The sequence below is a fragment of the Chitinophaga sp. 10T418 genome (genome assembly GCF_056394125.1).
On sequence record NZ_JBFTHG010000003.1, the window covers coordinates 865,073 to 922,743 of the forward strand.

A 57,671-nucleotide genomic window follows, 5' to 3' on the forward strand; every position below is an offset into this window, starting at 1 on the left:
TGATCGCCACTATTTCAATGCCTTCCTGATTGTACATTTCACGAAAAAACAATCTTCCAATTCTTCCAAAGCCGTTAATGGCAATTTTAGTGTCAGACATATCTCAATATTTTAGGTGATTATAATTTTCTTAAAAAATCATGTATCAATGCAGCTACTTCTTCATGATATTCTTCCAGTACAAAATGGCCACCATCCAGCAGATGGACTTCTGCATTTTCAACATCTCTTTTATATGCTTCCGCACCGGGCCAGGTGAATATTTTGTCGTTTTTACCCCACACTACCAAAACAGGCGGCTGCTGTGTGCGCAGGTACTGCTGCCATTCCGGGTATTTCGGAAAATTGGTACCATAGTTCTGAAACAGTGCAATCTGTATTTCTTCAACCCCAGGTCTGGCCATATAAAAATGCGCCAGCTCATAGCTGTCCGGGCTCACACGTTCCGGGTTAGCGGCGCCAAACACATGTTCTTCCTTAATCCTTGGCAGCGTTAATTTATCTGCGATCGCTGCCAGCAATGCTTTTTCATCATGTTGCAATGTTCCTATGATCTGCACATCGGGGCCTAATCCTTCATCATATACATTCGCATTTTGTATCACCAGGGCTTCTACCAGCTCAGGTCTTTTAGTGATAATGCGGAAACCAATAGGGCCGCCATAATCCTGCAAATACCAGGTGAATTTTGTTAAGCCAAGGGCATCAATAAACTGCTCCATCACCACGGCCAGGTTATCGAAAGTATAGTCGAATGCCGTTAATGCGGGGATACTGCTCTGGCCAAATCCGGGATAATCGGGAGCTATCACATTGTACCTGTCCGCCAGATCATGAATAAGGTCCCGGTACATATGCGAGGTGGAAGGAAAGCCGTGTAAAAGTAATATCACTGGTGCATCTGCAGGCCCTGCTTCCCGATAAAAAATGTCGAGGTTGTTAACGGTAACTGTTTTGTATAAAACGCTGGTAGTAGTGAGTGTTTTCATGTGTGTTTAATTTTGTACTATCTGGTACAATAGTAAGTAAAAAAAAGTGTTAGCGGATATGTGATGTATTTATTGCGGGTAGTTGGGTTTGTGTATCATCTGTAGTAGTTTTCTGGCATAAAGATATATATTTTACCAATTGGTACAAAATATATCTTTAAATATTTTAAAAACAGAAGAAGCATCCCGGTGCTTTCATGATCAAGCTATTAGTAAGCGGAGCATACGATTGGGCAGCGTTATTGCTGATTACCTACCGGACGGGCATTTTTCCGGTATTCCAGCGGACTCACCCCGCTATGTTTTCTGAACTGTCGCCCTAAATGGCTTTCATCTGTAAAACCCAGCTCTCCCGCAATCTGACTGACAGTAAGCGTGCTGAAAGCCAGGCGTTGCTGCACCATATTTATTTTATACTGCGTAATATAATGCTGTAAACTTTCGCCCGTAAGTTTACGGAAATACTCGCCTACATAATTTGCGGAAAGATTGAAGTGAGCAGCGAGATAATCCACTCTTAATTTTTCTGCATCACTGATATGTTGCCTGATATGCAACAGCATCCGGTTAATCAGTGGCTCTGTTTCCTGACCGGTAGCAGTTGTGCCCGCATTTGTATTGTCGGACGCATTGCGGGCCAGGATATTCAACAACAGGGTCACAAAATGCTGGAGGTTCTCTTCATGATAAGCCTGCTTCTGCTGATACTCCTGCACCACATTATTAATCAGCGAGCTAATCATCTTACAATCACCCGTATCCTTTACTAACAGCCGCTGAAAACGGTTATGGTGAGAAAAGATATGTTCCAGTTGCTTGAGCCATTGAACAATCCTTGCGCGGTCAGGTGCATTTTTATACTGTCCCAGGAAAACCTCCGAGAAACGGATAGAGCAGAAGCGCGTGGGCGTAGTGGCATTAAAGCCGCGGCAATCCAGCGGTGTAAAGAGAAAGATGCTTCCCTTTTCGTAAGGAAAATCATTCAGATTAGTCGTGCGTACACCGCTCCCTTCCAGGATTTGTACAATCTCGAAGAAATGATAAATCAGCGGACGCTCTTTCCAGCATTCCATATCTGATACGTGTACCTCAAACGGGCGGTGCAACTCTTTACGCTCCATAATTGATTGCCTTTACAAATGATGTATACGGACTGCATCCATCATGCGGTGCACAAGACAGGTATCCCACCTTATGCCCTGTAACCTGTAAAATTACAAAAGAAACCTCTCTTTATCACTGTTCTGCCATGACTGTCCCGCGTAATTTTGTCATCAGAAAATCACAATAGATCATGAATACGAGAGAAAAGTTATTGTCGCCGCTTGTTACCCCTTTATTCACCTTTAAAAACAGGGTAGTGATGGCTCCTATGAGCAGACGCCGCTCTGACCAGGGTATTCCCAGCCCTTCGGCGCCATTGTATTACGGACAAAGAGCGGGCGCCGGTTTAATCATTGCCGAAAACAGTGCCGTTACGGCTAACGGTCTCGGCTATCTGAATGCACCAGGCATTTATAATGCGGCGCAAAAAGCTGCCTGGAAAAAAGTAGTAGACGAAGTACACGCCAGGGGCGGAAAAATATTTGTACAACTGGTACACACCGGCCGGATAGGACATCCGCTGAACCAGGAAGGAGGTGTACCATTGGTAGGTGCTTCTTCCCTGAAAGCGGAAGAAAGCATCCGCACGCCCGGGAATGAACATCACCCGATGCCGGAACCGGAAGCATTAAGCACTGCTGGCGTAAAAGCAATGGTAGACGCACATATCCAGGCCGCTATTGCCGCCATAGCTATCGGTTTTGATGGAGTGGAAATACATGGTGCACATGGCTTTCTTCCGGAACAGTTCCTGCACCCCCTCACCAATCTGAGAACAGATGAATACGGTGGTAGCATCGCTAACCGTAGCCGATTTCTGCTGGAAATCATGGAAGGAGTGACAGCCGCCATCGGCAAAGAACGCACCGGCATCAGGTTATCTCCTTTCGCGATCCTCAATGATTTACCGGCCTATGTAGAAGAAGCGGCTACTCACCAGTATATCACCGATGCCTTACAGCAATTAGGTATATTGTACATCCACCTGTCCAGCCAACCCCTGAATGGATTGCCAAGTATATCTACTGCTTATATTGAGGAGGTACGCCAACGCTTCCATAATCTGTTGATAGTGGCAGGCGGACAAACAGCCGATTCCGGCGAAGCCTTGTTACAAGCCGGTCTGGCCGATCTTATTGCCTATGGTAAACCTTTTATAGGTAATCCCGACCTGGTGGAAAGATTCCGTCACAATACACCATTAACCGAAGCCGATGCCAATATCTTTTATGAAGGAGGAGATACCGGGTATATCGATTTTCCCATCATTCACCCTCATCCGGAAGCTTCGCCTCTTGAAGTTCCTCAATGGCTTTTCTAAGCGTTTTTTGTGTGGTAACAGATTTGCTGAGTGAGATCGCTTTATGATAATAGCCAATGGCTTTATCAGTATCTGTACCAGCCCATAAGTAAGCCAGCAGCGCGTAGTAATAATCATGTTCCATCAACTGCAGTTTTTCGGCCTCTTTTATCCCCTGTTCGCTTCCATAAACTTTTGCAAAAGCAAATGTTCTGTTCAGCGCAGTCATAGGAGAGTATTCTATCTGGACAAGTTGATTATATAGTTGTAAGATATGCTCCCATTTACGTTCATCCGTGGGAGTAGTATGCCAATAGGCAATGCCTGCCTCCAGATGGTATTTTGAAATATCATTCCCGGTGCAGGCATTGACCAGGTAGTAATTTCCTTTCTCAATCAATTCTTTACTCCACAAGCTTTTATCCTGCTGCTCATACAAAATAGCTTCTCCCGAATCATTCTCCCTTGCATCGAGACGGGAGCTTTGAAAGCACATCAAAGCCAGTAGTGCATTGGCTTCTGTAGTATTCACCAATGTACTTTCTGTTAAAATAAGTGTAAGCCGCATCGCTTCTGAACAAAGGTCTTTGCGGATAGCGTGATTATTGGAAGTAGAAAAATATCCTTCATTAAACAACAGGTATAAAGTTCTCAAAACAGTATCCAGTCTTGACGCCATCGTAGTAGCCTCCAACACCTTGATCTGGAAATTATCATCGCGGAGATTGGCCCTCGCTCTCAGCAACCTTTTCTTGATCGTTTCTTTTTTAGTAAGAAATGCATCTGCTATTTCTTCTACACTAAAGCCACAAAGAATCTGAAGGGCTAAACAGATCTGCGCTTCTTTTGAGTTGCTGGGATTACACACCGCAAAAATCATTGCCAACTGGCTATCCGTAATAGTTTGCGGAGTAAATTCAAAATCGGGTTCCGCCTCAATATCCGTTGTTGTAATGGCGCCCTTGATATGTGTTTCAAAAATAGAGATCCGCTTGAGATAATCTTTGGTTTTGTTTTTTGCAACCGTATAAAGCCAGGCAGTTGGGTTTTCAGGAATACCATTTACACCCCATGCTTCCGTAGCTTTTAAAAATGTCTCGCTGGCAATATCTTCAGCGATCTCCATATGTTTCAGACCAAAATGACGGCATAATACAGCCGTCATCTTGGTATACTCCAATCTGAATAAGTGAGGCAAAAGCTCCTGGTATGCGGCTGCCTTTTCTGCCATCGGCTTAACTTTTTTCGCCGGGTGCCAATATAGCCCGTACTTCCACATTCCCGCCCATTTTTAGCACCGGATTCTCTTTAGCCATTTCAACGGCTTCTTCAATAGAATCAGCCTTTACAATCATGTACCCACTGATAAACTCCTTAATTTCCGTGTAAGGACCATCTGTTACCACATCGTTGGGTTTCACCGTTTTAGCACTGCTGGCAGACAGGCGGTTTCCTTTGTCAGCCAGCTTATTCCGGGCAGCAATACTTCCCAACCAGTTCATCCTTTCCTGTAGTTGTTCTGGTGATGGATTGTCGTGAGAATCCTTGCTGTTTCTGAAAATTAATATGAACTCTTTCATGATGATAAGTTTTGTTGATTCATCCTTACAACGATTGAACTTTTCAGATGGGGACAAATAACTTTTTTGCCGATGGGTATCACTTATAAAGTTAACCCTATCTTTGAACACACAAAATTATTACCCGGATTCCCCGATGAAGCTATATACACTCAAACAATGGTGCCTTAAAAAGAAATGGTGGCTGACAGCAGCAGGCATTCTCCTCATCGCGTATTATTGTTGTTTACCCAAACAGCTTTTTACGGCTGCCACTTCCTATGTGCTGGAAGACAGCAACGGTGATTTGCTCAATGCCAGTATAGCTCCGGATGGACAGTGGCGCTTTCCCTACAACGCACATATACCGCAGAAATTTGAGCAATGTATTGTTGCTTATGAAGACAAGCGATTTTATTATCACTGGGGCCTGGATCCTATTGCGATCGCCAGGGCTATTAATCAAAATATACGGGGTAAAAAAGTAGTGAGTGGTGGCAGTACATTAACCATGCAGGTGATACGCCTGTCGCGCAATCAACCCCGCAATATCTGGCAAAAAATGGTGGAAGGGATATTAGCCACCCGGCTGGAGTTTGCTGCATCCAAAAAGAAGATCATTGCTTTATATGCTGCCAATGCGCCTTTCGGAGGCAACGTAGTAGGACTGGAGGCAGCAGCCTGGCGTTATTATGGCCGTAAAGCAGATTTGTTATCATGGGGAGAAATGGCTGCCCTGGCCGTTCTTCCTAACAGTCCTGCGCTCGTGCACCCGGGCCGCAACAGGGTAACGTTGTTGAATAAACGTAATCAGCTGCTGACCAAATTATATCATCAACATACCATCGATAGCATTACCTGCCAGCTGGCCAAGCTGGAACCCTTGCCAGATCAACCTTTGCCGCTGCCCCAGGAAGCACCGCATTTACTGGACCTTTTCCGTAAAGAATACCTGCAACAAAAATCAGACGCCCCTACCCGCATTCAAAGCACAGTGGTGGCCGACCTGCAACACAACGCCACTGCTATTGCAGAACGATATCATAACGCTTACAAAGCCAATGGCATTAACAATGCCGCTGTACTGGTGCTGGATGTAGAAACCGGCAACACCCTCGCTTATGTTGGCAACATCTATAATCCTTCTGACCCGGAGCTGGAAAGCCACGTAGATATTGTGCAGGCAAGAAGGAGTCCCGGCAGCACCCTGAAACCGGTGCTGTATGCCGCCATGCTGAATGATGGTCTGATACTGCCTAATACCCTGATTCCCGATATCCCCACACAAATTGCCGGGTACTCCCCGCAAAATTTTGATCTGGGTTATGACGGTGCTGTGCCGGCATCCCGTGCCCTGGCAAGGTCATTGAATATACCTGCCGTACGCATGTTGCAACAGTATCGCTACGAACGGTTCCATTCCTTATTACAGAAAATGGGGATTACTACACTCAATAAACCGGCAGACCATTACGGCCTGTCATTGATCCTGGGTGGCGGAGAAACTACACTGTGGGAAATGTGTGGTATGTATGCCAGCATGGCCCGCACATTGCTGCACATGGACCAATACAAAGGGAAATACGATATGGACGATATTCATCCACCTAACTACCGGCAGAATATTCAACGTCCTTCGAAATATGGACTGAGCAAAGATGGGCTGCTGGATGCAGGATCTATCTGGTATGCCTTTCAGGCGATGACAGAAGTGATGCGTCCCGGGGAAGAATTACTATGGCAGCAATTCTCTTCCTCACAGCGTGTTGCCTGGAAAACAGGTACCAGCTTTGGCTTTCGCGATGGATGGGCGATTGGCGTTACACCGCAATATGTGGTAGGCGTATGGGTGGGTAATGCTGATGGGGAAGGGCGCCCCGGGCTGATTGGCGTATCTACCGCAGCGCCCATACTATTTGATGTATTCCGCTTATTGCATACCAGCGGATGGTTTAACACCCCCTATGCCCAAATGAAAAAGGTAGAAGTCTGCCGTAAAAGCGGCTTCCGTGCCAGTGAATTATGCGAAGAAAGAGATTCTATATATGTGCCGGCTGCAGGTATGCGGGCGGGTATCTGTCCGTATCACCAGTTAATACACCTCGACAGAACCGGCCAGTGGCGCGTTACAGAAAGCTGTGAGTCGCCTCAATTTATGCAGCATAAATCCTGGTTTGTGTTACCGCCTTCTCAGGAATATTATTATCGCAGTAAAAATTATTATCAGCAGCTGCCGCCATACAAACCGGAATGCCTGGCATCACTCGGGCAGGATAAAGCACCCATGGAACTGATTTATCCACGACCCGGCGCGAGAATATTTGTACCCGTAGAAATTGATGGAAAGCCGGGTCAAACGATCTTTACGGCCACACACCGTAACAGTTCCGCTAAAATATTCTGGCACCTGGACAATAACTTTATTGGTACCACCGCTGAATTTCATCAGATGGCATTACACCCTGCGGCAGGAAAACATACGATTACATTAGTAGATGAGAATGGGGAAAGAGTAGAACAAACATTTGAAATTTTAGATAAGGAGCGGGAGTAGAGAGAGTTTTTGTCTTACTCAGGATTATACTGATTATACTGATTTTTATTTTATGATTTTTAAAAGATTAAGGGAGATCAATAAAAATATTATTCAGCGATGCCCCTAATCGTTTTACATCGTTCTAAATCAGAAAAATAAAAATCAGTATAATCAGTATAATCCTGGACAAGACAAACTTCGCTTTAATAATTATATTTCTCCTTCCACAAATTCTTCAGATACTTCCGCAACTCTTCTTCCCGCGGGTTATTCCCTGGTTCATAGAACTTCGTTCCTTTAATTGCATCCGGCAGAAACTCCTGCACTACAAAATTATTTTCGTAACTGTGTGCGTATGCATATCCATCTCCATATCCCATCTGCTTCATCATTTTCGTAGGGGCGTTCCTGATATGCATCGGTACAGGCAGATCACCAGTTTTAGCAACGATCGATTGTGCTGCGCTGATGGCCGTAACAGCGGCATTGCTTTTAGCAGAAGCCGCGAGATAGGTAACGCATTGCGAGAGGATGATTCTCGATTCCGGGTAACCTATGAGGTTCACAGCCTGGAAACAACTGGTAGCCAGCAACTGCGCATTGGGATTGGCATTGCCGATATCTTCGGATGCAAGGATTACTAACCGGCGTGCGATGAATTTTACATCTTCTCCGCCATCAATCATTCTGGCGAGATAGTATAATGCTGCATTCGGGTCACTACCACGAATAGATTTAATAAAAGCGGAAATGATATCATAATGTTGTTCCCCGCTTTTATCGTAAATGGCTACCCGCTGTTGCGCAATATCCATCACTTTCTTATCTGTAATAACGATCGGATCTTCCTGGAGGGTGGTCACTACCAGTTCAAACAAGTTAAGCAGTTTGCGGGCATCTCCCCCTGAAATATTAAACAGGGCGGTGGTTTCTTTTAATTCAATGTTTTTGCTGCGCAGCCATTCATCGCGTTCCATGGCCTGTTGCAACAATGTCATTAACTGATCGTTGCCCAGTGGCTTGAGTACATATACCTGGCTACGTGATAATACTGCCGCATTCACCTCAAAAGAAGGGTTTTCGGTGGTAGCGCCAATGAGGGTGATGATACCTTTTTCTACGGCACCTAACAGGGCATCCTGCTGGGATTTATTAAAACGGTGAATTTCATCAATAAACAACACCGCATGCTGCTGTCTTCTTGCCATCTCAATCACTTCCCTCACTTCCTTTACACCAGCCGAAATGGCGCTGAGGGTGTAAAAAGGTACCTGTAGTGTATGCGCAATGATATTGGCAATCGTAGTTTTACCAACACCAGGAGGACCCCACAAAATCATCGAAGGGATCATGCCTTGCGCGATCGCTTTTCTTAAAATACTGTCCTTGCCGGTAAGATGTTCCTGCCCCACCAGTTCATCCAACGTTACCGGTCTTAACCGCTCCGCTAATGGTTGCATACTACACTTATTGTTTTATTGGTGATTGCCCGGGTTAACGAGCGGGATATTTTTGTCGGTGCCCGGATGATTGATCTGGTTCATTTTAAACGCCATAATTTCCTTGATGGACCTGGCACGGGTAATGGCCAGGGTAGCCTTTTCTCCTGTAAAAAGGGTGGTTACAGCAGCTTCAAACAACTCCAGCCAGCGGTCAAAATATTCCGGCTGCAGCGGCACCAGCTTATTCAGTTTAAAATGAGGATCCATGGCGTTCCGGCCATAGTTGCTACCATCCAGTAACAGGCTTTCCCAGAAATCATACATAATGGGCAGATGATGCGGCCAGTCAACTTTTGCCACATCATTAAAAATAAAACCGATCAGTTCATCGGCTTTCACTTTCTCATAAAAACTATCAATCAATGATTGTATGTCGTCTCTGTTGGCTATTTCCCGCTTTTCCATAACCCGATATTTTTTATTCTGCTTCTGGCTCCTCTTCTGCTATATCAATGTGCTGTTGCTTTTCCTGCCATTGACGCAGGTAGCGGAAAGACAAAATCGCATTCAACAACAGGGTAATGCCCATAAAAAGGCAAATTCCCCCCAAAACCTGTACACTTTGACGTGTAATGGCCTTTTGTTCTTCCGGAGATGGTAACATCGCCTTCAGGTCCTTGATAATATTGTCCGGTAAACTGATCAATGCCAGTCCCGCCACTACTATTAAAGAAGAAAAGAACAATTCTATCACCCCCATGATACGGATCCCACCTGGTGTATTTTCTTTCAGGGGCAATTCCGGTATCAACAGACTGCGCTGCAGATATAAGGATAAAACGCTATGAATGAAACAGGCGCCCCACAGCAACAACCCCAGTAAAGAGGGAGTATTAATCCCCTGGTACAGCATTACGGAAAGACCCGTAAATGCAGAAAAACCAGATATCATCAATGCTAGTGCTGTTGTGATTCTGTACAATTTAAACCTGAAATCCATCTATATCTTAATTTACGTAACACAAACCTACCTAATTATTTAGAGATTATCGGAATTGATCCGCTGCACCACCACGGCGGAGATTGCCGTTCATAAAAAACCTTTGCCGCAACATGACCCGTTTTCCATAACTTTAAATACTAAACCTGTTTTATATATGAACAAAACCAATGCGGTAAAACTACCGTTGCTGGCTGCCATGATTACTTTTGCAGCCTGCAATTCCAACAGTTCCTCGCACCAGGGAGAAACAGCAGACTCCGTGAAGGTGCCGGCATTTAACCTGGCCGATATAGACACCACTGCCAAAGCCTGCGATGATTTTGACAATTACGTAAATGGAAACTGGAAAAAGAATAATCCTATACCATCTACTGAAAGTCGCTGGGGAGCATTCAATATCCTCGATAAAGAAAACAAGGAAGTACGCCTCAAAGGAATTATTGCTGACATCACCAGCAAGACAGACCTGAAAAAAGGTACGGAAGAACAACAGATCGCAGATTATTACTCATCTTTTCTTGATACCGCTACCATTGAGCAACGCGGCATCACACCCCTCCAGCCTTACCTGGATAAAATTAATGGCATCAAATCACTGGCTGACTGGGCCAGCGTAACCGGCGAACTGCAAAAAATCGGTGTATCCTCCTTTACCGGGTTCGGTGCAGATGCAGATGCAAAAGACAGTAAAATGAATGTACTGTACGAAGGACAAGGTGGTTTAAGCCTCGGCGAAAAAAGCTATTACGAAAGACAGGATTCTGCTACTAAAAATGTACGCAACGAATTTTTGTCGCACGTAGACAAAATGTTTAAACTGGCTGGCTTCACAGAAGCTAATCCTGGTAAAACAGTGCTCGAATTCGAAACCAAACTGGCCAACATACAGCTCACCAATGTAGAGCTCCGCGATCCGGTTAAAACCTACAACAGATCCGCTTATGCTGACCTGAAAAAACTGGCTCCCGATTTTGACTGGGATAACTTTGCTGCCAAACAGGATATTAAAGCAGATACAATTGTACTCCAGAACAAAGAATATCTGACCAAAGCAGGTGGCCTGCTGAAGACCATCCCGATAGAAACACTGAAAACATACACCAAATGGCAGTTGCTCACCCAATTTGCCGGTTATTTGCCTGCGTCTTTTGACACAGAAAATTTCCATTTCTTTGGTACAGTTATGACCGGTAAAAAAGCACAGAAAACCCGTGCCGAACGCGCTATCCGTTCTACTGATGCCAAAATGGGTATGCCGCTGGGTAAACTGTTTGCCAAGAAATACTTCCCTGAAAGCAGCAAACAGAAAGTATCTGAAATGATCGAAAACGTGCGCAAAGTATATGGCGAAAGAATCGACAAACTCACCTGGATGGGCGATTCTACCAAACTGATGGCACACAAAAAATTATCTTCCTTTACTTATAAGATTGGGTATCCTGACAAATGGAAAGATTACTCTTCTATCAATATTGAAAAAGGAAAACTGCTGGAAAACGTAGTAGCAGCAAGTCTGTATGAGCACAATGAAAATATTAAAAAAATAGGTAAACCAGTAGACAGAAGCGAATGGGGTATGACTCCTCAAACGGTAAATGCCTATTACAACCCTTTAAACAACGAAGTAGTATTCCCGGCAGGTATCCTCCAGCCTCCTTTCTACAATCCTAATGCAGACGATGCCATCAACTACGGCGGTATCATTGCTGTAATAGGTCACGAGTTTACCCATGGTTTCGATGATCAGGGTTCTCAGTTTGATGCAGAAGGTAACCTGAAAAACTGGTGGACAGAAGCTGATCGTAAAAATTTTGATAAGCTCACCAAACGTTACATTGATTACTTCAGCACGCTGGAAGCTTTACCTGGCTTCAAAATAAATGGTGCTTTGACCATTGGTGAAAACGTAGCCGATCTGGGTGGTTTAACCCTGGCTTATCATGCATTGGTGAAATCTTTTGCAGGCAAAGGCGAACCTAAACCTATTGAAGGATTTACCTGGCAGCAGCGTTTCTTCCTGGGCTGGGCGCAGGTATGGCATGGTAATATTACCGATGCAGCCCTCCGCAATCAGATCCAGACAGATCCACACTCACCGGCAAGGTTCCGCATCAACGGACCATTACCTCACCTGGCTGAATTCCAGGCAGCATGGGGTTGTGCTCCAGGCAATAAAATGGTTTTACCTGAAGCAGACCGCGTAGTTATCTGGTAATAACACGGCTCCTTATAGCATTACGGATTTGTAAGAAGCAGGTGCTTCTCACAAATCCGTAATTTTTTTTATCAATACCTTCGTAAAAAAAATAGTATGAAATATATATTCTTCATCGGTAGCGCATTATTCCTGTTTGCCTGTGCCCAACAAAACAAACCTGCTGAAAACAATGCAATGCCGGCAACACCTGCCGCGGCAACAGAGAAGCCGGTGGCAAATGCCAATGGCAAATTACCCGACCCGGTATGTGAGATGCCTTATGATACCAGTTATAAAGAATGGGCGGTGTATAAAGGAGATACGGTGCATTTCTGTTCTGTTACCTGCAAAGGCGTATTCGAAAAAGCACCGGAAAAATACATGGCTAAACTGGGAAAATAATCCCGTAACTAATAAAAACCGTCCGGGTAGAAACCCGGGCGGTATTGGGTTCAGTTTATGAATCTATTGTATAAAATACAACTATTGCAAAAATTTTGAAAATGACATGGTGAAGAAATATGATAAGTATGTTTCCGTAAGCAGTGAATATATGGGCGAACAGTTAACAAAACCGTATTATGATACAGTTACAAAATAGGGTTCCTATACTTTGCTACTTCATTAATTTTTCAATACTTCTTTAATTCCATTGACAAAAGTATTGGCATGACATTACCACATTGTTAAGAGAATATTACCAGCATGTTAATTGGTGATTTTATTTATCAGGGGCTAACGGCTACAAACATACAAAAAGGAGAAAACAGATACGGGCTAAAGAACAGACCCGGAGAAATACATCTCCCGGAGCATTATAAAAACAGGAAGCAGTTACCACATATTCTGCTGGGGCGACTGCCGGTTATTATTCATCAGCATATCCAGGGAAATATCCAGTTGATAGTTACGGTCTTCCTTTTTATCAGCTGCAGGGCTGGCTATCTGGAATAAGTGCTGGCTCTTGTTCATAAAAGGTTTGTTGTCCTTATTGCACAATTCCAGCGAAAAATTAAACCGTTCTTCCACTTCTTCCTCAAATTCACGCAAACTCAGCGTTTCATCTATCGGGAACTCTATCAGGATCTCCTCTTCAAATCCGGCTTCTTTCAGGGTGTCAAAAGCATTTGCCAGCGAGTTACGCACATACACTGCCACATTGCAAAAGAGCAAACGCTGGATTTGCATTTGCAATAGGGAGATCGTCATTAAAGGATGTAACTTCAATACTTTCATCTAGCTGTTTTTCTGCTTTTTTAAATGTACACTATCGTCACACTTAATTATTTCTCTGGCAAACTTAGGAGTCTACTTTTAATTTAATATTAAGCGCTTGTTATGATTTTGTGAAAATAATATCTAAATATAAATATATAATAAAATAATAAATGTAATAAATATCAACTGCTTAAGAATTGTTGCAAACAACAACCGGGGCAGTGGCATTAACGATGCTACGGTAAAAGTAATCGGGGCAGCAGCAATCCGGCAGCATTCCGCACAGGCATCAGCTTCCGGGGAAAGTAATGATACGGGTGGCGTCCCAGTCATTAGCAGCATCATCCTCATCTTCCGCCAGTACAATTTTGGATTTGGTAACAGGGTGCTGGTACAGGGTCCATTGCTGGTTTATATATTCGAGAGATGTTAGGCTTTCTACCCAATCACCTGAATTCAGGTAAGTCACCGTTTTATCGCCCACCTGCATTTCTTTGATCAGCGGCTGGTGGATATGCCCACAGCACACTACATCAAAATCCTTATCCGCTGCGATTTCAGCAACTGTTTGTTCAAAATCGGAAATAAACTTAACCGCCGTTTTCACACCCTGCTTCACTTTTTTGGAAAAAGACATCTTTTCCCGGCCAAAGCTTTCCAGCACATTATTCACCAGGCGATTCAGGATAATTAACAGGTCGTACCCTTTACCTCCCAGTTTCGCCAGCCATTTGGAGTTTTTCATGGTCACATCATATACGTCGCCATGAAAGAACCAGTGCCTTTTCCCATCTACCTCCAGCACAAGCTTGTTGTCGATCGTAAAGTTGCCCAGTTCAAAGCCGGCGTATTTACGCAGTGCCTCGTCATGGTTTCCTGTCAGGTAATACACCTCGGTTCCTTTGCCGATCATCTTCAGAATTTTCCGGATTACCTTGGTATGGGCTTTTGGGAAATAACGTTTACTAAATTGCCAGATATCGATAATATCCCCGTTCAGTACCAGTATCCGCGGCTCAATACTATCCAGGTACTGGATCAGTTCTTTGGCGTGGCACCCGTAAATTCCCAGATGTACATCTGAGATGACGGCAATATCTAATGGGCGTTTGTCTGACATTTATAGGCGGTATGTACAGGTTGTAGGCAGCCTGTTTATGAGTATAATTTTCTATGCAAAGGAAAAATCGCTATATTACTTTTATATTAATCCAGTGTTAAGGAATTATTAATTCGCGTTTTTTGCTGGTAGGGATAGATCGAGAAAGCTAATTTTGCGGCAAATTATAAACTCAAACGTATGGGAGGCTTCAATTCTTTTGTTAAACTATTCATGCCGAAAGACCGGGTATTTTATTCTTTGTTTGAAGACGTAGCTTCCAATCTTGTAGAAATGGCCACTGTGCTCAATGAGCTGGTTGCCACTACTGATCTGGCTGTGAGAAAAGATAAAGTGCATCTGATAGAGCGCCTGGAGCACAAAAATGATGATTACACCCACCGCATATTTGTAGAACTCGGACAAAACTTCATTACCCCATTTGACCGGGAAGATATTCATTACCTGGCTGCCACACTGGATGATGTAGCTGATTACATCCATGGTTCCGCCAAAAGAATGGACCTCTACAAAGTACATTACATCAATGACAGCATCCGTAAGCTGGCTGAATTAATCCACCTGGGTGTACTGGAACTTGCCAAAGCTATCCCCGAACTGCGCAATATGCAGAATATGCGCATCATTACTGATGCCTGCGTAAAGATCAACAGCCTGGAAAACCATGCTGATGATATTTATGACATGGCCATCGCCGATTTGTTCGACACCGAACAAAATGCGGCAGAACTGATTAAAATGCGTGAAATCTACCAGGCCCTGGAAATCGCTACAGACAAGTGCGAAGACTGCGCCAATGTAATAGAAACCATTATTATCAAGTACTCCTGATAAGGGAAATACAGTTCTGAACGCATAATTCTCCCTAAGTCATGACTTTATTAGTAGTAATTATCATACTGGCCTTCATCTTTGACTATATCAATGGTTTCCATGATGCCGCCAATTCTATCGCCACAATTGTGTCGACCAAGGTACTGACGCCATTTCAGGCAGTACTCTGGGCCGCAGTTTTCAACTTTGCGGCTTTTTTTATTGCCAAATATATCATCGGCGAGTTCAAAGTAGCCAATTCTGTAGCCAGCTCCGTATTTGAACAGTTCATTACGCTGAAAGTAATCCTTTGCGGCCTGGTGGCCGCCATTACCTGGAACCTCTTTACCTGGTGGCTGGGCATTCCCTCCAGCTCCTCTCATACACTGATCGGTGGTTTCATTGGTGCAGCGGTAACTGCCTCCCATGGCAATATTGATGTAATCAATTTTCATAAAGTATTACCTACCGTATATTTCATCGTACTGGCACCGCTGATAGGTATGGTGGTGGCTTTTATTATTACCCTGATCATTGTAAATATCTGCCGCAAGGCAAATCCCTACCGCGCAGAAAGCTGGTTCAAACGCCTGCAGCTGGCATCTTCCGCTGCATTGAGCCTTGGACACGGTAGTAACGATGCACAAAAAGTAATGGGTATCATCTCTGCTGCCATGGTATCTGCCGGTTATATCGGCAGTATCAAGGAAATGCCAGACTGGGTACCACTGGCCTGCTTTACCTGTATCGCACTCGGTACCATGAGTGGTGGTTGGAAAATCGTAAAAACCATGGGTACACGTATCACCAAAGTAACACCATTGGAAGGTGTTGCCGCGGAAACGTCCGGCGCTATTACCCTGTTCCTCACAGAACACCTGGGTATTCCCGCCAGTACCACCCACGTTATCACCGGTGCTATCATGGGAGTAGGTGCTACTAAAAGATTATCTGCTGTTCGTTGGGGTGTAACCGTTTCCCTCCTCTGGGCATGGGTTTTAACTATTCCCATCAGTGGATTACTGGCTGCTTTCACCTATTTCATCGTAAATTTCTTTATTTAACAGATGATCATTAAAATATTTGAAAAGCTCTCCGGTCTTTACGGAGAGCTTTTTTTTATAAAAAAAACATGCTATTTGAAACAGAGCCGCTATTTTTGTGCGGTTTTCTACTGATTTAGAAAGCTAMCAGTTAGTGACCATCAAAAATTGATCTTGCAAATGAAAGGAATTATCCTGGCCGGCGGTTCCGGCACCCGGTTGCACCCCATTACGTATGCTATCAGCAAACAAATAATGCCGGTGTATGATAAACCAATGATCTATTACCCGCTGTCTACTTTGATGCTGGCGGGAATAAAGGATATCCTGATCATTTCCACACCACATGACCTGCCCGCTTTTCAACGCCTTTTTGGTAACGGCCAACAACTTGGGCTGAATCTCAGCTATGCAGAACAGCCAAACCCCAATGGGCTGGCCCAGGCATTTGTGATAGGAGAAGAATTTATCGGTAAGGATAGCGTAGCACTCGTATTGGGAGACAATATTTTCTATGGCGCCGGTCTCGGGACCCAACTGGCCCACAATGCCAATCCTGATGGTGGTATCGTATATGCCTACCAGGTATCTGACCCGGAAAGATATGGCGTGGTGGAATTCGGAGATGATATGAAAGTATTATCCATTGAAGAAAAACCAGAACAGCCGAAGTCAAACTATGCGGTACCAGGCCTCTATTTCTACGACAACAGCGTAGTGGAAATTGCTAAAAACCTGGAACCCAGCCCCCGCGGTGAATACGAAATTACAGACGTMAATAAAGAATATTTACAACGCGGAAAATTAAAAGTTTCTATCTTACCCCGCGGTACAGCGTGGCTGGATACCGGTACCTTTGACTCGCTGATGCAGGCATCACAGTTTGTACAGGTGATAGAACAAAGACAAGGAATAAAAATTGCCTGTATCGAAGAAATTGCCTTCCGTAAAGGATTTATCAATGGTGACCAATTGAAAGAACTGGCAAAACCTTTGCTTAAAAGCGGCTACGGGGCATATCTCGAAACAGTACTCAAACAAAAAAATATTCTGAAATAACTAATAAAGTAAATCTGAAATATCATGAAGGTTCTTGTTACGGGTGGGTGTGGCTATATCGGCGCACATACTATTGTAGATCTGATCAATAATGGATTTGATGTAGTGTCTGTAGACAGTAACATCAGGAGCAGCACCCAATTATTAGATGGTATTGAAAAAATTACCGGGAAAAAGGTACGCAATTACAAAGTAGATCTTTGTAACCTGGAAGATACCAACGCAGTATTTCATGAAAACAGAGATATTGTTGGTGTGATCCATTTTGCAGCACTGAAAGCAGTGGGAGAATCTGTTACAGAGCCCCTGATGTATTTTCAGAATAACCTGACATCTCTTATCAATGTGCTCAAATGTGTAAAAGAGTATAACGTACCTAACCTGGTATTCTCGTCTTCCTGCTCTGTTTATGGTAATACCAAAGACTTACCGGTAGTGGAAACAACGCCGCTCGGTGAAGCACAGTCGCCATACGCCCGCACCAAGCAAATTGGTGAACAGATCATTGAAGACTATAGCCGGGTAAATGATACCCAATCTATACTGCTCCGGTATTTCAACCCGGTAGGTGCCCACCCTTCCGCACTCATAGGTGAACTGCCACTGGGAAAACCGGATAACCTGGTACCTGTAATCACCCAAACAGCCATTGGAAAAATCCCTAAAATGACCGTTTTTGGTACCGATTACGATACCCGCGATGGCTCCTGCGTGCGCGACTATATCCATGTAATGGATATCGCCAATGCACACACGAAAGCACTGCAATACCTGATTGAACACCGCAATGAAAGCAACTGCGAGATTTTCAACCTGGGTACCGGCAATGGCGTAACCGTATTGGAAGCGATCAAAGCATTTGAGAAAATATCCGGTATAAAACTGAATTATACTACCGGCCCACGCAGAGAAGGCGATGTCATCTCTATTTATGCCAATAACAACAAAGCCAAAGAAAAGCTCCACTGGTCACCCGAGATAGGTATAGAAGACAGTATGCGCACTGCCTGGCAATGGGAAGTAAGCCTTCGCAATAAAGTGCTGAGTAACTAGGATCATCACTTTTTAATGTTTACTTTTATACTTCAATTTTAAAAAGACCATAATGGTAAAAGATATTCAACCACTAAATGAAAAAGAAACCCGCGGCGGGTTTGGTGAAGGTATATTGGAAGTAGGTCGTAAAAACCCTAACGTAGTTGCACTGACAGCCGACTTGCTCGGTTCCATGAAACTGAACGCATTTATTAAAGAATTTCCTGATCGTTTTGTACAGGTAGGTATCGCTGAAGCCAATATGATAGGTATTGCAGCTGGTTTAACCATTGGCGGCAAAATCCCCTATACCACCACTTTTGCCAACTTTTCTACCGGTAGGGTATATGACCAGATCCGTCAGTCAGTAGCCTATTCCAATAAAAATGTAAAAATATGTGCTTCCCACGCAGGTCTTACCCTGGGTGAAGATGGCGCTACTCACCAGATCCTGGAAGATATCGGCATGATGAAAATGTTGCCTGGAATGACCGTAATCGTGCCTTGCGATTTCAATCAAACCAAAGCAGCTACTATCGCTATCGCTGATTATGAAGGTCCGGTATATCTTCGTTTCGGCCGCCCGAAATGGCCTAACTTCACGGCAGAAGACCAGAAATTTGAAGTAGGTAAAGCACAGATCCTGCACGAAGGAACAGATATTACCCTGTTCGCCTGCGGCCACCTGGTGTGGATCGCCATCGAAGCAGGTAAAGTACTGGAAGAAAAAGGATACAGCGTTGAAATCATCAACATCCACACGATTAAACCACTGGATGAAGCAGCTGTTATTGCCTCTCTCACTAAAACCGGTTGTGCCGTAACTGCGGAAGAGCATAACGTACTCGGTGGTCTTGGTGATAGTATTGCACAGGTAGCCTCCCGCCATATCCCAGTTCCTATTGAATATGTAGGTACCAACGATACTTTCGGCGAAAGTGGTAAACCACTGGATCTGTTGAAAAAATATGGCCTGGATGCAGATCATATCGTGGCTGCCGCCGAAAAAGCAATAGCCAGAAAAAAGAAAGCATAACGCGATTTTATATTTGATTAAAAGATTAGCGAAGATGGAAGTGGATACCCGCTACTGTCTTCGCTAATCTTTTTTCTATATTAAACTTTCTGTGAAAGTATTGGTCTCATGAGTGGGTTTTTATTTATATTCATCTAAATATAACCTGTTAAGAACCATTTAACCTATGGCCGTTTCACAGGACGATAAAACGTTATTAGCATTATACCGCATATCTGATACAAAGGAGAAAGGATTTACCCTGATCATCCAGAAGTACCAGGAAAGGCTTTACTGGCATATTCGCAGAATGGTAATGGATCACGATGATGCCAATGACGTGCTGCAAAATGTATTCATAAAAGTGTGGAAAAACCTGGAAAACTTCCGGGAGGATGCACAATTATATACCTGGCTATATAAAATAGCCACCAATGAAAGTCTGACTTTCCTGGAACAACAAAAACGTAAAACATCCATTTCCCTGTCGGAAGTCGAAAGCGGTTTAAGCAATAAACTCAGGGCAGATCCCCAGTTTGACCCGAATAAACTGGAATGGAAGCTACAGAGAGCTATACTCAGTTTACCCGATAAACAAAGGATTGTATTTAACCTGCGCTATTATGACGAAATGCCTTACGAAGAAATGAGTAAAGTGCTGGAAACGTCCGAAGGCGCACTGAAAGCCTCTTATCACCATGCCGTAAAAAAGATAGAAGAATACATACGGAAAGGAGCTGACATGTAATTTTACAAATATTTATTTTAAGCGATTTTTAAAGAAATTTACCAAAAGATTAAAATGGCATTAAACTATTAAATCCCTTCACTGTCTAAAAAACAGTATATGAACAAGCAGACCTACATAGCGAACGAATTAATGCAGATAGCACCAGATGTCAACTGGCCGGCTGAAGCACCTTTTACGGTGCCGACAGGCTATTTTGAACAACTGCCTGCCGCTATCATGCTGCAAATTCAGCTGGAAAACCTACGTTCCGGCACGCCTGCTGTTCTACAAAACCCAACCATTCCTGCCGGTTATTTTGATGGGCTGTCACAAACCATCATGCAACGCATCAAAGCCGAAGAGACCAGCACTGTATCATCAGAACTGGCATCCCTTTCCCCTTTCCTGGCTGCTATACCAAGGCAGGTACCTTTTACGGTGCCCGAAGGCTATTTTGAATCCCTGCAGGTCAATCACCTGCTGCCTGCCACCCCACTGCGGGTAGTACACCGGAACAAGGCAAGTACCTGGATTAAATGGACAGTAGCCGCCTGCTTAACCGCTTTAATGGGTAGCAGCGCCATCCTGTTTATAATATCCGATGATAATACCCATGGCAAAATAATAGAAAAACAACTGGAAGACCTTAACGACCAAGATATCGTTGAATACCTGCAAACCCACACCGATCCCTTTGATAATGATGCTATTTTTGCATCCTCCGTTTCTGTGGAATCAACCCCGGTGCAAAACCAGCTAAACGAAGCCGTTCCGCTGGAAGCCATCGAAAAATACCTGCAACAAACAGATTTATCAAAGGAAGTGTTACCTGAAAAGAAATGATGAAACGTTTTAGCTTTATATGGATTGCAATGTTAGTGCTACTATTCACCATGGGTGTCAGTAGCGCACAACAACCCCCATCCGATGATCCCGCTGAAAAAATAAGAGCTATTCAGATAGAATACCTATCCAAAAAACTCGATCTCACCACGGAAGAAGCACAAAAATTCTTACCTGTATATAATAACTATACCCGCGAAGTAGAACAACTTATTGCGGAACGCCATCAGAAAAGAGACCAGGAAAAATTATCCTCCGACAACGCCGATGACGCTGCCCGCAGAAATATGGATAAGGAACTCACCTACGAAAAAAGAATGCTGGACATCCGCTCCCGCTACAATACAGAGTTTCAACGGGTATTGCCCGGCAGGAAAGCAGGCATGGTTTTCAAAACGGAAAGAGAGTTCCGGACCATCATGATCAATCATGTAAACAGACAACGAATGAACAGAATGGGGCAGGGTGGAGGCCCAAGGAGAAGATTTTAGAATTACGAACTACGAATCTGAAGCCCGTAATTCGTAATTCATAACTCGTAATTCTTACTTATAATGCGCCCTCACTTCACATACCAGCCCCTCTTCATTTAACACCATCAGCTCCGCACTGAGCATATCATTCACACTCTTATAATAAAGCACCACTGAATTTACGCCTTCCAGGATATGATACAACTCAAAATGTAAGTTGGGATACGCTGCCAATCCCTTACTGAAGTAAGCACGTAAGTTTTCCTTTCCCCTGATACAACCTGCTGGATCATTATTAATCTTTTTGATAAGAGGAGAATAAAAGAGGATGTCCGCATCATAGTGCGATAAAATTTCTTCCAGGTCGTGTGAATTCCATGCCCGGAGCCAGGCTTCGCCAAAGTTGGTCAGATTTTGCATGACTGTTTTTTTCCTGCAATGTAGCGCTTTAGCCCATCGGACTATTTGCTGAAAAGATCATTTTCCATATTGCGCCATTGCAGCGGCGTTACCTTAAAGCTGCGCCGGAACTGCCGGTAAAAGTGGGTGATGTCCTCAAAACCAGTACTATAAGCTATTTCAGGAATCGGCTGCTGCGTGGTACGTAGTAGAAACCCCGCCATCTGCAACCGCTTTTCCCATATCCACCCCATAGGAGCGCAATGATATAATTCCCGGAAACGACGTTTCAAAGTAGCGGTACTCATATGTCCCATAGCCGCCATTTCCTCCATCAGCCGCACTTCCGGCAACGCTGTACATAACTTTTCCATTACCTCCGGCAACGGGTATTTCACCGCTTTCGCCAGCATGGCACTTATCGATTCATTTTTATTGATCAGGTATAAGGCCCGGGAAATAATTTCGTAATGGTCAGGAGCAGGATGCTCCGCTGAAAAATAGGGTAATAGCGATTGGGTAAAGTGATGCCATTGCGGATCTGCCGGTAAGGTAGTGAGCGCTTTGGAATGAGCCTCCAGGCGTCTTTTTTTATTTGCCAGTGCTGCGAGTATTACCTCGTCCGGTATCACCAGGTTAATGCTGCTATACTGCTTCCGGGGAGGTAATATTTCAGAACAAAGCAGTGTCCCGGCCGGAATCAGTAAGGCATCGCCGGCATGTAACTCGTGCACCTGTTTGCCATCATACATTCTTTTCTCTCCTGCTACAATCAGATTCAATACCGTATGCGGTATGTATAGCTCATGAGTGGCCTGTTCACGATAATGACTATACGAAGCCCAATTTTGGCCTTGCTGCTGCCATGTTTTAATTTCATGCTGCCCGGTGAGCGCAAGACTATCAAACAAGGTATACATGGGAATAGCTTTTAGCGGTTAGCAGTTAGCTTTTAGACTATAGCGGAGGATCATTCGCGGAGGGATTTTAGCGGATGACCTTTTGTCTCTTAAGCCCATCCGCTAAAGTTATCAGAACTTCGCAAAAGGTTCTTTAGTGTCATGATAAAAAAGGAAAGTCCAGCCTTCCTGCTTACCACGTTCCAGGAATTCCTGCCGAAGCTCCATACTGCGCTTGCCATCGTAATCATATTTGGCCGCAAAACGACTTTTCATCTGGGATATCTGCGGTGCCACATCTCCCCCAAAAAACACTTTATCTTCTCCGTCATCTATCAAAAAAACCTGGTGATAAGGACAATGGCCACCGGTAACTTCATAGTGTATATAATCATCTATAGTGCCATCGCCGGTAGTAAACACCACATTATCGCGTTGCTGTAATAAAATAATATCTTCAGCGAGATACGATTTACCAGAGTGCTCCAAAGCATACAACATCTCCTCATTATTCACATAATAGGTAGCACTGGGAAAAGTAAGGGTGCGCTCCCTGGTAATGGGATCTTCTGAAGATACACCACCGGAATGATCCTTATGTAAATGACTCATCAATACTTTAGTAATCTCCATGGGATTAATGCCATGATCTATCAGGTGCTGATGAATTTGCAATACCCCATCCGGATTACGAAATCCCAGACCGGTATCGAATAAAATATAATCGCGGTCAGTGATCACCAGGAACGGCTGTATTTCTACCAGCAATGAACCATGCGGGCGATCCTGCATGCTATCTGTTCCCAGCTTAAAGGGAAGGAATTTCTTGGTCCCGTCTACGGTAAATGACCCTTCTGATAATGGAATAATACGTGCCATTTTGCAAAGATACTAGCTTTTGGCTTTTAGCCTTTAGCAAAAATGCAGCGAAGATGTTGCCATCTCCACTGCATTTTTGCTAAAGGCTAAAAGCTAACTGCTAAAGCTATCTCAATACCATCTGCCTGTCTGCATCAAGGCGAAGTAATATAAATATCAACATGGTAAACGTCATGAGGGATGATCCACCATAACTTACTAACGGCAAAGGAATCCCGATTACCGGCGCCAGACCAATAGTCATAGCAATATTAATGGCCAGATGGAAGAAGATGATACTCGCGACCCCATAAGCATAGACTCGCGTAAATGTCGATCGCTGTCGCTCCGCCACGAAGATGATCCGGAAAAGCAGCGCCACATAAGTAGCCAGGAATATCACACTTCCGAAGAAGCCAAAGTCTTCTCCTATAGTACAAAAGATAAAGTCAGTACTCTGTTCAGGTACGAAGTCGTAGCGGGTCTGGGTACCTTTCAGGTATCCTTTGCCCCAGAATCCACCTGAGCCGATCGCAATCATACTCTGCCGCGTATTATAAGTCGCTTTAGGATCATTTTCTTTACCCAGCATTACTTCAATACGGCGTACCTGGTAGTCCTTCAGTACTTTGGTAAATGCAAAAGGAACAATAAACATCACGAACAGGCCGCAGAAAGCATACACGCCGAGGATCACTGCCAGCCTCGATCGCTTTCGCTTTATTTCACGCCGGCTGAAATAGATGACCAGTGCGGTGATCACGGTAAATATGGAAAAGAGTACCGTTCGGTCTACTAACAGGGCCGACAATACAAGTACGATACCCGAAAATGCAATCACAAGTAACACACCAGGTAACCCTTCCCGGTACATCACGAGGAAGAAGGAAAAGTACACCAGCGCCAATCCTGTTTCATCCTGCAAGATGATGATGCCAGCAGGTATGAGGGCGAGCGCCGCCGCAATAAGCCGCGATCGTAGTTTCGTAAAATCGGTTTCCTGCGATGACAGGTATTTGGCCAGTGCAAGGTTAGTACATAGTTTGGTCAGCTCCGCCGGCTGAAACTGGAATCCACCAATCACCAGCCAGGAATGCGACCCTTTTACGTCTTTACCTATTCCCAGTACCAATAACAACAGTAGCAGCCCTCCCGCATACGCCAGGTTAGCAGTGGCTGTAAAAAACTTACTGTCTGTAAGCCAGATAATAGCCGCCAGCACCAGCGATATCCCCAGCCAGATCAACTGACGGGAATAGTTTTTACCAGGATGAATAATATCCTGCCATACGTTGTCATCCCCCCGGTATTCCGCAGCAAAAATGGACATAATGCCGATGATCACCAATGCGAGGTACAGGCCAACTATTGGCCAGTCTATCCCTTGTGTCAGTTTGGCTTGCGAGCGGTTCATTATATATTAATCGGTTTATTCGATGATTGGTTAAGGCTTCTTTTTCTTGATAATGGCATTACTATTCAATGAGTCCAGGTGCGATTTCGCCAGCATTGCCGGATCTATTGTTACGGTTTCCATTACGCTCTTCAACAACGGCTGACGTTTAGTAGAGATACTATCCTTCAGATACTTTTCCATCATCAAACTGGCAATAGGCGCCGCATACTTTGCACCAAAACCCGAATTTTCCACAACTACGGCAATGGCTATACGAGCATGCTCTGCAGGTGCAAAGGCCACGAACATGGCGTGGTTCTTCAACTTAACCCTGACACCATTCACGATACCATAGTTTTCTGCTGTACCGGTTTTACCGCCAATGGTAATCCCTTCAATCTGTGCAATACGTCCGGTACCGCTTTCCACCACATCTGTCATACCATGAATTACCGCGCTATAGGCAGAATCGGAAATATGCGCTCCTTCGTGTTTCTGCTTGTACTTATCCAGCAGATGGGTATTGTCGTTATCGATACTGCTTACAAAGTGAGGAATATAGTAGGAACCGCGGTTGGCTACAATACACATGGCATTGGCCATTTGCAGGGGTGTTAACAACAATTCACCTTGTCCTATCCCGAGAAATACGGAAGTACAGGAATTCCAGCTGCCTTTGTAGCGCGCATCATAGTACTTTTTATCCGGTACCAGCCCGCGGCCTTCACTGGGAATATCAACACCTATTTTATGTCCAAAGCCAAAGTTATTCATGTAATCCGCCCACTTCTGCATACCTCCTACTTTGATTCCTCCGAATTTGCCGGCATCCACGCTTAAGCGGTATACGTGCGAGAAATAGGAGTTACAGGAGTGCGATAGTGCCAGTCGCAGGTTGGCAGCGTGCCCCGCATCATGGTGCTCACACTTGATAGGTCGTGAACAGCCATAATAGGCCCCTCCGCAGGGGTAACCAAAGCTGGGAGTAATAACCCCTTCATCCAGTCCTACCAGGGCTATCATCGGCTTAAAAGTAGAGCCGGGAGGATAGGTCGCCTGGATGGCACGGTTAAAGAGTGGTTTAGTGGTATCTGTATAAAGTTTGCTGAAGTTGGCGCTTCTGTATGGACCTGTAAGCAGGTTAGGGTCAAAGCTTGGACCACTCACCATGGCCAGGATACCACCTGTTTGCGGATCTATGGCCACGATACTACCCGATTTACCCTTCATTAATTTTTCACCCAATACCTGCAATTCTATATCCAGGGAGAGCCGGAGGTTTTTACCTGCTATCGCAGCACTGTCAAATTCCCCGTTTTCGTAAGCACCCTGTGGTCTGTTGAGATTATCTTTAATCAGGTATTGTATACCGCGTTGTCCCATTAGCACGGACTCATAGGTTTTCTCCAAACCTGTGAAGCCGAGGTAATCACCGGAGTTGTAAGAGCTATAGTTCGCAGTGTCTTTTAACATGGCCGGAGAGATTTCCGCAATATACCCGAGAATGTTGGCCGCAGTGGCATAAGGGTAGGAGCGGATTTGCCTCGGCACCAGTTCAAAGCCGGGAGAAAACAGGTACATGCTTTCCTGCAGCTGACCGAATACTTCCGGCGCAAGCAGGGGAGCAAAAACGGATTGTCTTACCCGCCCGTTTTTAATGATGGCGGTCAAAATACGTTTTCTGAATTCGTCTTTATCTATTTTTAAGATATTACAGAGATAGGCAGTATCAATACTCTTTACGCTGGCAGGAGTTACTACGAGGTCATACAACACGTCATTGCCGAGGATACTACGGTTTTGCCGGTCGTAAATAATACCACGACTGGGATATATAACCTTACGCAGCACGGCGTTGGCATCCGCCAGCTTGGCGTATTTCTTCTCGACTATTTGCAGAAAGAATAACCTGGTGATGATCAGAATTACCATCCCAAGTATAATCATCTGTATTACTCTCTTCCTGGGCTGATTAAATACTGACATGCTATTAAGGACGGATATATTTAAGTTACAAACCTACGTTAAAAAGCAGAAACTATTTCTTCGAGAAGAACAGCAATTCATACAGTACAATCAGGAAAAGACTGGCCAGTGTTGAAAAGACGATCTTCATTAAGAGGTATAGCACATTGCCTGTACCAAATACTTCCAGTGAAAAAAAGACAGCATGGTGCAGGAATACCAGGATCGCGGCATAGATGAGAAATTGCGATACACCCATGCTGGTCATGGACGGCGTTTTCTGGGTAGTTTCAAAACCACCCTGTGGCGATAGGATATTGATAATAAACGGACGCAGATAAGCGATGAATACGCAGGCAGCAGCGTGCATACCAGGAGTATTCATAAACATATCCAACGAAAGCCCCATCAGCAAACCCATGAGCATCAGCGCAGGGCGTGGCAGGTTAAAGGGCAATGCCAGTATAAAAAGCATGTATAGATATGGGCTCACCAGCTGATGCAGCAATATTTCATTGAGCACAAACACCTGTATCAGCAACAGGAGCACAAAGCGGATTATATTTCTTAACAGTATACTCATTTAATCAACTTATACGTTGAATCTTCCAATCGTTGTTGTTCATCTCTCAGCAGGTTTTCTATCACATACACATATTGCAGGTTAAAGAAATTGGTGGCCAATTTCAACCGGATAGTAAAAGAGGTGCTGGCTTTATCTCCTACGGCAATGTTTTCCACATAACCAATAGGAATATTTTCAGGAAACAGGGCAGAGAAACCACTGGTTACTACCGTATCACCTTTGTGGATCTTTGCACTTTTGGGTACATCTTTCAACAGGGCATAGCCGGCATCTTCACCATCCCAGTGTACAGATCCCATTTCCTTCCCTTGTCCCAGACGGGCGCTGATGGATACGGAATTGGATTTGGACAACATGGACAATACCACAGAATAGTTATCACTCACACTTCTTACCACACCTACTACGCCACTGCTGCTGATAACGCCCATGTTAGGACGGATACCCTGCAGGCTGCCGCGGTGAATGGTAATGTAGTTAACAGGTTTATTGATAGAGTTATTGATCACTTTTGCGGAGAAGTATTCATAGCGGCGAATCTGTGTGCCAATAACTTTATGGGCGGTATCATCGCTGTACTGACGAACCGTATCGATTTTCACCCCGTTGGTGGTAATCATACTGTCGTAGCTGGTTCGCAGGGCATTATGCAGTCGCATGTTTTCGTTCACCAGGCTATCGTTGGTCGACTTCAGGTGAAAATAGTACTGCACATTATTATACTTGTCATATAACTTACCGCTGACATCGTTAGCGGAACTGAGGTAGGCTGTTCGCTGAAAATTATTATGCTGGAACACCAATACCAGACAAATCACTTCCAGCAGCAGAAATAAGAAGAAGTTAAAGTATCGCCTAAAGAAAATGATTAAATTTCGCACAAGCGCGCACTGGTTTTGAGATTTAGAGATTTACGGACTTTTCAACGTTGTTTGACCAACATCTCCAAATCCGTAAATATCAAAATAGTTTTATTGCATCAGGAACGGATACTTACCAACATGCTTTAACGCAATACCAGTACCTCTTACCACCGCGCGCAACGGATCGTCCGCTACATGCACCGGCAGTTTGATTTTTTGGGTAAGACGTTTATCCAGTCCGCGCAGTAAAGCACCACCGCCGGTCAGGTATAAACCTCTGCGATAAATATCTGATGCCAGCTCAGGAGGCGTTGTTTCCAGCGCTTTCAGGATGGCTTCTTCGATCTTAAAGATAGATTTGTCAAGGGCTTCCGCAATCTCCTGGTAAGATACCATGATTTGCTTGGGGATACCTGTTACCAGATCTCGTCCATTAACAGGAATATCATCTGGTGGGTTGTCCAGTTCTTTCAGGGCAGATCCGATATGTATTTTGATCTGTTCTGCCGTTCTTTCACCGATCAGCAAGCTATGATAGCGGCGCAGGGCTTCCATGATATCAGCAGTGAACTCGTCACCGGCAATACGGATACTCTGGTCACAAACAATACCTGCCAGGGCGATCACAGAAATACCGGTGGTACCACCGCCTATGTCAATGATCATATTACCTACCGGTTCTTCCACATCGATACCAATACCCAGTGCAGCAGCCATCGGCTCATGCAACAGGTATACTTCCTTCGCGCCTGCCTGCTCAGCAGAGTCACGCACAGCTCTCTTTTCCACTTCCGTAATACTGGAAGGAATGCAGATCACCATCCGCCAGCTTGGAGCAAATAATGGTTTCTTCGGATAAACCATTTTTATGAGTTCCCTGAGCATTCCCTCAGCGGCATTAAAATCCGCTATCACGCCATCTTTCAGGGGACGTATAGTACGAAGATATTCGTGTGTTTTTTCGTGCATCATCATGGCCTTCTTTCCAACTGCCACAATTTTGCCACTAGCCCGTTCTATCGCTACAATGGAAGGCTCGTCCACTACCACCTGGTCATTATGAATTATCAGCGTGTTCGCTGTACCAAGATCAATCGCGATTTCCTGCGTTAAAAAATTAAAAAATCCCATTGTTGATACGGTCAAAAATTAGAATGCAAAAATGAATAATTCCAACGAATATACGATGCAAAAAATGGATATTCTTGCAATAATACAGCTAAATATTAAAAAAAGTTATTTGTTGTGCAAACGGCATAGTAACTGCTCTCTTTATGCTCCGACCAGATGAACGGGATATCCCCGTTTTAATTGTTCCTACTGCCTAAAATTACGCCTTTACAAGTCCCGCTTTTCAATTGTCCTGGACCAGCCCTCCTTACTGGATTGTTATAGCTTTTAGCCATTAGCTGCCAGCAGTTAGGGATTTAAGCGAATCCTTAACCGCTAAGGTCCCTAACTGCTAACGGCTAAAAGCTAACTGCTAATCCGCTATACAAATTCGAATCCGATATCACGGCGATAGCCCTTACCATCAAAGGTAATCAACTCTGCTGTTTGCACAGAATGAGCCAATGCCATCGACAGGTTAGCAGCCAGTGAAGTAACAGACAATACACGACCGCCGTTGGTCAGCACCTCGTCGCCTTCCTGCCGGGTGCCGGCATGAAAAACAATCTGGTCGGCCGTTGGAGCCGGAATACCACTTATCACCTTATTCTTTTCATATGCTTCAGGGTATCCTTTTGATACCAGCATTACCGTAGCTGCAGCACGCTCATCAGCGTAAATAGTCTGCTCATTCAGTTGGCCGGATGCTACCGCATTGAACAATTCCAGTAGATCATTTTTCAAACGGGGCATTACTACTTCCGTTTCCGGATCGCCCATACGACAGTTATACTCAATCACGAAAGGCTCCCCTCCTACATTAATCAGGCCAAAAAAGACAAAGCCATTGTACACAATTCCCTCCTTAGACAAGCCTGCTATGGTAGGTCTGATCACCTGATCCTCTACCTTTTTCATGAAGATAGGATCCGCAAATGGTACCGGAGATACCGCTCCCATACCACCCGTATTCAGCCCCTGATCACCTTCCCCTATACGTTTGTAATCTTTTGCTTCAGGTAATATTTTATAGGAATGCCCATCGGTAATGGCGAAGACAGACAGTTCTATACCAGACAGGAACTCTTCTATCACCACTGTTTTGCTGGCCTCACCGAATTTGGCAGACTTAATCATTTGCTGAAATTCTTCTGCCGCCTCCTCGTAAGAAGAAGTGATGATCACCCCTTTACCAGCAGCCAATCCATCTGCTTTTAATACGATTGGTAAGGAGTGCTGCTGAATGTAAGCGAGCCCCTCTTCATAGTTATCAACGTTAAACTCACGGTAACCAGCGGTAGGGATGTTATTCCGCTCCATGAAAAGCTTGGCGTATGCCTTACTTCCTTCCAGCTGTGCACCTTCCTGTGAAGGACCCATTACCGGGATATGCTGCAGGGCAGCATCCTTTTTGAAGAAATCATAGATCCCGTTCACCAGGGCCTCTTCAGAACCGGGCATCACCAGATCAATAGCATTGTCCAGGCAAAAGGACTTTATCTTTTCAAACTCACTCACTCCCATGTTTATGTTCTTACCACATTGGGCGGTACCGGCGTTACCCGGAGCAATAAACAGTTGACCGCAAAGCGGGCTTTGTGACATTTTAAGGGCCAGTGCGTGTTCCCGACCACCACTTCCAAGTAATAGTATGTTCATATGAATTGCCTAATAAATGCAGATGCGAAAGAAAGTGCAAAGAAAGATCAAAAAAGCGCAAAAAATGAGCATTTATACCATTTTTTTACGCAGATAACCGAATTTATTTAACTTGCCATATTTAAAGGTTCTCGAAATCTAAACAACTATTGCTAAAACTAACCAATTTATGATGCAAACTGCTGTTGCACAAGAGTCCCCTATTGCCTCGCAGAAGGGCCACCCTAAGGGCCTCTCGGTATTATTTGCCACGGAAATGTGGGAACGGTTTAACTTTTATGGTATGCGGGCGTTGTTAACGCTCTTCCTGGTAAATGCACTGGCTTTCTCTGAAGCAGATTCCTCTATCATCTATGGCGGATTCCTGGGATTATGTTACCTGACCCCTATGCTGGGTGGTTACATCTCCGACCGCTACCTCGGTAACAGAAACTGTATTATATTAGGTGGTTTCGTAATGGGTTTTGGACAACTGCTCATGGTATTAAGTGGTATCCTCTACGCCAATAACGTTGAAACAGCCAAAATGATCGTATGGCTGGCTCTTTTTGTAATCATTATCGGTAATGGCTTCTTCAAACCCAACATTTCTTCTATGGTGGGTCAGCTGTATCCAAAAAATGACAGCCGCCTCGATTCTGCCTTTACCATCTTTTACATGGGAATCAATATGGGCGCCTTCCTGGGTATGTCCATTTGCCCAATCCTCGGCGATGTGAAAATAGAAGCCACTGGTGTAAGAATAGTAAGCGCCTTCAAATGGGGATTCCTCGCTGCCAGTATCGCCATGTTCCTTGGCACCATCCTCTTTTACTTCCTGAAAGATAAATATGTAGTAACGCCTGCCGGTGAAGCTATCGGCGGCAAACCCGACTTCTCCAAATCTACCGGTACTACCGCTACCGGTGAAGCCGACAAAGCCAACTTCACTACTCCCGCCATCTTCGGCGTACTTGTGTTAATGGTGGTACTCTTCTTCGGTATTCACTACCTGTCCATCGACCCCAATCCCATCAAGTCATGGATATATCCATTTATATATGCCGCTGGTATCAGCCTTGCTGTATTAATCCTTACCGATAAATCTATTACCAAAGTAGAAAGACAAAGAATAACTGTAATCTACTTTGTCGCATTCTTTGTAATCTTCTTCTGGGCTTGTTTTGAGCAGGCAGGATCCTCCCTCACATTCATTGCCGACTATCAAACAGACCGCCGCATCTTTGGATGGGACATGCCGCCAAGCCTTGTACAAAATGCCAACTCTATCTTCATCATCGTATTTGCATTGCCTTTCAGCTGGTTATGGCTCAAATTACAACAACGCAAACTGGAACCGATTTCTCCGATAAAACAATCACTGGGACTGGCATTGCTGTCATTGGGCTTTTTCATCATTGCCATTCAAATGAAAAGTCTGGGTGCCGGTGAAAAACTGGGTGTAAGCTGGTTGATCCTGATGTACCTGTTCCATACCCTCGGTGAATTGTGCTTATCCCCGATAGGCTTATCACTGGTGGCTAAACTGGCTCCTCACCGTTTCTCTTCTTTGCTGATGGGTGTATGGTTCCTGGCCAATGCCGCCGGTTACGCACTGGCTGGTACCCTCGGCGCATTGCTCCCGCCTACCATGGACAAATACGAGCTGGCTACCAAAAACGGTATCGACCTGAAAGGCATACTGGATGGTACTATTAGCGCCACAGCACAACAAATTGATAAATTACACGAACTCAAACTGGCTGCACATTACCCTACTTTCGCAGGTTTCACTATTCACAACCTCTATGAATTTTTCATGGTGTTTGTGATCCTGCCAGGTGCTGCTGCCGTTCTATTGTTCCTGTCTAACAGCTTCCTGAAAAAATGGATGCATGGCGTTAGATAAGCACAATACCATATAACTGAAAGAGGGAAGCGGATTTAAATCCACTTCCCTCTTTTTTTATGCGAACCGTTTATATTAATACTGTGGTATAACTATATGACTATTTAGTATCATTGCACGACTAATGCGGTATTTTCACTATATTAAATAGTACAACATTCTACCTGTAAATTATAAATACATTTATGTCTGACAACAATTTCAAGCCTTTTGTTCCACCTGGCGTACAAATGAAGGAATTTACACTCAAGTCCATTCTATTGGGTTGTATCTTCGGTATTATCTTCGGCGCAGCTACCGTATACCTCGCGCTGAAAGCGGGTCTCACCGTTTCCGCTTCTATTCCTATCGCCGTTATTGCTATTACTTTAGGGAGAAAATTTTTCAACACCACTATTCTTGAAAATAATATTATCCAGACCACCGGCTCCGCAGGGGAATCCATTGCTGCCGGTGTAGTATTTACCCTACCGGGCTTCTTATTCCTGAGCGACGGTGGTGGCACCCAGTTCTTCAACTACTTTACCATCCTTATCCTGGCCATCTTTGGAGGGATCCTGGGTACGCTGATGATGATTCCACTACGAAAATCACTGATAGTAAAAGAGCATAAAACCTTACCCTATCCGGAAGGTACCGCCTGTGGCGATGTACTCATAGCAGGAGAGAAGGGCGGCGACTTTGCCAAAACAGCATTCTATGGACTCGGCTTTGCCTTTGCTTATGCCATCTTTCAAAAGATCCTGCATGTGATTGCGGAAACGCCGGAATACATGACCAAACAGGCCAGTAAATTTTTCCCCTCTGCCAAAATCAGCGCTGACATTACACCTGAGTATATGGGAGTAGGGTATATTATTGGTCCCCGTATTGCAGGAGTACTGGTAGCTGGTGGTGTGCTGTCGTGGCTGGCACTCATTCCGCTGCTGGCTTCCCTGCTGCCCGCAGAGACCATTGCTACCCAGCTGGTGAAAATAGGCTACCTGGCCAACCTGCAAACACCAGGCGGACAAGGTAACTGGAATCCGCTCACCCATACTTTTACAGACTATTCTGCAGCAGTATATTATGCGTATGTAAGACAAATTGGTGCGGGTGCAGTAGCAGCCGGTGGTTTCATCACGTTGCTGAAAACAATACCTACCATTATATCTTCTTTCAAAGGAAGTTTAGGAGCTATAAAAGATGGTTCTGAAAACGCAGGTACAAAAGGGAGTGTACCCAGAACAGAAAAAGACCTTAGCCTGAAAGTGGTACTGTTTGGTAGTCTTGCCCTCATCCTGCTGATGGCTTTTCTGCCACAGCTACCGGGCGATTCTATCGGCAAAAAATTACTGGTAGGTTTACTGGTAGTGGTATTTGGCGCCTTCTTCGTAACAGTATCCAGTCGTATTGTAGGCCTGATCGGCTCTTCCAACAATCCTATTTCGGGTATGACCATCGCTACACTGATGGGGACTTGCCTGGTATTTATTGCAGTAGGCTGGACCGGTAAAGTATATGAGCCTATGGCCCTGGTAGTGGGTGGTATGATTTGTATCGCAGCTGCCAATGCCGGTGGTACTTCACAGGATCTGAAATCCGGATACATTGTAGGCGCAACGCCTATGTATCAGCAGTTGGCATTGTTTATTGGCGCTATCGTATCTTCTATTGTTATTGGTTTAACAGTAAAGTTTTTAGATAAGCCTACGGCAGACATGATAAAGCATGGTGTAATAGATCATGCGATTGGCAGCTCGTACTATCCGGCACCACAAGGTACGCTCATGGCTACACTAGCCAAGGGAATCCTGTCATTTAACCTCGACTGGCAATTTGTGCTGGTAGGAGTATTCCTGTCTATTACCATGGAATTGTGTGGTGTAAACTCTCTTTCTTTTGCAGTAGGTGCTTATCTGCCGTTGTCTACTACACTTCCGATCTTCACCGGTGGCGCTATCCGCGGCCTGGTAGACTACAAACGAAAGAAAGACAACAAAAAGGTTTCTCCGGAAGAAGAAGAACTGGGTAAAGGTAATCTCTTTGCCACAGGGCTGGTAGCCGGTGGGGCAGTGGCGGGCGTTATCATCGCCATCCTGGCTGGTTTCGACAAGTCTGCGGAGGTACTCGCCAAATTAAATAACCAGGAAGTACTCACCAATATCCTGGGTCCGGGAGGTTATTATATAATAGGTTGCGCCTTTTTTGCGTTTATGGGCTGGTACCTGTACCGCACCGCACGTAAAGCATAATTAGCCAACTTTTCAAGATAAGGGCGATGCCGGTAACTGGGTGTAACAATCCATTACCGGCATCCGTTTTTTGTATTTAAATGTTTAATTTAGTCGCGGAATAATTAAAACTGTTTATAATATAACCTATGCGTATATTAGTTACCGCACTACTCAGTGCCATTACATTGCTGAGCATTTCCTGCGGAAAGGATAAAAATAAAGACGATAGCCTCAAGCGCAGATTTATATCAATGAAACTAGATAACAAAATCTATCTTTCAGAAAGTCCCAAAGGCACTATTTACGTACCTAACCTTACAGATGAGAATCCGGACAATGACTATCCCAAGATGGAAATCACTGGCCAAACCTATGGAGGAGACCAGGTATCCTTTACATTAGCTGCCGCCGCCCTGCCTTTTAAACCAGGTGTATATGCAGCCACTAAAAAGGGAAACAGCATGCTGATGATGCTGGCCAGTACTTATACCACCCTCACTTCCGAAGGAAGTACCGATTTTTATATCACTATTACACGTATAGATAACGTTACTGTAGAAGGTACCTTTACCGGTACACTGAAAGAAACCACCGGCGCCGGCGGACCAAGAGCTGTAAGAGATGGCAATTTCAGAGCTGTTATTACACAGGTGAGCCAGTAGAGCTTTTAGCCATTAGCTTTTAGCTTTTAGCAAAATGCAGCGGAGATCATCCGCTGCATTTGTTATAAATATCCATCTCCGCTGCATTTTGCTAAAAGCTAAAAGCTAATGGCTAAAAGCTCTAAATAAATTCCATATGCGGGTATTGCATCCGCAGCACTTCCCGGTCATCCGCCCCCAGCCACTTGCTTAACAATGTGGCGTACACACTCTTAAAGTCTACTTTGTATTGCAGATCACCATCTTTTAAATTCATCAGATCGGGGCCTTCATTAATAAAACCTGGCTGCTTTAATCCTCCGCCTACCAAAAACATATTGTTCGCAGTGCCATGATCTGTGCCCCCACTTGCATTTTGACTCACCCTACGGCCAAATTCCGAAAACGTCATTACCACTACATCCTGGAAACGGTTGTTCTTTTTAAGGTCGCCGGTAAATATCGTCAGGGCATCGCTTAGCTGGCCAAATAACCGCGCCTGCTGATCCTGCTGATTTACGTGCGTATCAAAACTACCATGTGATACATAGTAAACTTTTGTATTGATGTCAGACATCACCAGGTTGGCAATGGTTCTCAGATTTTTACCCAGCTCCGTATTAGGATAAGCTTCGGTCGACTTATACGTTTTGAATTGCTGTTGAATATAAGCAGCGGAAGAAATAGTTTCTCCCATGGTTTTATACAGATAATCTACGTTGCTGTGATGATCATCACCAACAGGATGCTGTTGCAACAGCTCTTTAAAATACTGATCGTTGCTCGTGCCGAAAAGCCGCGTTGGATCTGTTACTGCAAGCCCTTTATCACTATCTCCTTTCATAGCAAGACTCAGGGTATCATCTATTTCAAGTGCCTGTGTTGGCTTATCACAACCTTTGCATTGTGCATCCAGGTAGCGCCCTATCCAGCCATCAGACCAGTATTCATTTGACTGACTGGCGGAATGCCAGATATCCATGGAACGGAAATGCGAACGATCAGGATTAGGGTATCCCACATTATTCAGTATGCTCAGTGATCCATCATCATACAATGCTTTTAATCCTTTTAATGCAGGATGTATACCCAGGTCATCATTCAATGCTAATGCCGCTTCTCTCTTGATACCCAGTGATGGCCTGGAGCTGTAATAAATATCATTGCGATAGGGTATGATGGTATTAAGTCCATCATTGCCACCGGACAATTGTATAATCACCAATATCTTGTTGCCAGGAGGAACCAGCGCTCCTCTCTCCAACGCTTTCAGGAATTTAGGCATCATCACTGCAGCCGAAGCCAGCGAGCCCACCTGTAAAAAACGACGCCTGTTAAGAATGAGCATATGATATTTTTAACTGTTAGTCATTAGCAGTAAGCTTCCGGCTACCTGCGTTTTATCGTTATGTTACTTTTGGCTTTTTTATCTATTAGCAATCAGCTAAAAGCTAACTGCTAATGGCTAAAAGCTAACACAATTGGTACTCCGGCGTACTCATCACATCAATGGTCACCGTTTTAATATAGTTTTCCCGGCTACTGCTATCTGCATATTTCTCCAGCATAGACCGGTTAATCTGATTGGTTTGTTGCAGCAATATGCCGGCAATTTCGTTGGCCAGATTTTCCCGGGGTACCTCGCTAAATCCCTGTATATAAGGACTCCAATCAATTGTTGCATTTACCTTTTTGGCAAATTGCCGTTTGAGAAAATCATTGACCTGCAAAGTCATTTTATAATTACCGCCATCTCCCATTTCCGGTGTTAACTCTTTCGGCATCACATTAAATGCCTGAGAATATAAAATCACCTGTGGCACTCGTAGGCGGAACATCAGGCTGGAACTATCTATCCAGTTACGTCCACCGGGCCAGCCGGCTACATTGGGCGGATAAAAAAGGAGTTGCCCCAGCACCCGTTGGAACAATAACATGGTTTCCTCTTTTTCAAAAGTCATGGGAATTGCCCGGCGAATACCCACCAGTAACTCCACCGGCGATTTAATACGATTACCAACAATGCTGCTGTCGTAGAACCAGTCGGCCATAAAGATTTCCCGCATCAACGATTTTATGTCATACCCGGAGTGATAAAATTTTTCAGACAACGTTGCAATACGTGCTTCATCCGGCGTTTCGCTGACAAAATATTTGTAGATTTTTGTAGTAATAAATTTCGCCGTCTGCTTTTGCTCCAGCAGTATTTTCAGTACATCATCTCCATTAAAATTCCCTTCTTTCCCCAGCAACGATTTGATACCATCATCATGTTGTTTATCGCGGAATGCAAATGTACCGCCTTCATCAAAACCCCAGCCGGTAAATGATCTTGCCGCTTCTTTCACATCCTGTTCGGAATAGTTACCCCTGCCCAGCGTAAACAGCTCCATCACTTCGCGTGCAAAGTTTTCGTTGGGATGTTGTTTACGGTTTTGCTGATTATTCAGGAATTGCAACATCGCGGGACTTTTGGACACTGCGCTCAGCAGGTCACCGAAATCTCCCAGCGCGTTGTCACGTATGACCGCCAGCAATTGCTGGTTAAATAATATATTTTGTGTACGACAGGCAAAATGTCCATGCCAGAAAAGACTCATTTTTTCGCGCAGCGGATGCTCACTTTTTATCATCGCAGTTACCCAGGCTACATTCAGATCTTTAATGCCCTGTGTATTCATCTCCCGCAGATTTTTTCTTTCTTCGGGTGTCATTGTTTTAAGCTTCCGGTAATCCGGAAGATCACTAACAGCCAATACATCCACCGATACCGGTGGTTTCTTTACAGGGCCAATGAGCACTTTATTCACAATTTCTTTTCGCCTTCTACTTTCCCAGTCTGAGATAACGGGGAGGGTTTCTCCAAAGCCAGCGCGCCAGGCGAGATGTTGCAACTGAGTTTTGTGGACAACTTCGGCCATAAGCAAATTATTTATGATAAGACTGCCAAATGCCTGGCGGGTTTAAAGGATCAGCTATTATTTGTTTCGCTGTTCTGGCAAGCAGAACGTTTCCCTCTCTGCGTATATACGGAATCGTTATGAGCTATATAGTTTAGTATCAAAGTATTCCAGCGCTCGCGGGTTAATATTATCGTTATGGGTTAGGGCTAAGCAACATCTCCTCATCAGCGTATATACTTTATCGTTGCATGAAACGTCCGATCCTTTGATTATTGCTTAACGAAAGCGCCATACCTGGTAGGTGCTTCCTTTTTCAAAAACATTTTCTTCCAATGGTAGCGTAAGAAACGCATCTGCTTTCAACAAACTGGCCAGATCGCCGGAACCCTGATACGGTTGCGGAATAGCGATCATCCTGCCATCGGGTTGTGATTGCAGTTTTACCGGCAAATAATATTCCAGTTCTGCCTCAAAAATAACTTTCTCTGATAACTGCGCATAGCAAGGTTCCTGTAATATAGCGCCCATAGCAGATTGTATCCATGGTTGTACATATCTGTAAAAACACATAAATCCTGAAACCGGATTACCCGGCAGGGCAAATACGACAGGCCCCTCATTGAAACGACCAAACAGGAAAGGCTTTCCGGGTCTTTGCTGTACTTTATGAAAAACCTGTTGCATACCCAGTTGCTGTAATACAGCAGGGAGATAATCAAATTTGCCGGCACTCACTGCGCCGGAACTAATCCAGATATCGGTTTCTTCCAGTAATGATTGCAGCTGTTCTCGCATTTCTTCGGCTTCATCATTCAGGTGTATGTAACGGGCTTTAATGCCCATCTGCTCCAATGACGCCAGCATACTGTATACATTAGACATACGGACCTGGTGAAGCGCCGGGGTAGTGTGCACAGGTACCAGTTCATTGCCGGTGGCAATGAGTACCACCCTGGGTTGTTTGCTCACCAGCACATTAGTTTTACCTACAGTAGCCAATACACCTGCTTCTGCAGGCCCTATCAACCTGCCCGGAGGGATGAGTACCGCGCCGGTGGCGATGTCAGAGCCTATTCTATGAATATTTTGTCCTTTTTTTACGGCCTTATGTACGGTGAATCGGCGAAAACCTTCGTGTTCAGAGGGGGTGAGGTGTTCGTAGGGAATGACCGTATCTGTCATTTCCGGGAGAATAGCGCCTGTCATCACTTCTATACAGTTAGCCGTATTGGAGAGCTGCAACTGCGGCGTACCCGCAGCCTGTATGTCTTCCACGCCAAAAATATGTTGCCCCCGGGCAAAGCTGTCGTAGTTAACAGCAATACCGTCCATAGTGATGCGGTCAAATGGCGGGAAAGGCCTGTCGGCCAGTACAGACTCCCGCAAAATACGGCCGGTGGCGGATTCAAAAGGCACCGTTTCGGTACCCAGGTCCCGCACAGTTTGTATGACAGCCTTAAATGCAGCAGCAACAGTCAACATCATTTTGAATTACTTTTGTAGAAGGTGAACTTGTTTAAATTTATGCTTTTATGTCCAATGAATCAAGTGGTGGTTTTTCTCACCTGAACGAAAGCGGCCAGCCGGCAATGGTAGATATCAGTGGCAAACTGGATACTTATCGTATAGCCGTTGCCGAGAGCCGTGTTTTTTTACCGCAGGTAGTGCGGGACCAATTCCAGGGGCAGGACATTCAAACCCGCAAGGGTGGCGTATTTCAAACGGCCATCATTGCAGGAATTATGGCCGCAAAAAAAACACCGGAGCTTATTCCGCTTTGTCATACCTTACTACTGGATGGTTGTGATGTAAAAATACAGCTGGAAGAAACAGAAGCCGTTATCCGCTGTACCGTTAAAACTACTGGTAAAACAGGCGTGGAAATGGAAGCACTCACCGGCGCCAGCGTAGCAGCACTCACCATTTACGATATGTGTAAAGCACTCACCCAGGATATGGTTATCAGAGAAACCAAACTGATCAGCAAAACAGGTGGTAAACATGACTATACAAGATAATACACCTCCTTTGAAAGGACTGGTGCTATGCGGCGGCTTCAGCACCCGAATGCAGGAAGATAAAAGCACCATCGCTTATCATGGCATGCCGCAATGGCAATACCTGGTAGCACTATTGCAATCTTTTTTAACAGAAGTATATATTTCATGCAGAACAGAACAGCAGGATAATTTTTCCGCATATCCGCACCTGATACCGGATAGCGTTTCCTTCGGCGGACCTTCTGCCGGCCTGCTCAGCGCCCATGCGCTGCAACCGGCAACGGCCTGGCTGGTACTCGCCTGCGACCTGCCCTTACTCAGCAAACAAAGCCTGGAATTACTGATTCAATCAAGAGATGCCACTAAATCAGCGACTTCTTTTATAAGTCCTTTTAATGATTCGCCAGAACCTCTGATCGCCATCTGGGAGCCTGCCGGATTAGCCACACTGCAGCAGAATGTGATCGCCGGCAGGAACTGTCCGCGCAAAAGCATGCTGAACATGGATATCGCTTTACTGCAAAACCCATATGCTACCGAGCAGTTCAATGCAAATACACCGGAAGAAAAAGCAACAGTACTTTCAAATTTGGGGTTGTAAATCGGAATCCTGTTCCTGGAGAGCTGATTTAAACATGCTCAGACAATTTCCCCATCTGCAAAAAATTCCTTTTTCCAGATAGGCACCGTCTCTTTAAGGGTATCTATCACATATTCACAGGCATCAAAGGCAATACCGCGGTGCGCGGAGGCTACCGCTATCACTACAGCAATGTCTCCCGGGTATTTGTCTCCCACGGCATGCAGCATCACCAGCTTCTGTATATCCCACTTTTCCTGCACCTGTGCCGCTATTTTCTCCATTTCAGATATCGCCATGGCTTCATAACATTCATAGTAAAGTTTGAGAACTTCCCTTTGTTTGGTATGATTTCGTACGGTGCCGGCAAAAATAACCTCTCCACCGCATTCCGGCGCTTGTATGAAGTCCAGTGCTTCCTGAACAGTGATGATTTCTTTAATGTTTATTAATACTTCCATCTTATGAATACTAAAAACCAGGTTTAATGGGACTTTATCTCCCTTTACCACATCATTTCAAGTCCACCTCAACTCCATGTCAAGTCCACCTCAACTCCGCATCAAGTCCACCTCACCCCCCACTTACCGGCGGTATTACGGCAATTTCATCCCGGGCGCCAATCAACTGCGCATCCGTGGCATAAGCCCTGTTTACCGCTATCATCAAGGGTTTAAGCTGTTGCAGGGAAGGATACACTTCATAAAGCCATGCCTTCAGCGCCGCCACATCCGTGATATGTGCAGGTTTTTCCAACACCGGTACACCCGCAATATCCTTTGCTGCTCCAAACAGTAATATCCCCATACTCGTTAAATTGTTGGCTAAAACTACAATATAGCCCCGATAAAGTAGTAATTTTAATACGGCAGTTAAATCATTTTTCATGAAAATACGGTTAAGAGGCAACGGCATCAGATATCGCCTGGATAAAACGGATATAGAACTACTGGAAACTACCGGCAAAGTGGAATCTATCACCCATATTGGTGCCGGCACCCTCCATTTCTGCATACGCGGTAAGGAAATCACGGATCCCATCATTAAACTGGAACAGGACGGTGTTCACCTGCTGGTACCCCTTACACGCCTGGCCGACTGGTATACACCGGAGCAGGTAGGATTTGAACTCATTCTGCCCAATGCGGACGGATCAGAACTAAAAATCCTGGTAGAAAAAGATTTTAAATGCCTTACAGAAAGAAACGAAGACGAAAGCCAGTCATTCGATAATCCAATGGCCGGCCAAAACTGCTGATAAAAATGCTCACGGATGCCCATCATCGCACCATCGATTACGTTAGACTGTCGGTAACAGACCGGTGCAATCTCCGATGCACCTACTGCATGCCGGAAAATATGCATTTTGTACACAAAGCAGCATTACTGACCGATCATGAAATCATTTCCCTGCTGCAAATACTCGCGGCAGCAGGTATTTCCAAAGTAAGAATCACCGGCGGAGAACCCTTTCTGCGACCGGGCTTGATGACGCTGCTGGAAAAAATAAAAGTAATACCAGGGATCAAAGAAATTGCGATCACCACCAATGGCGTACTTACACAACCTCATATTCCGGCACTGCACCAACTTGGAATTACCAACATCAACCTTAGCCTGGATACCTTGCAGGCAGCACGTTTCGTGCAGATAACACGCCGCAACAGGTTTACTACGGTAATGGATACACTCCAAAGTCTGCTGCAACATAACATGCAGGTAAAAATCAATGCGGTAGTGATGGAAAATGTAAATACAGATGAACTCACCGCGTTCACTGCACTTACCCGCGACAACGCACTTTCAGTAAGATTCATAGAGGAAATGCCTTTTAACGGACAAGGACATTCATTTTCAGGTATCACCTGGAACTATCATAAAATACTGGATACTATCAGTGAAGCATATCCGCTACAGAAAATAAACGATGCACCTCATTCTACATCGCTCAATTATCACATCCCCGGCCATAAAGGTAATATTGGCGTCATTCCCGCCTACAGTCGTACTTTTTGCGGCACCTGCAACCGGCTCCGTATATCCGCCACCGGTAGTATGAAAACATGCCTGTACGGGAATGATGTATTGAACATAAAAGAAATATTGCAGCACGATGCACAAGGACTGTTACCTGCTATACAAGCCGCCATACATGCACGGTTTGCCAACGGATTTGAAGCAGAGCAACAGCACACCGAAAAAAATATGGAGAGCATGTCCATCATCGGTGGATAAAACCAGCCACTAATCGTTGCCTGTTCCGGGTTATTGAAAGTAATCATTTGGGGAATACCCGCTTTACTTTATCAGCATTCTTACGCCTGCATATAAAATCAACACCGCAGTAGCACCCGCTACCCATCTGGGTTTCAGCACTTTGGCACTCAAAAGCGCACCTATTTGCCCGCCTGCAATAACGGCCAGCAATAGTGGTCCTGTAAACTTAAGATCAAATACGATCGCATGTTTTGCGGCCTGACCAGCCAAACCGGCAATAGAATTTACCAGGATAAAAAAGCTGCTTAGCCCGGCGATATTTTTTGCGGTATCATATTTCCCCAAACGTAATACCGGCGATAAATAAATGCCACCGCCAATACCCGTCATCCCGGATAGTAATCCAATGGCGCCGCCAATAATACCGTATACCACCCCATTTCCCTTTTCAGCAGGGATAATGGGTTCCTCCCGCTCAAAAAACAAACGATAACACATCACCAGGGCTGCCAGCGTGAGCGCAATACCCAACACCAGGAAAAACGTAGCCTGTTTCATAGGCAGGTAACTACCCAGAAAAGCCAGCGGTACACTCACCAGCGACAGCTGCCACGCCTTTTTCAAAGGCAGATGTCCGCTTTTATAAAAGTGATAAACGCCACCCACCACTACGGCTACGTTACATAACAATGCAGTGGATTTCATCAGCTGAAAATCTATGCTCCACAACGCCAGGATAGCCAGATAGCTGGAGCCTCCTCCAAAACCGGCAGCAGAATAGGCCAGTGCTACCAGGAAAAAAAGTAAACAGAGTTCTGTGATCACGGTTAATAAGTTTGCATCCGATCATCTATTACACTTGCCCAGGCGTGAATACCGCCTTCTACGTTATATACCCGGTTAAAACCGAGTTCGGTTAAACGCTGTGCTACTGCCCGGCTACGCATGCCGTGGTGACAAATCACCGCAATAGGCGCTTCCGCCGGCAAGGCGTCTGTCTGCTGCAATACACGTCCCATCGGAATATGCAACGACCCCGGTATATGACATATTTCCCACTCATCATCTTCTCTTACATCCAGCAACATAAAGCGGGCACTGCTTCGCAACCACTCCTGCAGTTGTTGCACAGATAAGGATTGTACACCTTCCATTTCACAAACGGTTTGTTGATAATTATTTTGCAGTGCCGTGATCTGCTGGTTGGCAGCTATCGGCGTAATATTAAATACCATCTGGGTATTATGCAGGGTATCTATGGTCATTAACTGATTACGGAGCGGAGTGCCTATACCTGTAATCACTTTCACCGTTTCATTGGCCTGGTAACAGCCTATCAGTCCAGGTAGTACACCCAGTACGCCAATATCATTACAGTTAAGCATTTCCCCGCTTTCCGGCGCTTCCGGGAAGATACAGCGATAGGTAGCCCCTTCCTGGTAGTTAAATACGCTTACCTGTCCCTCGTATTTGTAGATAGCTCCATACACCAGTGGTTTACCGGTAATTACGCAGGCATCATTGACGAGGTAACGGGTACCAAAATTATCGGAGCAGTCTACCACTACATCATATGCACGGAATAGTTCCAGTGCATTATCAGTAGTCAGCCAGGTATCGTGTATCACATGTGTTACTTCCGGGTTCAGCTGCTGCAGGCGGGAGGCTGCCAGTTGCACTTTAGAGATGCCCTGATCCGCCGTGGTATAGAGTACTTGTCTTTGCAGGTTGGTTACATTTACGGTATCATGTTCTACAATCCCGATGGTACCCACCCCCATGGCGGTAAGGTATTGCAATACCGGCACACCGAGGCCACCAGCGCCTATTACGAGCACTTTCGCCTGTTGCAGTAAAGCTTGCTTTTCAGGCCCAAATCCTTCCAACCGGGTCTGACGGTCATATCGATCCATGCTGTTTCATTTAAACCTTAAAATTAATCGTATTCGGGAGAAATTATGGCAGTGGTTTTATCTGCCGGTACATAGTCACCAGGTCGGCATAGACCCCGGTTTTTTGAGCAATGGCTTGTGGCAGGCGCCCGCACTCCATAAAGCCGAAGTTGCGGTATATCTGCATGGCTTTTTCATTGGGCGAAAAAACATGAAGATAAATCATGTGCAGACCCGGACGTTCTTCTGCCCAGCGTAGCATGGCGGTAATAAGGCGGCGGCCTATGCCCATATTATTCCATTGATTTTCCACAGCAATGCCCATTTCGGCAGTATGTGCCTTTTTATGAAGTCCGCTGTGATTGACGTTGATAGATCCTATAATACGGCCTTTTACAATGGCTACCAACAGGAGTTGATTGGGGTTGTCCAGGTAGGATTGAATATAATCTTCCTCAGAGGCGACATCCAGCTCCAACGACTCTTTCTGCGTAAAAAGCAGGTAATCCGTTTCCCGGGTCAGGCGCTGAAAGCTGGCTAGCAAAGCGGCGGCATCTTTAATTTCGGGAGGGCGAATGATGAGTTCGTCGCCGTTGGGCAGAAAATGTTTCATAAGTGCATGCAAATATTCAGGGGCTGATTATTAAGTGAAGTAATAGCCATGCTATTAAACAGCCCAATAACCAACCCCTGAATGCTAATTTATATCATATGGCTGCCGAAATAACTCTGCAGCACTGTTGGTATATGTATACCTTCAGCGGTCTGGTTGTTTTCCAGCAGGCAGGCCAGGATACGCGGCAATGCCAAGGAGCTGCCATTCAGGGAATGTACCAGCTGTGGTTTACCATTATTTTCCTTGAAACGTATTTTCATACGATTGGTCTGATAGGCTTCAAAGTTACTCACAGAACTCACTTCCAGCCATTTCTGCTGGGCAGCACTGTACACTTCAAAATCGTAGGTGATCGCAGAAGTAAAGCTCATATCGCCTGCGCATAAACGAAGAATACGATAAGGCAGTTGCAGCTGATTCAGCAGGGCTTCTACATGCGCCACCATTTCATCCAGGGCTTCGTAAGATTTGTCCGGATGCACCAGTTGTACTACTTCTACTTTATCAAACTGGTGTACACGATTCAATCCGCGTACATCTTTGCCATAAGATCCTGCTTCGCGGCGGAAACAAGGCGTATAGGCCGTCATTTTGATAGGCAGATCTGTATCCTTTACGATTTCATCCCTGTAGATATTAGTCACCGGAACTTCTGCTGTAGGAATGAGATAGTAGTTATCTTCTGTGGCATGATACATCTGTCCTTCTTTATCCGGCAGCTGACCGGTACCATAGGCAGATGCTTCATTCACCAGGTAAGGCGGTGCATATTCGGTGTATCCATTGCTGGTATTGTAATCCAGGAAATACTGAATCAGTGCGCGTTGCAAACGGGCGCCCCTGTTTTTGAAAACAGGAAAACCGCTGCCGGTGATTTTATTACCCAACTCAAAGTCAATCAGGTCGTACTGTTTGGCCAGATCCCAGTGAGGAACGGCACCATCATACAGATCAGGAATTTTACCACCGCTGCGCACTTCCACGTTTTCTTCCGGTGTTTTACCGGCAGGAACAATAGATGCAGGCAGGTTAGGCAATTTCACCAGCGTATCATGCAATGCTTTTTCGGTTGCATTCAATTCGTCATTCACAGGCCCGAGACGCTCTTTCAAAGCCGCTACTGCAGCACGTTGTGCTTCTCCTTCTTCTTTCTTTCCCTGGGCCATCAGTTTACCTATTTCTTTGGATAAACTATTTACCTGCGCCTGTGTATCATCGTATTCAAGGGTTAATTTCTTACGCTTGTCGTCCAGTGCCAGCACTTCTTCCACTACATCCAGCTCCTTAAAGTTCTTAAAAGCCAGACGCTCCAGCACTAATTCCTTATTTTGACGTATAAACGGTACTTGTAACATGTTGTATGATCAAATTTTAGCAAAGATATTAAAATAGCTTTTAGCCATTAGCTTTTAGCTTTTAGTAAATGCAGCGAAGATCAACATTACATCATCTTCGCTGCATTTACTAAAAGCTAAAAGCTAATGGCTGAAAGCTGGTTCAGCTCAGGTATTTCCCTACTATCGGTACCCTTCTACCCACACCAAAGGCTTTGGAAGATACCCGTATAATAGGACAGAATTGATTTCGCTTGTATTCATTGGTGTTGACCATCTTTAAGGCCCGCGAAACCAAAGCCGAGTCAAAGCCCTTTGCTACTATTTCCCGTGGTCCCTGACGGCGCTCTATGTACTGATACAGGATTTTATCAAGTATGGCGTAATCCGGTAAGCTGTCGCTGTCTTTCTGATCAGGACGCAACTCCGCAGAAGGCGCTTTGTCAATGATATTCACCGGTATAATTTCCTGGTGCCGGTTGATATAACGGGCCAGGGAATACACCTGCATTTTATATACATCTCCCAAAACAGACAATCCTCCGGCCATATCTCCGTATAAGGTACCATAGCCGGTAGATAACTCGCTTTTGTTAGACGTATTCAGGAGAATATATCCAAACTTATTGGACAGTCCCATCAGCAGATTGCCACGTATGCGGGACTGCGTATTTTCCTCCGCCACGTTGAAAGGTAATCCTTTGAAATATGGCTCCAGCGTGGTCAAGAAGGTTTCGTAAATGTCATTGATACGGATGATATCATAAGGGTTATCCAGGTTTTTGGATAAAGCCACCGCATCATCTACGGAGTGTTCAGTAGAGTAGGGAGATGGCATCAGTATGGCCCTTACGTTATCTTTCCCCAGCGCATCGCAGGCAATAGCCAGAGTAACAGCGCTGTCTATACCGCCTGATGATCCCAGAATGGCTTTGGTAAAGCCCATCTTCCCGAAATAATCACGGATACCCATGACCAATGCATCATAGATGCGGTCAATATTATGATCAAATACCAATTCGGTCAGCGGTGTAAATTCAGCGGGCTTCACCGGCGGCAAGTCACTGCCAGTCAACGCTTCCAATGACATCCCGTCAATCGCCTCCTGGAAGTAAGGCAGTTCTTTTGCAATATTTCCCTGCGCATCATAAATGAGAGAGCCCCCATCAAATACAATCTCTGTCTGAGATCCCACGGCATTGCAGTAATACATAGGGATCTTGTATTTCAATACATTGCCGAGAATAATCTCTTTCCTGTCTTCATCATGATCATAATCAAACGGAGAAGCAGATAGATTAATCATCACATCCGGCTCCTGCGCAATCAGTTGATCCATCGGACAGATACGGTACAGTGGATTATCTCCCAGGTTCCAGATATCTTCACAAATTGTTACCGCCAGCTTTTTACCTTTGAAAGGTATAATATTCCATTCGTAGGATGGCTCAAAATAACGATACTCATCAAACACATCATAAGTAGGCAACAGTGTTTTATGTACCACCTGTTTCACCTCGCCTTCATACAAAAACCAGGCTGCATTAAACAGGTCTTTGCCTTCCCTTTGCGGGTTACGGGCAGGCGCGCCTACCAACACCGCTATATCTGTAGCATGCGCTTTTATCACATCAATGGCGCGATAACTCTGCGCAATAAAATCTTCAAATTCCAGAAAATCACGGGGAGGATATCCACAAACACATAACTCCGTAAACACCACAAGGTCTGCGCCCTTGGCTTTTGCAGCGTTGATCCCTTCAATGATCTTGGCAATGTTTTTCTCAAAATTGCCAATATGATAATTCTGCTGTGCCAGTATAATATTCATAATAAAAAGTAGTCTTGTCCCAAAAATATATCAGCCTTCACCAGCTAATGTTTATCCCTTCGCTCTTATCTAACAGCTAAAAGCTAATAGCTAATAGCTAACAGCTAAAAAAATACTCCCAGTCGGAGTGCGAAGCTATTCATATTTATCCTGCCATCATCCCATTTGCCATTGCGGGTTACATCTACAAATCCGTTCTGATAAGTGATACCGGCAAGACCAGTTAAACTCCCACCCAGCGGGTATTCTATACCTGCGCCCAGCAGCATTCCTATATTAATCCGGTTCATTTCCGGCAATATATTTACCCGGTCAAAGGTTTGATTAACAGATCCGTTCGTTGTTACCACATTAGCACGGCCACTCACCGGGAAATCCAGGTAAGTACCAAATTGCCCCCAGAAGCCAATGCCGCCTTCATCCGGCGATGTTTTCAACTTCAACGCCACAGGTATTTCTATATAGGTAAGCTTCATATTGTATTCCGCGGGGTTGGCTTTATAATCGCTCAATCCTTTACCACCATCATACTTCAGCTTACTACCTGCCAACAGCACCTGGAAGCCGGAAGACAATGCATAAGTCCCCTTTTCATTCAGGTTAAAATCGGCCATCAGTCCAAAGTTCAATCCAGCTTTGGCACTATTGCGGTTTACACCCGACTCTTGTGGTTTAAGTATCGATACCAGCGGATTTACGGTAAATCCCAGTCTTACTTTACTCCTGAAAGTACTATAGCCGTCCTGTCCTATGCTGACCTTCGCGATTCCCATGATAGCCAGCAAAATGATGATCTTCTTCATAGATGATGCTAATTCGTAATTTTTTATAATACAAGGTAAATAATAATTTTACCTTAGATGAGTTTTAAGAGTGATGCAAAGTTACATTAATAAATATACCCTGCTGATAAGTTGCCTGGTTGCCCTGCTGGGCACCGCAGCCTGCAATTCCGGTAAAAAAGGTCCGGACGTAAGTCATATACCCGTGACCGTTAGCCTGTCGCGTTTTGACTCTGCCCTTTTTACCATAGATACCAACCATATACAGCCCGGATTGGCGAAGCTGCACGCAGACTACCCTGTATTTCTGCCGCTGTATGTCACGGATATCATGAACCTGGGCGCCTATTCCGATAGTAGTGCGGCGGTTCAACAACAACTGCACCTGTTTCTCACCACGCCTGACTTCCGGCAGCTGGAAAAAGCCGTAGCCGCCAAATATGGCAACAGTGAAAAGCTGAAAGAAGAGCTGGCACAGTGTTTCAGGCATATCAAGTACTATATTCCTGCTTTCCATCCGCCTAAAGTAGTCACCTTTATTTCCGGGATAGCCAATTATGGTGCCATTACAGTAGATTCTATACTCGGAATCGGACTGGATATGTATATGGGGGAAGATTTCCCACCTTATGCCCTGATCCCAGATTATCCGGATTATATGATCCACCGGTTTACCCCGCAATATATTTCGGTTAACTGTATGCAGGTAATACAGCAACAACTGTATCCTCCCGCCAGGAAAAACGGTAACCTGCTGGAACAAATGATGGAAGCGGGTAAGCAGCAGTATTTCCTGGACAAGGTATTACCAGAAACACCGGATACTATCAAGCTGGGCTATACGAAAAGCCAACTGGACTGGTGCCGGGAAAACGAGCAGATGATCTGGCAGTTTTTTGTACAAAATAACCTGGTTTACTCCAGCGACTGGCAGCAGATCACACATTTTATTGGCGATGGCCCTTCTACACAGGGCATGCCCGAGAGTGCGCCCGGTAAAATTGCCAATTTTGTGGGATGGCAGATCATAAAAAAATATATGGATGAGCACAAGGAGGTCACCTTGCAGCAATTAATGGAATCAAAAGACGTGACGGAGATTTTCAAAGCCTCAAAATACAGGCCCCGATAAGGAATTACAGGCTAAACGAAGACAGGAATTAATTTAATTTGAATGGAACGACCATCTGGAACTCCGGAATTTTAACTTCCAGTATCTTCTTATCCAGTTGGTTTTCCATTTGATAAGTACCGTACATCTTGCCAATCTCCGTTCGAAGATTAGATCCCGAGACATACTGGTATGTTTCACCGGGGGCCAGCAATGGTTGCACACCTACCACACCTTCTCCCTCCACCTCGCGGTGTGTTCCGTTGGAATCGATAATGTACCAATGCCTGCGGAGCAGTTTAATAGGGAAAGTGTTATTGTTTTCAATGGTAATACGGTAAGCAAACATGAATTCGCTTCCAATAGGATTTGAATAATCCGGCTGGTAGAATGTTTCCACGCTGATGGTGATGCCCTCTGTTACCTTCTTAACCATAAAATCAACCTTTAACGTAAAAATAAGAAAAATAAAACCAGTGGCTGTAAAAAATCTGATATAAGCCCCACTTTAACGATTCTTTAGACTATTTCAATATTATCCAGTATGGCGGGATCGGCTTCAGAGGCCCTTGCTGCCACCTCCAGCGCATTGTTATAATAGCCTTTGCGCAGGTATTCGGACATATATCTCCATAAAAATCCAAAAAAACCAAAATGCTGGTATTGTTTTATATGGCAAGCCTCATGCCGCATCCACGGAATATCCGATAAAAAGCGTTCCCGGGACGCTCCATGCAAGTGGATGGTGCGTCCCAGGACCATGGCTACAGACTGCACCCGCATAAAGCGGGCGGCAATTTTGGCTAACCACGAATTTTCACGTATGCGGCATCTTATTTTTTCCAATCTTTCTTCCCGAATAACGTAAATCTACGGGAAATATTGAATCCCCAGCGGAATTGCCCCTGTAACCAGGACGTAGTCGTTTCAGGAATGAACTGATTTTCCAATATAGCAGCGGAGTTGGTAAAGGTTATGCTGAATACGTGGCCGCCGGTTTCAATTTCCAGCCCAAGGCCAAGCGGGTTATAGAAAGTAATGCCTTTGGAGGCTTTGAAGTAGTCCTTACTTTCCTGGGTACGGAAGGGATAATAATATTCCGCCAGTAGTCCCAACCTTTTGCTGAGTTTCAGCCGGCCGGCTCCGCCCAGTGCAAACATATTATTCATGTCCATATATCCCACATGGTTGCGGTGTACATAGGTGGGCATCAGACTCAATGATAATTTGTCAGCAAATTTCTTTGATACAATGGCCTGTGCCACATACATCAGCCGGTCAGATCCGTCAGCAAAATGGGAGGCAGCAGCAATATCCGTACTGGAAGGCATGCCACTGATCACCATATTTCCAAATAATGCCAGTGATACGGGCACATGATTATCGGTGGTTTGCTGTAAGAAACGATACTTTACCAGCCCCTCATACAATTGCTGTAAATCCCCACCGCCCTTGCTTCTGCTGATACCTACCATCAGGTTATCGCTGATACCATATTCAAAAGCAATCCGGATATCCGTAGAGTTATCGGTACCGAAGAACGTTTTGGAACCTCCAAACTCGCCGCCAGCATCCCCGAAACGGTGTGCAACCCGGAAATCCAGCTCATGTTTACGGAGCATTTCCGTGGACTGTCCCTGTACAATGCGGGTAGACTTATAAGTATCCCGCACTTTCGTATGCGTAACGCCGGTAGAATCAAAAAGCTTGTCCAGGTTATTTTGTGCCTGCACATACATGCTGACCATGCAGCATAACAATATGGTTGAGATAATTTTCATGGAACGATGCTATTATTTACTGTAAGGAGTATAGATGGCATTCACCGTTACGGCTACTACTTCTGCCACATTTTGTATGACCAGTGAAGGAATTTTAATACCGTGATCGGCTACACGCACATTAAATGTAGAGGTAACCGAGATGTTACTGCCCTGGGTAGTAATGGTTCCTTTGGCCGTGTACGTTTTATCCACACCGTGGATATTAAGTGTACCCGTCACCGTTACCGGATAAGTACCGTCTTTGCTGAATTCCGGGGCGTCATTAATTTTCCCTTTGAATTCGGCGTACGGATATTTATTACTTTCCAGGTAATTTTCGTTGAAGTGTTCCTGCATCAGCTTTTTCTTAAACTGAAAGGTGCTGACAGGCACTTTAAAGAAAATATCTTTTGTTTTTACATTGATGGCAGATGCGCCTTTATCTGTTTTTGCTTCAATATCTTCCAGTGGAGAAGAAGAAAAAAAGGATAAACGGGTATTCTTGCAGGCATACACGTCCTGCGCAGATGCAGCGGACACAGATAGCCATGCACCTATCAAAAGCAGCCAGTATTTCATGTTTATCTTTTTTTAAAGTTATTGATCCGGAAGTCCGTGTGCGATCCAGCAGGCAATAGAATCTTTCATCCCCTGTGTGAGGGCGGGGTATCCCATCGACTGTGGCATATCTGCCTGTGGACCGGTAACACGCAACTCGTATGTTGAACGGTGCGTATTGATATAAGCTTTTAACTTTTCTGCTGTAGAAAAATCAGCTACCGTGGGCGAGTTGCCACCCGGATGGCAGTTGCGGTTACTACAGTTTGCCTGCATAGCAGCCAATGCATAAGCTGTTGTAATTTTGGCAACATCGCAGTTAACACCGCCACTCACCGGCGCGGGAGCCTGATCATTTTTACAGGCAGCAAACAGTAGTATGGCCAATAAAAAAAAAGTAATCCTTGTCATAGGTTTTTCAAAATTTGATTGCTGAAAGTGTTATACGGGATAGTATTTAAATTGGTTGCTTCAAAACGAAGATAAAATTCTGCTATATTACATGATTAACCACTTATTTTTGCACTAAATAAGATTGACCGTGAATATTGAACAACTATACAGCATCTATGAGCAGCACCGCTCGGTACAAACGGATACCCGTAAACTGAAAGCCAATGATATTTTCTTTGCGCTGAAAGGTGGGAATTTCAACGGTAACGAATTTGCCGCCAAAGCATTAGAGATGGGCGCTGCATTTGCAGTGGTAGATGAAGCGGCCTATTTTACCGTACCGGAAAAAATGATGCTGGTAGCCGATGCCCTGGAAGCCTTGCAACAGCTGGCATTGCGGCACCGTCAACAATTAAATATTCCCGTACTCGCCATTACCGGCACTAACGGTAAAACCACTACGAAAGAACTTGTCAATGCAGCATTGTCTGCCGGCTTAAAAACATACGCCACCGTTGGCAACCTGAATAACCATATTGGCGTACCACTGACTATTTTAAGTATACAACCTGATGTAGAAATAGCAGTCATAGAAATGGGGGCCAACCACCAGCTGGAAATAGCCGGTTACTGCAAAGTAGCATTGCCTACCCACGGCATGATCACCAACATCGGGAAAGCACACCTGGAAGGCTTTGGCAGCGAAGAAGGCGTAAAGAAAGCGAAAGGTGAACTCTATGATTTTTTACGCGCCAACAACGGAACTGTGTTTGTATGTAACGATTACGGCTATCTGATAGAAATGGCCACCGGCATTCCACACATCATCACTTATGGCAGCAGCGAAGCAGACTATGTGGGAGAAGCCATTGCCGACAGCGCATTCCTGGCAGTACAGGTAAGAGGCAACAGCCAGGTAGGATTTATACAAACACAACTCACAGGCGCCTATAACTTTCCCAACGTAATGGCAGCCGTAGCAGTAGCCACTCATTTCGGCGTACCGGAAAAAGATATTGCACCGGCTATTGCACATTATACCCCTTCCAACAACCGTTCACAGGTAATACAACAAGGTAGTAATACCATCATCATGGATGCCTACAATGCCAACCCATCAAGTATGAGAGCGGCCATTGAAAACTTTGCAGGCATACAGGCAGATAAAAAAGTGCTGATGTTGGGTGCCATGGCGGAACTGGGAGCCGATAGTGTAAAAGAACATGCCGACCTCATTACCTTACTGGAACGCACACACTGGGATGCCGTGGTATTGGTAGGCGGTGATTTTAAAAAGGTAAACCACCCTTACATCTTCCTGGAAAATGCAACAGAAGCAGGAAAATGGTTACAGCAACAACAACTACAACACGCATACATTCTGATCAAAGGCTCCAGGAGCACAGGTATGGAGAAGGTTTTGGCTTAACCGCGTATGCGGTTCGGTGGCTGGATATCTATCGTTCAAAAAAAATGTTAACGATTTCATAATTGTATTATTTTTAATACCTGAATCTGTCATTTGAACTTTACCAAAATCTGAATCGCATGCACAAAAAACTTTGGTGTTACCTCATTTGTATGCTTTGTTGCGTACTATTGATTCCTAATGCCCTGTTTGCCCAGGAAACCACCGCAGACATTGCGGGTATTATTGGCAGTAAAGAAGGTCCCGTACCAGGAGCCAGCATTGTAGCAATACATGTACCTACCGGCACAAAGTACAATACCGTTTCGCGTAAAGACGGTCGTTTTAATTTACCGAATCTCCGTGTAGGTGGTCCTTACACACTCACCGTCTCTTACATTGGTTTTAAAGACGAAAAGCGGGACAACATTTCCCTGTCGCTGGGTCAGGAATACAAGGCAGATGTGACCCTGCAACCCAGTACCAGCACACTTACAGAAGTAGTAGTTACTTCTATCAGTCAAAACAAAGTAATTAACAAAGCACGCACCGGAAGCCAGGAAGTCATTACCCGTTCACAAATGGACCGGCTACCTACTATCAGCCGGTCTATGCAGGACTTCACCAAATTAACACCTTCCGCTAATGGCCTGAATATTGGCGGTAGAAGCAACCAGTTAAACAACATCACCGTTGATGGTGCCAACTTCAACAACTCTTTCGGTTTGCAGGCTACACTTGGCTCTCAGACCTCTTCTCAGCCTATCAGCCTGGAAGCTTTAGAACAGATACAGGTAAACGTATCTCCTTATGATRTAAGACAAGGTGGTTTCTCCGGTGCCGGTATCAACAGTGTTACCAAGAGCGGTACCAACACCTTTAAAGGATCGGTGTATACCTACATACAAACACCAGGCTTACAAGGTAGAAATGTAGGTACCGTCACGGTTCCTAAACCGGATTTTAATTACAACATGCGTGGCTTCTCTGCCGGCGGTGCTATTATTCCCAACAAACTGTTCTTCTTTGTAAGCGCGGAACAGGAAAGAATCAAAGCCCCGGCTACCAGTCTTGTTGCCAACAAACCCGGTGGTGTAGCGGGTGGTAACGTTTCCCAGGCAGTAGCAGATACCCTGGATGCGCTCAAAAAATTCCTGATGAGTCAATACGGATACAATCCAGGCGACTATCAGAATTATACCTATCGTACGCAGAGTGATAAAGTTACTTTTAAAGTAGACTGGAATGTAAATGATCACAACACCTTCACATTTAAATACAGCTACCTGAAATCGTTTAAAGATATCCCTGCCAGCAACAGTGGTGCACCAGGTGGCGGCGCTGTTGGAAGTGGCCGTCAGCCCAGCGCTACAGGTCTTCCTTTCAGCGGTAGCGGCTATACGATCAACAATAATTTCAACATATTCATTGCAGAATTAAATACCCGTATCGGTAATCGCGCTTCCAATAAATTCCAGGTTGGATACTCTGCATTACGCGACTTCAGAGCAGCACTCTCCGAAAGCAATTTCCCACTGGTGGATATTATGAACGGACAAGGCGCCAGCTATACCGCCTTTGGTTATGAGCCATTCACTTACAACAACAAGCTCAATACCAATGTATTCCAGTTGTCCGACATCTTTACCATGTACAAGGGGAAACATGAAATCACCATCGGTACGCAAAACTATTACAAAACATTCCTGAATGGTTTTGCACCTAACTACAATGGTAACTACCGTTTCAATACCCTGGCTGATTTCTATGCCAGCGCTAAACCTGGTGGCTTGGCTACTGCATCCCGCTATGCGTTATCTTATGCTACGACCAAGGATAAATCCTTCCCGTATGCGAAAATAAACATGCTGGAACTGGGTGCATTTATACAGGATAAGTGGAGTGTCACCAACTTCTTTACCTTTACTTATGGTGTACGTATAGACTTACCCGTTATAGGCAGCACATTTGACAAAAATGATTCGCTGGCTACTTTAACTTTCAGAGATGGAGCAAAAATAGATGTAGGTCAGGCTCCTAAAACCACGCCACTGATTTCACCAAGAATTGGCTTTAACTGGGATATCACTCACGATGGTAAAACGCAACTGCGTGGTGGCGCCGGATTATTTGCAGGTCCTCCACCAGCGGTATGGATCAGCAACCAGGCAGGCAATAACGGTGTACAGTTTGGATCGTTTACTGCACAAACCAACGCCACTACACCTGTTATTAATTATCCATTCAATCCTGATCCGAATACCTATCGCGATAACTCAGGACAGTTATCCAAATCATACAATATAGCCGTTACCGATAGGAAC

General features: G+C 44.8%; 57 protein-coding genes (2 of these 57 running past the window's edge). 22 read left to right on the forward strand and 35 right to left on the reverse strand.

All coding sequences use genetic code 11. The features are described from left to right. From gap to AC1DCV_RS11595, 3 genes are all read right to left on the reverse strand, one after another. Positions 1 to 100: the beginning of a type I glyceraldehyde-3-phosphate dehydrogenase gene (gap, locus tag AC1DCV_RS11585; protein WP_477023331.1), read on the reverse strand. It extends 920 nt beyond the left edge of the window; only the first 100 of its 1,020 coding nucleotides appear in the window; the start codon lies at positions 98 to 100; its stop codon lies beyond the left edge, outside the window. Between the two features lie 19 nt (positions 101 to 119). After that, on the reverse strand, positions 120 to 989 hold the full coding sequence (locus AC1DCV_RS11590) for an alpha/beta fold hydrolase (protein ID WP_477023332.1): 870 nt from the start codon (positions 987 to 989) through the stop codon (positions 120 to 122). Between the two features lie 239 nt (positions 990 to 1,228). Beyond that, entirely contained in the window at positions 1,229 to 2,110 is an 882-nt protein-coding gene (locus tag AC1DCV_RS11595; protein WP_477023333.1) for an AraC family transcriptional regulator, read from the reverse strand. Between the two features lie 173 nt (positions 2,111 to 2,283). Between AC1DCV_RS11595 and AC1DCV_RS11600 the strand changes: the two genes are divergently transcribed. Beyond that, positions 2,284 to 3,414 (forward strand): alkene reductase, encoded by a 1,131-nt coding sequence (locus AC1DCV_RS11600; protein ID WP_477023334.1) that lies wholly within the window; start codon positions 2,284 to 2,286, stop codon positions 3,412 to 3,414. On the opposite strand, the gene AC1DCV_RS11605 is transcribed toward AC1DCV_RS11600, so the two are convergent. Together AC1DCV_RS11605 and AC1DCV_RS11610 are read right to left on the reverse strand one after the other, a co-directional pair. Continuing rightward, positions 3,359 to 4,624: an RNA polymerase sigma factor gene (locus AC1DCV_RS11605; RefSeq protein WP_477023335.1), complete on the reverse strand. Its 1,266-nt coding sequence runs from the start codon at positions 4,622 to 4,624 to the stop codon at positions 3,359 to 3,361. The genes AC1DCV_RS11600 and AC1DCV_RS11605 overlap by 56 nt on opposite strands. Before the next feature lie 4 nt (positions 4,625 to 4,628). Then, positions 4,629 to 4,973: a YciI family protein gene (locus tag AC1DCV_RS11610; RefSeq protein WP_477023336.1), complete on the reverse strand. Its 345-nt coding sequence runs from the start codon at positions 4,971 to 4,973 to the stop codon at positions 4,629 to 4,631. Between the two features lie 136 nt (positions 4,974 to 5,109). Between AC1DCV_RS11610 and pbpC the strand changes: the two genes are divergently transcribed. Next, positions 5,110 to 7,506, forward strand: a complete 2,397-nt coding sequence (pbpC, locus tag AC1DCV_RS11615) for a penicillin-binding protein 1C (protein ID WP_477023337.1) — start codon at positions 5,110 to 5,112, stop codon at positions 7,504 to 7,506. A gap of 185 nt (positions 7,507 to 7,691) precedes the next feature. Here the strand turns inward: pbpC and AC1DCV_RS11620 are convergent, their stop codons facing one another. The 3 genes from AC1DCV_RS11620 to AC1DCV_RS11630 are packed head-to-tail and all read right to left on the reverse strand — an operon-like array spanning position 7,692 to position 9,930. Then, complete coding sequence (locus AC1DCV_RS11620) at positions 7,692 to 8,948, reverse strand: replication-associated recombination protein A (RefSeq protein ID WP_477023338.1); 1,257 nt, start codon at positions 8,946 to 8,948, stop codon at positions 7,692 to 7,694. A 15-nt stretch (positions 8,949 to 8,963) separates the two neighbouring features. Beyond that, positions 8,964 to 9,395 carry a group III truncated hemoglobin gene (locus AC1DCV_RS11625; protein ID WP_477023339.1) on the reverse strand — a complete coding sequence of 144 codons (432 nt, stop codon included), beginning with the start codon at positions 9,393 to 9,395 and terminating at the stop codon, positions 8,964 to 8,966. 13 nt (positions 9,396 to 9,408) lie between these two features. Continuing rightward, on the reverse strand, positions 9,409 to 9,930 hold the full coding sequence (locus tag AC1DCV_RS11630; protein ID WP_477023340.1) for a hypothetical protein: 522 nt from the start codon (positions 9,928 to 9,930) through the stop codon (positions 9,409 to 9,411). 157 nt (positions 9,931 to 10,087) lie between these two features. Between AC1DCV_RS11630 and AC1DCV_RS11635 the strand changes: the two genes are divergently transcribed. Both AC1DCV_RS11635 and AC1DCV_RS11640 read left to right on the forward strand, forming a co-directional pair. Next, the gene (locus AC1DCV_RS11635) at positions 10,088 to 12,148 is read left to right on the forward strand and encodes a M13 family metallopeptidase (protein WP_477023341.1); all 2,061 of its coding nucleotides are present in this window, start codon (positions 10,088 to 10,090) and stop codon (positions 12,146 to 12,148) included. Between the two features lie 96 nt (positions 12,149 to 12,244). After that, complete coding sequence (locus AC1DCV_RS11640) at positions 12,245 to 12,532, forward strand: YHS domain-containing protein (RefSeq protein WP_477023342.1); 288 nt, start codon at positions 12,245 to 12,247, stop codon at positions 12,530 to 12,532. Positions 12,533 to 12,964: 432 nt separating this feature from the next. On the opposite strand, the gene AC1DCV_RS11645 is transcribed toward AC1DCV_RS11640, so the two are convergent. Beyond that, a complete protein-coding gene (locus tag AC1DCV_RS11645; protein WP_441573260.1) occupies positions 12,965 to 13,366 on the reverse strand; it encodes a hypothetical protein in 402 nt (133 codons plus the stop codon). 271 nt (positions 13,367 to 13,637) lie between these two features. Further along, on the reverse strand, positions 13,638 to 14,468 hold the full coding sequence (locus AC1DCV_RS11650; RefSeq protein WP_441573259.1) for a UDP-2,3-diacylglucosamine diphosphatase: 831 nt from the start codon (positions 14,466 to 14,468) through the stop codon (positions 13,638 to 13,640). A 180-nt stretch (positions 14,469 to 14,648) separates the two neighbouring features. Here AC1DCV_RS11650 and AC1DCV_RS11655 point away from each other — a divergent pair, with 180 nt between their 5' ends. From AC1DCV_RS11655 to AC1DCV_RS11690, 8 genes are all read left to right on the forward strand, one after another. Beyond that, positions 14,649 to 15,299, forward strand: a complete 651-nt coding sequence (locus AC1DCV_RS11655) for a DUF47 domain-containing protein (protein ID WP_079469694.1) — start codon at positions 14,649 to 14,651, stop codon at positions 15,297 to 15,299. Between the two features lie 41 nt (positions 15,300 to 15,340). Beyond that, entirely contained in the window at positions 15,341 to 16,345 is a 1,005-nt protein-coding gene (locus AC1DCV_RS11660; RefSeq protein ID WP_441573258.1) for an inorganic phosphate transporter, read from the forward strand. A 159-nt stretch (positions 16,346 to 16,504) separates the two neighbouring features. Further along, positions 16,505 to 17,383, forward strand: a complete 879-nt coding sequence (rfbA, locus tag AC1DCV_RS11665; protein WP_441573257.1) for a glucose-1-phosphate thymidylyltransferase RfbA — start codon at positions 16,505 to 16,507, stop codon at positions 17,381 to 17,383. A 24-nt stretch (positions 17,384 to 17,407) separates the two neighbouring features. After that, positions 17,408 to 18,436, forward strand: coding sequence for a UDP-glucose 4-epimerase GalE (gene galE, locus AC1DCV_RS11670; protein ID WP_441573256.1), 1,029 nt, complete (start codon positions 17,408 to 17,410; stop codon positions 18,434 to 18,436). A gap of 52 nt (positions 18,437 to 18,488) precedes the next feature. Beyond that, positions 18,489 to 19,454: a transketolase family protein gene (locus tag AC1DCV_RS11675; protein WP_477023343.1), complete on the forward strand. Its 966-nt coding sequence runs from the start codon at positions 18,489 to 18,491 to the stop codon at positions 19,452 to 19,454. Between the two features lie 166 nt (positions 19,455 to 19,620). Then, entirely contained in the window at positions 19,621 to 20,181 is a 561-nt protein-coding gene (locus AC1DCV_RS11680; protein ID WP_477023344.1) for an RNA polymerase sigma factor, read from the forward strand. Between the two features lie 99 nt (positions 20,182 to 20,280). Continuing rightward, the gene (locus AC1DCV_RS11685) at positions 20,281 to 21,006 is read left to right on the forward strand and encodes a hypothetical protein (protein WP_477023345.1); all 726 of its coding nucleotides are present in this window, start codon (positions 20,281 to 20,283) and stop codon (positions 21,004 to 21,006) included. A gap of 29 nt (positions 21,007 to 21,035) precedes the next feature. Then, on the forward strand, positions 21,036 to 21,497 hold the full coding sequence (locus AC1DCV_RS11690) for a hypothetical protein (RefSeq protein WP_477023346.1): 462 nt from the start codon (positions 21,036 to 21,038) through the stop codon (positions 21,495 to 21,497). A 54-nt stretch (positions 21,498 to 21,551) separates the two neighbouring features. Here the strand turns inward: AC1DCV_RS11690 and AC1DCV_RS11695 are convergent, their stop codons facing one another. From AC1DCV_RS11695 to purD, 9 genes are all read right to left on the reverse strand, one after another. Then, positions 21,552 to 21,899, reverse strand: a complete 348-nt coding sequence (locus AC1DCV_RS11695; RefSeq protein ID WP_477023347.1) for a nuclear transport factor 2 family protein — start codon at positions 21,897 to 21,899, stop codon at positions 21,552 to 21,554. A gap of 41 nt (positions 21,900 to 21,940) precedes the next feature. Next, complete coding sequence (locus AC1DCV_RS11700; protein WP_477023348.1) at positions 21,941 to 22,798, reverse strand: helix-turn-helix transcriptional regulator; 858 nt, start codon at positions 22,796 to 22,798, stop codon at positions 21,941 to 21,943. A 111-nt stretch (positions 22,799 to 22,909) separates the two neighbouring features. Continuing rightward, positions 22,910 to 23,656, reverse strand: coding sequence for an MBL fold metallo-hydrolase (locus tag AC1DCV_RS11705; protein ID WP_441573249.1), 747 nt, complete (start codon positions 23,654 to 23,656; stop codon positions 22,910 to 22,912). Positions 23,657 to 23,762: 106 nt separating this feature from the next. Beyond that, positions 23,763 to 25,049, reverse strand: a complete 1,287-nt coding sequence (gene rodA / locus AC1DCV_RS11710; protein ID WP_477023349.1) for a rod shape-determining protein RodA — start codon at positions 25,047 to 25,049, stop codon at positions 23,763 to 23,765. Positions 25,050 to 25,079: 30 nt separating this feature from the next. After that, positions 25,080 to 27,017 carry a penicillin-binding protein 2 gene (gene mrdA / locus AC1DCV_RS11715; protein ID WP_477023350.1) on the reverse strand — a complete coding sequence of 646 codons (1,938 nt, stop codon included), beginning with the start codon at positions 27,015 to 27,017 and terminating at the stop codon, positions 25,080 to 25,082. Positions 27,018 to 27,069: 52 nt separating this feature from the next. Beyond that, on the reverse strand, positions 27,070 to 27,579 hold the full coding sequence (mreD, locus tag AC1DCV_RS11720; RefSeq protein ID WP_477023351.1) for a rod shape-determining protein MreD: 510 nt from the start codon (positions 27,577 to 27,579) through the stop codon (positions 27,070 to 27,072). Beyond that, positions 27,576 to 28,463 carry a rod shape-determining protein MreC gene (mreC, locus tag AC1DCV_RS11725; RefSeq protein WP_477023352.1) on the reverse strand — a complete coding sequence of 296 codons (888 nt, stop codon included), beginning with the start codon at positions 28,461 to 28,463 and terminating at the stop codon, positions 27,576 to 27,578. The genes mreD and mreC overlap by 4 nt, the downstream gene beginning before the upstream one ends. 90 nt (positions 28,464 to 28,553) lie before the next feature. Then, positions 28,554 to 29,576, reverse strand: a complete 1,023-nt coding sequence (locus AC1DCV_RS11730; RefSeq protein ID WP_079469708.1) for a rod shape-determining protein — start codon at positions 29,574 to 29,576, stop codon at positions 28,554 to 28,556. A gap of 360 nt (positions 29,577 to 29,936) precedes the next feature. After that, on the reverse strand, positions 29,937 to 31,214 hold the full coding sequence (gene purD / locus AC1DCV_RS11735; RefSeq protein ID WP_477023353.1) for a phosphoribosylamine--glycine ligase: 1,278 nt from the start codon (positions 31,212 to 31,214) through the stop codon (positions 29,937 to 29,939). Between the two features lie 169 nt (positions 31,215 to 31,383). On the opposite strand from purD, the gene AC1DCV_RS11740 reads away from it, so the two are divergent. From AC1DCV_RS11740 to AC1DCV_RS11750, 3 genes are all read left to right on the forward strand, one after another. Beyond that, positions 31,384 to 33,102 carry a peptide MFS transporter gene (locus AC1DCV_RS11740; RefSeq protein ID WP_477023354.1) on the forward strand — a complete coding sequence of 573 codons (1,719 nt, stop codon included), beginning with the start codon at positions 31,384 to 31,386 and terminating at the stop codon, positions 33,100 to 33,102. A 185-nt stretch (positions 33,103 to 33,287) separates the two neighbouring features. Next, positions 33,288 to 35,336 (forward strand): OPT family oligopeptide transporter, encoded by a 2,049-nt coding sequence (locus tag AC1DCV_RS11745; protein WP_477023355.1) that lies wholly within the window; start codon positions 33,288 to 33,290, stop codon positions 35,334 to 35,336. 128 nt (positions 35,337 to 35,464) lie between these two features. After that, positions 35,465 to 35,980, forward strand: coding sequence for a hypothetical protein (locus tag AC1DCV_RS11750; protein ID WP_477023356.1), 516 nt, complete (start codon positions 35,465 to 35,467; stop codon positions 35,978 to 35,980). A 121-nt stretch (positions 35,981 to 36,101) separates the two neighbouring features. On the opposite strand, the gene AC1DCV_RS11755 is transcribed toward AC1DCV_RS11750, so the two are convergent. The 3 genes from AC1DCV_RS11755 to AC1DCV_RS11765 all read right to left on the reverse strand — a co-directional run bounded on the left by AC1DCV_RS11755 (position 36,102) and on the right by AC1DCV_RS11765 (position 40,347). Next, positions 36,102 to 37,307, reverse strand: coding sequence for a DUF1501 domain-containing protein (locus AC1DCV_RS11755; RefSeq protein WP_477023357.1), 1,206 nt, complete (start codon positions 37,305 to 37,307; stop codon positions 36,102 to 36,104). 124 nt (positions 37,308 to 37,431) lie between these two features. Further along, positions 37,432 to 38,880 (reverse strand): DUF1800 domain-containing protein, encoded by a 1,449-nt coding sequence (locus AC1DCV_RS11760; protein ID WP_477023358.1) that lies wholly within the window; start codon positions 38,878 to 38,880, stop codon positions 37,432 to 37,434. 258 nt (positions 38,881 to 39,138) lie between these two features. Next, a complete protein-coding gene (locus AC1DCV_RS11765) occupies positions 39,139 to 40,347 on the reverse strand; it encodes a molybdopterin molybdotransferase MoeA (RefSeq protein WP_477023359.1) in 1,209 nt (402 codons plus the stop codon). A 47-nt stretch (positions 40,348 to 40,394) separates the two neighbouring features. Between AC1DCV_RS11765 and moaC the strand changes: the two genes are divergently transcribed. Beyond that, positions 40,395 to 40,880 (forward strand): cyclic pyranopterin monophosphate synthase MoaC, encoded by a 486-nt coding sequence (moaC, locus tag AC1DCV_RS11770; protein WP_477023360.1) that lies wholly within the window; start codon positions 40,395 to 40,397, stop codon positions 40,878 to 40,880. Then, positions 40,864 to 41,463, forward strand: coding sequence for an NTP transferase domain-containing protein (locus AC1DCV_RS11775; protein ID WP_477023361.1), 600 nt, complete (start codon positions 40,864 to 40,866; stop codon positions 41,461 to 41,463). The genes moaC and AC1DCV_RS11775 overlap by 17 nt, the downstream gene beginning before the upstream one ends. A 38-nt stretch (positions 41,464 to 41,501) precedes the next feature. Here the strand turns inward: AC1DCV_RS11775 and AC1DCV_RS11780 are convergent, their stop codons facing one another. Together AC1DCV_RS11780 and AC1DCV_RS11785 are read right to left on the reverse strand one after the other, a co-directional pair. Further along, positions 41,502 to 41,903: a molybdenum cofactor biosynthesis protein MoaE gene (locus AC1DCV_RS11780; protein WP_477023362.1), complete on the reverse strand. Its 402-nt coding sequence runs from the start codon at positions 41,901 to 41,903 to the stop codon at positions 41,502 to 41,504. Between the two features lie 112 nt (positions 41,904 to 42,015). After that, positions 42,016 to 42,330, reverse strand: a complete 315-nt coding sequence (locus AC1DCV_RS11785; RefSeq protein ID WP_477023363.1) for a MoaD/ThiS family protein — start codon at positions 42,328 to 42,330, stop codon at positions 42,016 to 42,018. On the opposite strand from AC1DCV_RS11785, the gene AC1DCV_RS11790 reads away from it, so the two are divergent. Both AC1DCV_RS11790 and moaA read left to right on the forward strand, forming a co-directional pair. Then, on the forward strand, positions 42,329 to 42,700 hold the full coding sequence (locus AC1DCV_RS11790; protein ID WP_477023364.1) for a DUF7009 family protein: 372 nt from the start codon (positions 42,329 to 42,331) through the stop codon (positions 42,698 to 42,700). The two genes, AC1DCV_RS11785 and AC1DCV_RS11790, sit on opposite strands and share 2 nt — an antisense overlap. 5 nt (positions 42,701 to 42,705) lie before the next feature. Beyond that, positions 42,706 to 43,677: a GTP 3',8-cyclase MoaA gene (gene moaA / locus AC1DCV_RS11795; RefSeq protein ID WP_477023365.1), complete on the forward strand. Its 972-nt coding sequence runs from the start codon at positions 42,706 to 42,708 to the stop codon at positions 43,675 to 43,677. 63 nt (positions 43,678 to 43,740) lie between these two features. Here moaA and AC1DCV_RS11800 read toward each other — a convergent pair whose 3' ends face one another. The 6 genes from AC1DCV_RS11800 to AC1DCV_RS11825 all read right to left on the reverse strand — a co-directional run bounded on the left by AC1DCV_RS11800 (position 43,741) and on the right by AC1DCV_RS11825 (position 50,135). Continuing rightward, on the reverse strand, positions 43,741 to 44,484 hold the full coding sequence (locus AC1DCV_RS11800; protein WP_441573230.1) for a sulfite exporter TauE/SafE family protein: 744 nt from the start codon (positions 44,482 to 44,484) through the stop codon (positions 43,741 to 43,743). A 2-nt stretch (positions 44,485 to 44,486) separates the two neighbouring features. Then, a complete protein-coding gene (locus tag AC1DCV_RS11805; protein WP_477023366.1) occupies positions 44,487 to 45,572 on the reverse strand; it encodes a ThiF family adenylyltransferase in 1,086 nt (361 codons plus the stop codon). A 43-nt stretch (positions 45,573 to 45,615) separates the two neighbouring features. After that, the gene (locus tag AC1DCV_RS11810) at positions 45,616 to 46,164 is read right to left on the reverse strand and encodes an N-acetyltransferase family protein (protein ID WP_477023367.1); all 549 of its coding nucleotides are present in this window, start codon (positions 46,162 to 46,164) and stop codon (positions 45,616 to 45,618) included. A gap of 89 nt (positions 46,165 to 46,253) precedes the next feature. After that, positions 46,254 to 47,522 carry a serine--tRNA ligase gene (gene serS, locus AC1DCV_RS11815; RefSeq protein WP_477023368.1) on the reverse strand — a complete coding sequence of 423 codons (1,269 nt, stop codon included), beginning with the start codon at positions 47,520 to 47,522 and terminating at the stop codon, positions 46,254 to 46,256. 142 nt (positions 47,523 to 47,664) lie between these two features. Beyond that, positions 47,665 to 49,332 carry an NAD+ synthase gene (locus tag AC1DCV_RS11820; RefSeq protein WP_477023369.1) on the reverse strand — a complete coding sequence of 556 codons (1,668 nt, stop codon included), beginning with the start codon at positions 49,330 to 49,332 and terminating at the stop codon, positions 47,665 to 47,667. Positions 49,333 to 49,436: 104 nt separating this feature from the next. Beyond that, positions 49,437 to 50,135, reverse strand: a complete 699-nt coding sequence (locus AC1DCV_RS11825) for a porin family protein (RefSeq protein WP_477023370.1) — start codon at positions 50,133 to 50,135, stop codon at positions 49,437 to 49,439. 73 nt (positions 50,136 to 50,208) lie between these two features. Between AC1DCV_RS11825 and gldB the strand changes: the two genes are divergently transcribed. Continuing rightward, complete coding sequence (gene gldB, locus AC1DCV_RS11830) at positions 50,209 to 51,246, forward strand: gliding motility lipoprotein GldB (protein WP_477023371.1); 1,038 nt, start codon at positions 50,209 to 50,211, stop codon at positions 51,244 to 51,246. 28 nt (positions 51,247 to 51,274) lie between these two features. Here gldB and apaG read toward each other — a convergent pair whose 3' ends face one another. The 5 genes from apaG to AC1DCV_RS11855 form a co-directional block, all read right to left on the reverse strand. After that, positions 51,275 to 51,661 carry a Co2+/Mg2+ efflux protein ApaG gene (apaG, locus tag AC1DCV_RS11835; RefSeq protein ID WP_106526994.1) on the reverse strand — a complete coding sequence of 129 codons (387 nt, stop codon included), beginning with the start codon at positions 51,659 to 51,661 and terminating at the stop codon, positions 51,275 to 51,277. 83 nt (positions 51,662 to 51,744) lie between these two features. Next, positions 51,745 to 52,008, reverse strand: a complete 264-nt coding sequence (locus AC1DCV_RS11840) for a DUF4157 domain-containing protein (RefSeq protein WP_477023372.1) — start codon at positions 52,006 to 52,008, stop codon at positions 51,745 to 51,747. A 50-nt stretch (positions 52,009 to 52,058) separates the two neighbouring features. Then, positions 52,059 to 53,006 (reverse strand): DUF5777 family beta-barrel protein, encoded by a 948-nt coding sequence (locus AC1DCV_RS11845; RefSeq protein ID WP_477023373.1) that lies wholly within the window; start codon positions 53,004 to 53,006, stop codon positions 52,059 to 52,061. A 12-nt stretch (positions 53,007 to 53,018) separates the two neighbouring features. Beyond that, a complete protein-coding gene (locus AC1DCV_RS11850; protein WP_477023374.1) occupies positions 53,019 to 53,567 on the reverse strand; it encodes a YceI family protein in 549 nt (182 codons plus the stop codon). An 18-nt stretch (positions 53,568 to 53,585) separates the two neighbouring features. Next, positions 53,586 to 53,957 (reverse strand): hypothetical protein, encoded by a 372-nt coding sequence (locus AC1DCV_RS11855; protein ID WP_441573221.1) that lies wholly within the window; start codon positions 53,955 to 53,957, stop codon positions 53,586 to 53,588. A gap of 130 nt (positions 53,958 to 54,087) precedes the next feature. Here AC1DCV_RS11855 and AC1DCV_RS11860 point away from each other — a divergent pair, with 130 nt between their 5' ends. Both AC1DCV_RS11860 and AC1DCV_RS11865 read left to right on the forward strand, forming a co-directional pair. Beyond that, positions 54,088 to 55,368: a UDP-N-acetylmuramoyl-tripeptide--D-alanyl-D-alanine ligase gene (locus tag AC1DCV_RS11860; RefSeq protein ID WP_477023375.1), complete on the forward strand. Its 1,281-nt coding sequence runs from the start codon at positions 54,088 to 54,090 to the stop codon at positions 55,366 to 55,368. 119 nt (positions 55,369 to 55,487) lie between these two features. After that, a protein-coding gene (locus AC1DCV_RS11865; protein ID WP_477023376.1) for a TonB-dependent receptor crosses the window boundary here: on the forward strand, positions 55,488 to 57,671 show its 5' portion. The gene runs 1,164 nt beyond the window's last position; only the first 2,184 of its 3,348 coding nucleotides appear in the window; it begins with the start codon at positions 55,488 to 55,490; its stop codon lies off the right edge, out of view.

Excerpts from the sequence above, each read along its gene's own strand:
- AC1DCV_RS11590 (WP_477023332.1), bottom strand. The coding sequence starts at position 989 with ATGAAAACACTCACTACTACCAGCGTTTTATACAAAACAGTTACCGTT.
- AC1DCV_RS11595 (WP_477023333.1), bottom strand. The coding sequence starts at position 2,110 with ATGGAGCGTAAAGAGTTGCACCGCCCGTTTGAGGTACACGTATCAGAT.
- AC1DCV_RS11600 (WP_477023334.1), top strand. The coding sequence starts at position 2,284 with ATGAATACGAGAGAAAAGTTATTGTCGCCGCTTGTTACCCCTTTATTC.
- AC1DCV_RS11605 (WP_477023335.1), bottom strand. The coding sequence starts at position 4,624 with ATGGCAGAAAAGGCAGCCGCATACCAGGAGCTTTTGCCTCACTTATTC.
- AC1DCV_RS11610 (WP_477023336.1), bottom strand. The coding sequence starts at position 4,973 with ATGAAAGAGTTCATATTAATTTTCAGAAACAGCAAGGATTCTCACGAC.
- pbpC (WP_477023337.1), top strand. The coding sequence starts at position 5,110 with ATGAAGCTATATACACTCAAACAATGGTGCCTTAAAAAGAAATGGTGG.
- AC1DCV_RS11620 (WP_477023338.1), bottom strand. The coding sequence starts at position 8,948 with ATGCAACCATTAGCGGAGCGGTTAAGACCGGTAACGTTGGATGAACTG.
- AC1DCV_RS11625 (WP_477023339.1), bottom strand. The coding sequence starts at position 9,395 with ATGGAAAAGCGGGAAATAGCCAACAGAGACGACATACAATCATTGATT.
- AC1DCV_RS11630 (WP_477023340.1), bottom strand. The coding sequence starts at position 9,930 with ATGGATTTCAGGTTTAAATTGTACAGAATCACAACAGCACTAGCATTG.
- AC1DCV_RS11635 (WP_477023341.1), top strand. The coding sequence starts at position 10,088 with ATGAACAAAACCAATGCGGTAAAACTACCGTTGCTGGCTGCCATGATT.
- AC1DCV_RS11640 (WP_477023342.1), top strand. The coding sequence starts at position 12,245 with ATGAAATATATATTCTTCATCGGTAGCGCATTATTCCTGTTTGCCTGT.
- AC1DCV_RS11645 (WP_441573260.1), bottom strand. The coding sequence starts at position 13,366 with ATGAAAGTATTGAAGTTACATCCTTTAATGACGATCTCCCTATTGCAA.
- AC1DCV_RS11650 (WP_441573259.1), bottom strand. The coding sequence starts at position 14,468 with ATGTCAGACAAACGCCCATTAGATATTGCCGTCATCTCAGATGTACAT.
- AC1DCV_RS11655 (WP_079469694.1), top strand. The coding sequence starts at position 14,649 with ATGGGAGGCTTCAATTCTTTTGTTAAACTATTCATGCCGAAAGACCGG.
- AC1DCV_RS11660 (WP_441573258.1), top strand. The coding sequence starts at position 15,341 with ATGACTTTATTAGTAGTAATTATCATACTGGCCTTCATCTTTGACTAT.
- galE (WP_441573256.1), top strand. The coding sequence starts at position 17,408 with ATGAAGGTTCTTGTTACGGGTGGGTGTGGCTATATCGGCGCACATACT.
- AC1DCV_RS11675 (WP_477023343.1), top strand. The coding sequence starts at position 18,489 with ATGGTAAAAGATATTCAACCACTAAATGAAAAAGAAACCCGCGGCGGG.
- AC1DCV_RS11680 (WP_477023344.1), top strand. The coding sequence starts at position 19,621 with ATGGCCGTTTCACAGGACGATAAAACGTTATTAGCATTATACCGCATA.
- AC1DCV_RS11685 (WP_477023345.1), top strand. The coding sequence starts at position 20,281 with ATGAACAAGCAGACCTACATAGCGAACGAATTAATGCAGATAGCACCA.
- AC1DCV_RS11690 (WP_477023346.1), top strand. The coding sequence starts at position 21,036 with ATGTTAGTGCTACTATTCACCATGGGTGTCAGTAGCGCACAACAACCC.
- AC1DCV_RS11695 (WP_477023347.1), bottom strand. The coding sequence starts at position 21,899 with ATGCAAAATCTGACCAACTTTGGCGAAGCCTGGCTCCGGGCATGGAAT.
- AC1DCV_RS11700 (WP_477023348.1), bottom strand. The coding sequence starts at position 22,798 with ATGTATACCTTGTTTGATAGTCTTGCGCTCACCGGGCAGCATGAAATT.
- AC1DCV_RS11705 (WP_441573249.1), bottom strand. The coding sequence starts at position 23,656 with ATGGCACGTATTATTCCATTATCAGAAGGGTCATTTACCGTAGACGGG.
- rodA (WP_477023349.1), bottom strand. The coding sequence starts at position 25,049 with ATGAACCGCTCGCAAGCCAAACTGACACAAGGGATAGACTGGCCAATA.
- mrdA (WP_477023350.1), bottom strand. The coding sequence starts at position 27,017 with ATGTCAGTATTTAATCAGCCCAGGAAGAGAGTAATACAGATGATTATA.
- mreD (WP_477023351.1), bottom strand. The coding sequence starts at position 27,579 with ATGAGTATACTGTTAAGAAATATAATCCGCTTTGTGCTCCTGTTGCTG.
- AC1DCV_RS11730 (WP_079469708.1), bottom strand. The coding sequence starts at position 29,576 with ATGGGATTTTTTAATTTTTTAACGCAGGAAATCGCGATTGATCTTGGT.
- purD (WP_477023353.1), bottom strand. The coding sequence starts at position 31,214 with ATGAACATACTATTACTTGGAAGTGGTGGTCGGGAACACGCACTGGCC.
- AC1DCV_RS11740 (WP_477023354.1), top strand. The coding sequence starts at position 31,384 with ATGATGCAAACTGCTGTTGCACAAGAGTCCCCTATTGCCTCGCAGAAG.
- AC1DCV_RS11745 (WP_477023355.1), top strand. The coding sequence starts at position 33,288 with ATGTCTGACAACAATTTCAAGCCTTTTGTTCCACCTGGCGTACAAATG.
- AC1DCV_RS11750 (WP_477023356.1), top strand. The coding sequence starts at position 35,465 with ATGCGTATATTAGTTACCGCACTACTCAGTGCCATTACATTGCTGAGC.
- AC1DCV_RS11755 (WP_477023357.1), bottom strand. The coding sequence starts at position 37,307 with ATGCTCATTCTTAACAGGCGTCGTTTTTTACAGGTGGGCTCGCTGGCT.
- AC1DCV_RS11760 (WP_477023358.1), bottom strand. The coding sequence starts at position 38,880 with ATGGCCGAAGTTGTCCACAAAACTCAGTTGCAACATCTCGCCTGGCGC.
- AC1DCV_RS11765 (WP_477023359.1), bottom strand. The coding sequence starts at position 40,347 with ATGATGTTGACTGTTGCTGCTGCATTTAAGGCTGTCATACAAACTGTG.
- moaC (WP_477023360.1), top strand. The coding sequence starts at position 40,395 with ATGTCCAATGAATCAAGTGGTGGTTTTTCTCACCTGAACGAAAGCGGC.
- AC1DCV_RS11775 (WP_477023361.1), top strand. The coding sequence starts at position 40,864 with ATGACTATACAAGATAATACACCTCCTTTGAAAGGACTGGTGCTATGC.
- AC1DCV_RS11780 (WP_477023362.1), bottom strand. The coding sequence starts at position 41,903 with ATGGAAGTATTAATAAACATTAAAGAAATCATCACTGTTCAGGAAGCA.
- AC1DCV_RS11790 (WP_477023364.1), top strand. The coding sequence starts at position 42,329 with ATGAAAATACGGTTAAGAGGCAACGGCATCAGATATCGCCTGGATAAA.
- AC1DCV_RS11785 (WP_477023363.1), bottom strand. The coding sequence starts at position 42,330 with ATGAAAAATGATTTAACTGCCGTATTAAAATTACTACTTTATCGGGGC.
- moaA (WP_477023365.1), top strand. The coding sequence starts at position 42,706 with ATGCTCACGGATGCCCATCATCGCACCATCGATTACGTTAGACTGTCG.
- AC1DCV_RS11805 (WP_477023366.1), bottom strand. The coding sequence starts at position 45,572 with ATGGATCGATATGACCGTCAGACCCGGTTGGAAGGATTTGGGCCTGAA.
- AC1DCV_RS11810 (WP_477023367.1), bottom strand. The coding sequence starts at position 46,164 with ATGAAACATTTTCTGCCCAACGGCGACGAACTCATCATTCGCCCTCCC.
- serS (WP_477023368.1), bottom strand. The coding sequence starts at position 47,522 with ATGTTACAAGTACCGTTTATACGTCAAAATAAGGAATTAGTGCTGGAG.
- AC1DCV_RS11820 (WP_477023369.1), bottom strand. The coding sequence starts at position 49,332 with ATGAATATTATACTGGCACAGCAGAATTATCATATTGGCAATTTTGAG.
- AC1DCV_RS11825 (WP_477023370.1), bottom strand. The coding sequence starts at position 50,135 with ATGAAGAAGATCATCATTTTGCTGGCTATCATGGGAATCGCGAAGGTC.
- gldB (WP_477023371.1), top strand. The coding sequence starts at position 50,209 with ATGCAAAGTTACATTAATAAATATACCCTGCTGATAAGTTGCCTGGTT.
- apaG (WP_106526994.1), bottom strand. The coding sequence starts at position 51,661 with ATGGTTAAGAAGGTAACAGAGGGCATCACCATCAGCGTGGAAACATTC.
- AC1DCV_RS11840 (WP_477023372.1), bottom strand. The coding sequence starts at position 52,008 with ATGCGGGTGCAGTCTGTAGCCATGGTCCTGGGACGCACCATCCACTTG.
- AC1DCV_RS11845 (WP_477023373.1), bottom strand. The coding sequence starts at position 53,006 with ATGAAAATTATCTCAACCATATTGTTATGCTGCATGGTCAGCATGTAT.
- AC1DCV_RS11850 (WP_477023374.1), bottom strand. The coding sequence starts at position 53,567 with ATGAAATACTGGCTGCTTTTGATAGGTGCATGGCTATCTGTGTCCGCT.
- AC1DCV_RS11855 (WP_441573221.1), bottom strand. The coding sequence starts at position 53,957 with ATGACAAGGATTACTTTTTTTTTATTGGCCATACTACTGTTTGCTGCC.